52 protein-coding genes and 1 pseudogene (1 of these 53 running past the window's edge) are annotated in these 57,671 nt (G+C 51.8%); 22 read left to right on the forward strand and 31 right to left on the reverse strand.

From position 1 onward, the window contains the following. Window positions 1-395 (reverse strand): annotated as a pseudogene (locus tag NFR90_RS03495) (RNA-guided endonuclease InsQ/TnpB family protein); the annotation flags it as partial. On the opposite strand from NFR90_RS03495, the gene tnpA reads away from it, so the two are divergent. The 13 genes from tnpA to NFR90_RS03555 all read left to right on the forward strand — a co-directional run bounded on the left by tnpA (window position 396) and on the right by NFR90_RS03555 (window position 16,274). Next, window positions 396-800 carry an IS200/IS605 family transposase gene (tnpA, locus tag NFR90_RS11660; RefSeq protein WP_160334271.1) on the forward strand — a complete coding sequence of 135 codons (405 nt, stop codon included), beginning with the start codon at window positions 396-398 and terminating at the stop codon, window positions 798-800. It begins immediately after the preceding pseudogene. Between the two features lie 87 nt (window positions 801-887). Then, window positions 888-1,595, forward strand: coding sequence for a tRNA (adenosine(37)-N6)-threonylcarbamoyltransferase complex dimerization subunit type 1 TsaB (gene tsaB, locus NFR90_RS03500; RefSeq protein ID WP_160334272.1), 708 nt, complete (start codon window positions 888-890; stop codon window positions 1,593-1,595). A 9-nt stretch (window positions 1,596-1,604) separates the two neighbouring features. After that, window positions 1,605-2,057 (forward strand): ribosomal protein S18-alanine N-acetyltransferase, encoded by a 453-nt coding sequence (gene rimI / locus NFR90_RS03505; RefSeq protein ID WP_251450744.1) that lies wholly within the window; start codon window positions 1,605-1,607, stop codon window positions 2,055-2,057. Window positions 2,058-2,061: 4 nt separating this feature from the next. Beyond that, complete coding sequence (locus NFR90_RS03510; protein ID WP_160334274.1) at window positions 2,062-3,024, forward strand: uracil-DNA glycosylase; 963 nt, start codon at window positions 2,062-2,064, stop codon at window positions 3,022-3,024. Beyond that, window positions 3,002-6,478: a transcription-repair coupling factor gene (gene mfd / locus NFR90_RS03515; RefSeq protein ID WP_251450746.1), complete on the forward strand. Its 3,477-nt coding sequence runs from the start codon at window positions 3,002-3,004 to the stop codon at window positions 6,476-6,478. The genes NFR90_RS03510 and mfd overlap by 23 nt, the downstream gene beginning before the upstream one ends. After that, window positions 6,475-7,332, forward strand: a complete 858-nt coding sequence (gene serB, locus NFR90_RS03520) for a phosphoserine phosphatase SerB (protein ID WP_160334276.1) — start codon at window positions 6,475-6,477, stop codon at window positions 7,330-7,332. Before mfd ends, serB begins: the two co-directional genes overlap by 4 nt. A gap of 260 nt (window positions 7,333-7,592) precedes the next feature. After that, entirely contained in the window at window positions 7,593-9,083 is a 1,491-nt protein-coding gene (locus NFR90_RS03525) for a lyase family protein (protein ID WP_251450748.1), read from the forward strand. A gap of 10 nt (window positions 9,084-9,093) precedes the next feature. After that, window positions 9,094-10,425 carry a C4-dicarboxylate transporter DcuC gene (gene dcuC / locus NFR90_RS03530; protein WP_160334278.1) on the forward strand — a complete coding sequence of 444 codons (1,332 nt, stop codon included), beginning with the start codon at window positions 9,094-9,096 and terminating at the stop codon, window positions 10,423-10,425. A 173-nt stretch (window positions 10,426-10,598) separates the two neighbouring features. After that, the gene (locus NFR90_RS03535; protein WP_251450750.1) at window positions 10,599-12,398 is read left to right on the forward strand and encodes a sensor histidine kinase; all 1,800 of its coding nucleotides are present in this window, start codon (window positions 10,599-10,601) and stop codon (window positions 12,396-12,398) included. Further along, a complete protein-coding gene (locus tag NFR90_RS03540; protein ID WP_251450752.1) occupies window positions 12,379-12,993 on the forward strand; it encodes a response regulator transcription factor in 615 nt (204 codons plus the stop codon). Before NFR90_RS03535 ends, NFR90_RS03540 begins: the two co-directional genes overlap by 20 nt. After that, complete coding sequence (locus NFR90_RS03545) at window positions 12,986-14,398, forward strand: FAD-dependent oxidoreductase (RefSeq protein WP_251450760.1); 1,413 nt, start codon at window positions 12,986-12,988, stop codon at window positions 14,396-14,398. The genes NFR90_RS03540 and NFR90_RS03545 overlap by 8 nt, the downstream gene beginning before the upstream one ends. A 118-nt stretch (window positions 14,399-14,516) precedes the next feature. Next, on the forward strand, window positions 14,517-15,926 hold the full coding sequence (locus NFR90_RS03550) for an FAD-dependent oxidoreductase (RefSeq protein WP_251450762.1): 1,410 nt from the start codon (window positions 14,517-14,519) through the stop codon (window positions 15,924-15,926). 15 nt (window positions 15,927-15,941) lie between these two features. Then, on the forward strand, window positions 15,942-16,274 hold the full coding sequence (locus NFR90_RS03555; protein ID WP_251450764.1) for a cytochrome c3 family protein: 333 nt from the start codon (window positions 15,942-15,944) through the stop codon (window positions 16,272-16,274). Between the two features lie 79 nt (window positions 16,275-16,353). Here the strand turns inward: NFR90_RS03555 and NFR90_RS03560 are convergent, their stop codons facing one another. Next, on the reverse strand, window positions 16,354-17,313 hold the full coding sequence (locus tag NFR90_RS03560; protein WP_251450766.1) for a LysR family transcriptional regulator: 960 nt from the start codon (window positions 17,311-17,313) through the stop codon (window positions 16,354-16,356). Between the two features lie 215 nt (window positions 17,314-17,528). On the opposite strand from NFR90_RS03560, the gene NFR90_RS03565 reads away from it, so the two are divergent. The 4 genes from NFR90_RS03565 to NFR90_RS03580 are packed head-to-tail and all read left to right on the forward strand — an operon-like array spanning window position 17,529 to window position 22,460. Then, window positions 17,529-18,896: a TolC family protein gene (locus tag NFR90_RS03565; RefSeq protein ID WP_160334283.1), complete on the forward strand. Its 1,368-nt coding sequence runs from the start codon at window positions 17,529-17,531 to the stop codon at window positions 18,894-18,896. 5 nt (window positions 18,897-18,901) lie between these two features. Further along, a complete protein-coding gene (locus NFR90_RS03570; protein ID WP_251450768.1) occupies window positions 18,902-19,972 on the forward strand; it encodes an HlyD family secretion protein in 1,071 nt (356 codons plus the stop codon). Between the two features lie 6 nt (window positions 19,973-19,978). Continuing rightward, complete coding sequence (locus tag NFR90_RS03575) at window positions 19,979-21,193, forward strand: ABC transporter permease (RefSeq protein WP_251450770.1); 1,215 nt, start codon at window positions 19,979-19,981, stop codon at window positions 21,191-21,193. Beyond that, a complete protein-coding gene (locus tag NFR90_RS03580; protein ID WP_251450773.1) occupies window positions 21,183-22,460 on the forward strand; it encodes an ABC transporter permease in 1,278 nt (425 codons plus the stop codon). The genes NFR90_RS03575 and NFR90_RS03580 overlap by 11 nt, the downstream gene beginning before the upstream one ends. A 570-nt stretch (window positions 22,461-23,030) precedes the next feature. On the opposite strand, the gene NFR90_RS03585 is transcribed toward NFR90_RS03580, so the two are convergent. The 6 genes from NFR90_RS03585 to NFR90_RS03610 form a co-directional block, all read right to left on the reverse strand. After that, window positions 23,031-23,210, reverse strand: a complete 180-nt coding sequence (locus tag NFR90_RS03585) for a hypothetical protein (RefSeq protein ID WP_251450775.1) — start codon at window positions 23,208-23,210, stop codon at window positions 23,031-23,033. Between the two features lie 222 nt (window positions 23,211-23,432). Further along, window positions 23,433-24,785: a 30S ribosomal protein S12 methylthiotransferase RimO gene (gene rimO, locus NFR90_RS03590; protein ID WP_251450777.1), complete on the reverse strand. Its 1,353-nt coding sequence runs from the start codon at window positions 24,783-24,785 to the stop codon at window positions 23,433-23,435. A gap of 7 nt (window positions 24,786-24,792) precedes the next feature. Further along, a complete protein-coding gene (locus NFR90_RS03595; RefSeq protein WP_251450779.1) occupies window positions 24,793-25,083 on the reverse strand; it encodes a rhodanese-like domain-containing protein in 291 nt (96 codons plus the stop codon). A 37-nt stretch (window positions 25,084-25,120) separates the two neighbouring features. Continuing rightward, window positions 25,121-25,705, reverse strand: coding sequence for a hypothetical protein (locus NFR90_RS03600; protein ID WP_251450781.1), 585 nt, complete (start codon window positions 25,703-25,705; stop codon window positions 25,121-25,123). Beyond that, window positions 25,680-26,456 (reverse strand): peptidoglycan editing factor PgeF, encoded by a 777-nt coding sequence (gene pgeF, locus NFR90_RS03605; protein ID WP_251450783.1) that lies wholly within the window; start codon window positions 26,454-26,456, stop codon window positions 25,680-25,682. The genes NFR90_RS03600 and pgeF overlap by 26 nt, the downstream gene beginning before the upstream one ends. Before the next feature lie 4 nt (window positions 26,457-26,460). Then, window positions 26,461-27,639, reverse strand: a complete 1,179-nt coding sequence (locus NFR90_RS03610) for an RluA family pseudouridine synthase (protein WP_251450785.1) — start codon at window positions 27,637-27,639, stop codon at window positions 26,461-26,463. Window positions 27,640-27,656: 17 nt separating this feature from the next. Between NFR90_RS03610 and NFR90_RS03615 the strand changes: the two genes are divergently transcribed. Both NFR90_RS03615 and NFR90_RS03620 read left to right on the forward strand, forming a co-directional pair. After that, complete coding sequence (locus tag NFR90_RS03615; RefSeq protein WP_277612608.1) at window positions 27,657-28,487, forward strand: outer membrane protein assembly factor BamD; 831 nt, start codon at window positions 27,657-27,659, stop codon at window positions 28,485-28,487. A gap of 63 nt (window positions 28,488-28,550) precedes the next feature. After that, entirely contained in the window at window positions 28,551-29,102 is a 552-nt protein-coding gene (locus NFR90_RS03620) for a hypothetical protein (RefSeq protein WP_251450789.1), read from the forward strand. On the opposite strand, the gene yoaA is transcribed toward NFR90_RS03620, so the two are convergent. From yoaA to NFR90_RS03660, 8 genes are all read right to left on the reverse strand, one after another. Further along, window positions 29,099-31,099 (reverse strand): DNA repair helicase YoaA, encoded by a 2,001-nt coding sequence (yoaA, locus tag NFR90_RS03625; RefSeq protein WP_251450791.1) that lies wholly within the window; start codon window positions 31,097-31,099, stop codon window positions 29,099-29,101. The two genes, NFR90_RS03620 and yoaA, sit on opposite strands and share 4 nt — an antisense overlap. Window positions 31,100-31,125: 26 nt before the next feature. After that, complete coding sequence (locus NFR90_RS03630; RefSeq protein ID WP_251450793.1) at window positions 31,126-31,890, reverse strand: hypothetical protein; 765 nt, start codon at window positions 31,888-31,890, stop codon at window positions 31,126-31,128. Between the two features lie 121 nt (window positions 31,891-32,011). After that, window positions 32,012-33,445, reverse strand: coding sequence for a dihydrolipoyl dehydrogenase (gene lpdA, locus NFR90_RS03635; RefSeq protein ID WP_251450795.1), 1,434 nt, complete (start codon window positions 33,443-33,445; stop codon window positions 32,012-32,014). A gap of 9 nt (window positions 33,446-33,454) precedes the next feature. Continuing rightward, a complete protein-coding gene (gene odhB, locus NFR90_RS03640; protein ID WP_251450797.1) occupies window positions 33,455-34,696 on the reverse strand; it encodes a 2-oxoglutarate dehydrogenase complex dihydrolipoyllysine-residue succinyltransferase in 1,242 nt (413 codons plus the stop codon). A 36-nt stretch (window positions 34,697-34,732) separates the two neighbouring features. After that, entirely contained in the window at window positions 34,733-37,591 is a 2,859-nt protein-coding gene (locus NFR90_RS03645; RefSeq protein ID WP_251450799.1) for a 2-oxoglutarate dehydrogenase E1 component, read from the reverse strand. 247 nt (window positions 37,592-37,838) lie between these two features. Continuing rightward, window positions 37,839-39,245: a flavocytochrome c gene (locus NFR90_RS03650; protein ID WP_251450801.1), complete on the reverse strand. Its 1,407-nt coding sequence runs from the start codon at window positions 39,243-39,245 to the stop codon at window positions 37,839-37,841. A 100-nt stretch (window positions 39,246-39,345) separates the two neighbouring features. Beyond that, window positions 39,346-39,969 (reverse strand): response regulator transcription factor, encoded by a 624-nt coding sequence (locus tag NFR90_RS03655; protein ID WP_160334305.1) that lies wholly within the window; start codon window positions 39,967-39,969, stop codon window positions 39,346-39,348. After that, window positions 39,929-41,740 carry a sensor histidine kinase gene (locus tag NFR90_RS03660; RefSeq protein WP_251450803.1) on the reverse strand — a complete coding sequence of 604 codons (1,812 nt, stop codon included), beginning with the start codon at window positions 41,738-41,740 and terminating at the stop codon, window positions 39,929-39,931. Before NFR90_RS03660 ends, NFR90_RS03655 begins: the two co-directional genes overlap by 41 nt. Before the next feature lie 135 nt (window positions 41,741-41,875). Here NFR90_RS03660 and NFR90_RS03665 point away from each other — a divergent pair, with 135 nt between their 5' ends. Beyond that, window positions 41,876-42,865, forward strand: a complete 990-nt coding sequence (locus tag NFR90_RS03665; protein WP_160334307.1) for a malate dehydrogenase — start codon at window positions 41,876-41,878, stop codon at window positions 42,863-42,865. Window positions 42,866-42,906: 41 nt separating this feature from the next. Further along, window positions 42,907-43,371 carry a putative toxin-antitoxin system toxin component, PIN family gene (locus NFR90_RS03670; protein WP_251450805.1) on the forward strand — a complete coding sequence of 155 codons (465 nt, stop codon included), beginning with the start codon at window positions 42,907-42,909 and terminating at the stop codon, window positions 43,369-43,371. On the opposite strand, the gene nagZ is transcribed toward NFR90_RS03670, so the two are convergent. From nagZ to recO, 4 genes are read right to left on the reverse strand one after another with little or no spacing between them, the layout of a single operon-like run. Next, the gene (nagZ, locus tag NFR90_RS03675; protein ID WP_251450807.1) at window positions 43,325-44,398 is read right to left on the reverse strand and encodes a beta-N-acetylhexosaminidase; all 1,074 of its coding nucleotides are present in this window, start codon (window positions 44,396-44,398) and stop codon (window positions 43,325-43,327) included. The two genes, NFR90_RS03670 and nagZ, sit on opposite strands and share 47 nt — an antisense overlap. Then, a complete protein-coding gene (gene acpS, locus NFR90_RS03680; RefSeq protein WP_251450809.1) occupies window positions 44,398-44,790 on the reverse strand; it encodes a holo-ACP synthase in 393 nt (130 codons plus the stop codon). The genes nagZ and acpS overlap by 1 nt, the downstream gene beginning before the upstream one ends. Further along, a complete protein-coding gene (locus NFR90_RS03685; RefSeq protein WP_160334311.1) occupies window positions 44,787-45,293 on the reverse strand; it encodes a DUF805 domain-containing protein in 507 nt (168 codons plus the stop codon). Before NFR90_RS03685 ends, acpS begins: the two co-directional genes overlap by 4 nt. A gap of 5 nt (window positions 45,294-45,298) precedes the next feature. Beyond that, window positions 45,299-46,003, reverse strand: coding sequence for a DNA repair protein RecO (gene recO / locus NFR90_RS03690; protein WP_251450811.1), 705 nt, complete (start codon window positions 46,001-46,003; stop codon window positions 45,299-45,301). Window positions 46,004-46,255: 252 nt separating this feature from the next. Between recO and NFR90_RS03695 the strand changes: the two genes are divergently transcribed. Beyond that, the gene (locus tag NFR90_RS03695; RefSeq protein WP_251450813.1) at window positions 46,256-47,626 is read left to right on the forward strand and encodes a dicarboxylate/amino acid:cation symporter; all 1,371 of its coding nucleotides are present in this window, start codon (window positions 46,256-46,258) and stop codon (window positions 47,624-47,626) included. Here NFR90_RS03695 and NFR90_RS03700 read toward each other — a convergent pair. The 11 genes from NFR90_RS03700 to NFR90_RS03750 form a co-directional block, all read right to left on the reverse strand. After that, complete coding sequence (locus NFR90_RS03700) at window positions 47,623-48,798, reverse strand: C45 family autoproteolytic acyltransferase/hydrolase (RefSeq protein WP_251450814.1); 1,176 nt, start codon at window positions 48,796-48,798, stop codon at window positions 47,623-47,625. The two genes, NFR90_RS03695 and NFR90_RS03700, sit on opposite strands and share 4 nt — an antisense overlap. Window positions 48,799-48,933: 135 nt before the next feature. After that, window positions 48,934-49,350: a hypothetical protein gene (locus NFR90_RS03705; protein ID WP_251450816.1), complete on the reverse strand. Its 417-nt coding sequence runs from the start codon at window positions 49,348-49,350 to the stop codon at window positions 48,934-48,936. Window positions 49,351-49,522: 172 nt separating this feature from the next. Then, complete coding sequence (gene era, locus NFR90_RS03710; RefSeq protein WP_251450818.1) at window positions 49,523-50,440, reverse strand: GTPase Era; 918 nt, start codon at window positions 50,438-50,440, stop codon at window positions 49,523-49,525. 3 nt (window positions 50,441-50,443) lie between these two features. Then, complete coding sequence (gene rnc / locus NFR90_RS03715; protein ID WP_160334317.1) at window positions 50,444-51,130, reverse strand: ribonuclease III; 687 nt, start codon at window positions 51,128-51,130, stop codon at window positions 50,444-50,446. 8 nt (window positions 51,131-51,138) lie between these two features. Continuing rightward, window positions 51,139-52,029 (reverse strand): signal peptidase I, encoded by an 891-nt coding sequence (lepB, locus tag NFR90_RS03720; RefSeq protein ID WP_251450820.1) that lies wholly within the window; start codon window positions 52,027-52,029, stop codon window positions 51,139-51,141. Between the two features lie 21 nt (window positions 52,030-52,050). Then, window positions 52,051-53,844, reverse strand: a complete 1,794-nt coding sequence (gene lepA / locus NFR90_RS03725) for a translation elongation factor 4 (RefSeq protein ID WP_251450829.1) — start codon at window positions 53,842-53,844, stop codon at window positions 52,051-52,053. A 129-nt stretch (window positions 53,845-53,973) separates the two neighbouring features. After that, entirely contained in the window at window positions 53,974-55,200 is a 1,227-nt protein-coding gene (gene fabF, locus NFR90_RS03730; RefSeq protein ID WP_251450831.1) for a beta-ketoacyl-ACP synthase II, read from the reverse strand. A gap of 25 nt (window positions 55,201-55,225) precedes the next feature. Continuing rightward, complete coding sequence (gene acpP, locus NFR90_RS03735; RefSeq protein WP_160334321.1) at window positions 55,226-55,465, reverse strand: acyl carrier protein; 240 nt, start codon at window positions 55,463-55,465, stop codon at window positions 55,226-55,228. 94 nt (window positions 55,466-55,559) lie between these two features. Then, window positions 55,560-56,321, reverse strand: a complete 762-nt coding sequence (gene fabG / locus NFR90_RS03740) for a 3-oxoacyl-ACP reductase FabG (protein WP_251450833.1) — start codon at window positions 56,319-56,321, stop codon at window positions 55,560-55,562. A gap of 5 nt (window positions 56,322-56,326) precedes the next feature. Continuing rightward, entirely contained in the window at window positions 56,327-57,268 is a 942-nt protein-coding gene (gene fabD / locus NFR90_RS03745; protein ID WP_251450835.1) for an ACP S-malonyltransferase, read from the reverse strand. A gap of 20 nt (window positions 57,269-57,288) precedes the next feature. Beyond that, window positions 57,289-57,671 carry the final stretch of a beta-ketoacyl-ACP synthase III gene (locus NFR90_RS03750; RefSeq protein ID WP_251450837.1) on the reverse strand. 604 nt of this gene lie beyond the right edge of the window, so the window shows 383 of its 987 coding nt (coding positions 605-987); its start codon lies beyond the right edge, outside the window; its stop codon occupies window positions 57,289-57,291.

Genomic DNA, 57,671 nt, shown 5'->3' on the forward strand with positions numbered 1-57,671 from the left:
TGATAATCACGGATTTGATAGCCGTTGCGGCCGACATAGAACGTTCGATATCTCCTCCTATAGCCCGGTAGCCGAGGCTTCCCCTGAAACTTCTCAGGGTGCTTCGAGTATTCAACGGCCGCCTTGGAGAAACTTTTGAACTGTTTGGCTATGACTTGTCCTTGCCTCTGCGCGGAAGCCGCCGACGGCATGGCTCGATAGTCACTGCCGTATTGATGCCTAAGTTCAGTATCCAGTTCTTTACGTGTCAGTACAGGCGCCTTTTCAAAGACACGATGTCTAAGCAGATAGACTGCGCAGTTGCCGAGCTTGCGCGACAATGAACAAAGCTTGTGGCAGGCTTGCCAGTTAGCATTGTTTTTACGAATAACGTGTCGCTCGACTCTTTGAATCATATGCAGTTATCTACCGGTTCTCATTGTGTTTTCAATCTCAAAGCTCACTTGATCTTCGTAGTAGCTTACAGACGAAAAGTTATTTCATCAACGATCTTGGAAAGACTCAAAGAAATTTTTGCTGACTTGTGTCAACGGGATCAAGTCAGGTTTTTGGAGTGCTCTGGAGAAGAGGATCATGTTCATCTATTGATCTCTTACCCTCCGACAATTTGCCTTTCAAATCCGGTACGTAAACTAAAAACCATATCATCTCTGAAAATTCGTCAAGAATTCTTCAATCAGATTCGAAGGATGCTTTGGGGCAAACGCTTTTGGACAAAAAGTTACTGTGTAATATCAGTTGGAGACGGAGCAACAACTGCCATTATTGAGAGATATATCAAAAATCATCGGCTGAATTGACATTCGGCCGGCCGCTATCCATCCCGCGCTTACGCTCGGGGAATTCCGCGGAATTCGTTAAAATAGACGCCAATAAGGAGTCGTTTTATGTGTGCTGCGATATTATGTTTGGAATCTTCGGGAACGCTTTGCTCAGCGGCGGTTTCCGGTTTCAATTCGGAAATCTTTATTCAGTCGGAAGTCGATCAGAAACATACCGAAGTATTTATCGGAATGATTCGCAGAGCGCTCGAATCCGCAGGCGGATCCGCCGATAAACTTGACGCGGTCGCCTTCGGCAACGGTCCGGGCGCCTTTACGGGCGTCCGCGTGGCGTGCGGCCTTGCACAAGGCATCGGCTGGGCGCTTAACCTGCCGCTTATTCCTATCGGAACCCTTACGGCGCTCGCCTACTGCCACCGCAATGTCATTGCCGACGGATGTCGACTGCTTTCGGCGATCGACGCGCGCATGCATGAAACTTACTGCGCGGCCTACCGCTATGAAAACGGCGAGTTTGTCGAAATCCTGGCTCCCTGCACCCGCAAGCCCGAAGAAATTACAGCGCTGTGCGACGACTACAGTATTGAATATGTCTGCGGTAACGCGTTTCGCGTATACGAAAAAGAAATCGGTTCGCTCGGCTCCGTAAAACTCCTTTCTGCAGAAGACGTGAACGCCTCCATGCTGATGCCGCTTGCGCAGCAGGCATTTGCCGAGGGCCGGCTCACAAGCGCGGAAAACGCCTCTCCCCTTTATGTCCGCGACCATGTCGCGATGACAATCAAAGAAAGAGAAGCCGGATTATTTCTCTAGGCAGACACAATGACGGACTTGTTTAAAGTTCTCCCGATGACGGCGGTGCACCTTGACGAGGTCGTCCGCATTGAAGCGCTCTCCTTTTACGAACCTTGGAGCAGCGCTTCCGTCGAATCCTCTTTAAATAAAGACGGATGCTTCGTCGCGGTAGATTCATCCGACACGGTTGTCGGATATTTGATCTTCAGCTATATCTTTGACGAAGGCGAACTTTTACGCATCGCGGTGCATCCTCTGCATAAACGCAAAGGCATCGCATCCCTTCTGATTCGTCAAATGCTTAATGAAGCGAAAGCGCGCAATATTAAACATTGGTTTCTTGAAGTGCGCGCAAGCAACTCTCCCGCCATCCGCATCTATGAGAAGTTCGGCTTTACCGTGATGGGACGAAGAAAAAGCTATTACAAAGGCCCGCACGGCAAAGAAGACGCCATAACCATGCACCTGAACGGAAGCTGACATCGTGCTCGATAAAAGAAAAACCGAACTCTGGAACGCCCTTAATCTCGGACCTCAATGGGTAGAAAGAGGTGAACTGCTCAGTCTCGCAGAGCAAGCGGAGGAGCCTGAAGCCGCTCCCGCGCTGACCGAAGCGCCAAAACCCGCGCCCGAGAATCGTGCGCCTGTACGCTCTGAAGCAGTGCAGAAAGATGCGCCGCAGGCAACTCTGCGTACCGCTTCCGCTCATAGCGTTCCGCGCGAAATGCCGCACCGCACGCCCCCTCAGCCTGTTCGTAAAGCGGCAGCTGAACCGCAGAACACTGCGCACGGCATGAACGACAGAAGCGTCTCCGCGGAAGGCTTTTCTTCTGAAAGACAGGAAAAAATTCTCCATGCGGATTGGACTGAGCTGAAACAATTGGTGCATGACTGCAAAGTCTGCGCGATCAGTCGTCAAAGAATTCAGCCGGTTTTCGGCGAGGGTGAACCGAAGCGGCGCCTGATGCTGATCGGCGAGGCGCCCGGTCGGGAAGAAGACAGTCAGGGTAAACCTTTTGTCGGCCCCTCGGGAAAGCTGCTTGATCATATTCTGGAAGCCTGCGGACTCGATCGTCAAAAGGATCTCGGCATTTTCAATATGCTCAAATGTCGTCCGCCGATGAACGCGACGCCCGAAAAATCTGAAAAAATCGCCTGTCAGCCGTTCCTTGATCGGCAGATCGAGCTGATCGATCCTGATCTGATTGTCGCGATGGGCAAACCCGCCGCATCCCGCTTCTTTGGTGAAGCTAAGGCGCTTAACCCGCTGCGCGGCAAAGTACACGAATTTAATGTCGGGGGAAGAAACCGTAAAGTCATTGTGACTTTCCATCCGTCCTACCTGCTTCGCTCGCCCGGAGAAAAGCGCAAAGCATGGCTCGACTGGTGTCTTATCCTCGACACGCTGGAAGGTTTAACTTCAAATGTCGAAAGAAACAGCCTTTAACGCACTTCCCGTCGTCGGCAAGTCCGCCGCGGATCTGAACCCTAAAGAAAGATACAAAGAAAAAGCACCTGCAGGAAGCGCGCTAGCGCTTTCCGTCGCTCAGAACGGCGCCCGCCTGAAAGCTTCCGGTCGGCTTCTCACCGTCATTTGCTCCGATCCGGGAGATGTGATTCGTCTTGCCGAAGAAGTCCGCTGGTTCGATCCCTCACTTCGCCTGAGCGTTTTTCCGGATTGGGAGACTCTTCCCTACGACGTTCTCAGTCCGCATGCCGACTTGGTGGGCGAGCGGCTTCAGACCCTCTTTAAACTTCTCAACCGCCATTCCGTCAAGGATGGCGTCGATGTGCTGCTGATTTCCGCGAGCACCGCTTCTCAAAGGCTCTCGCCTCGGGAATTTATCGGCGCAACGACGTTCTTCTTCCAAAAGGGCCAGCGCGTTGATCCGACCGAACTTCGCAGAGATCTGGTCGCCCGCGGCTACGAGCATGTCTCTCAGGTGGTCGCGCAAGGTGAGTTCGCCGTTCGCGGAGGACTTCTTGACTTATTCCCGATGGGCGCCAAAAAGCCGTACCGACTGGATTTCTTTGACGACGAGATCGACGAAATCCGCATCTTTGATCCAGATAATCAGCGCTCAGTTGAAAAGGTCGATGAAATTCGTCTGCTTCCCGCGCACGAATTTCCGATGGACAAAGATGCGAGAAGCCGATTCTGCGGACGCTGGAGAGAAAAATTTGACGGCGATCCTTCTAAAGTTTCGCTCTACAAAGACATCGAAAACGGGATTGCGCCCGCCGGAATTGAGAACTATCTTCCGCTCTTTTTTGATAAGACGGAAACCCTCTTTGACTACATCGGCGAAGACTGCACTTTGATGCTGCTCGGAGATGTCAACGAAGCGATTATTCAGTTCGATAAAGAAACCGAGGAGCGCGCCCGTTTTCTTCGCGCTGACGGAGAACGCCCGCTTCTTGATTTGAAAGAGCTTTATCTGACGGCAACAGAATTCTTCGAACACGCGGGAGAATATCCGCGCTTAGTGCTTCTTGACGGACTGCACGAGGCGCCCGATCTTCCGAATGTTTCCATCGAAAGACGCAAGGAAGATCCGCTTGAAGGCCTTAGAGCCTACCGGGATCTTTCCAAGGTTCGAGGCTGCAGGCTCCTGATCATGGCCAATTCCGCAGGACGCCTCGAAACCATTTCCGAAGTCCTGAAAGAAAATCGACTTGCGATTCCTACCACGAAGAATTTCGAGTCTTTCCTTAAAAGCGGCAAGGACTTCGCGCTCTGCTACGGACCTCTCTATGACGGAATGCATCTTGAGGATCCGGCGATCTCCATTCTGACGGAAACCGAACTTTATGCGGGCAGCGAGCGTTCGGTCAGAAGAAAGCGCAGACGCACCGAACGCGAAAGCAACATCGACATGATGATCCGTGATCTGTCGGAGCTGAAAGTCGGTGATCCGGTGGTGCACTTGGAGCACGGCATCGGCCGCTATCGCGGTCTTTCCACAATGGATACGCCGGACGGCCCGGCTGAGTTCCTTCAGATCGATTATGCCAACGAAGCCAAGCTTTACGTTCCTGTCGCGCAGCTGCACTTAATTTCCAGATATTCGGGCTCGGATCCGGAAACCGCTCCGCTTCATTCGCTCGGACGCGGCGAGTGGGAAAAGGCTCGTAAGAAAGCCGCAAAACAGGTCCGTGATACTGCGGCCGAACTGCTCAATATCTATGCGCTGAGAGAGTCCCGCAAGGGTTTCGCCTTTAAGTTCAGTCTGGCCGATTACGAAGCATTTTCCGAGGCTTTCCCGTTTGAAGAAACCGCCGATCAGAGTGCTGCGATCCGAGCGGTTTATGAAGACATGATTTCCGATAAGCCGATGGACAGACTCGTCTGCGGCGACGTCGGCTTCGGCAAGACTGAAGTCGCGCTGCGAGCGGCGTTCATGGCAGTTATGGGCGGCAAACAAGTCGCGGTTCTTTGTCCGACCACTCTGCTTGCTGAGCAGCACGCTCAGACATTTAAGGACCGCTTCGCGGATTTTCCGGTCCGCATCGCCGAACTCTCCCGCTTCCGCTCGACTAAGGAGACCCAGGCTGCGATCAACGGCCTGAAGGACGGCTCTATTGACATTGTGGTCGGCACGCACAAGATTCTTTCCGACAAGGTCGAATTCAAAGATCTCGGTTTAGTCGTCATTGATGAAGAACACAGATTTGGCGTGCGGCAGAAAGAGCAGCTGAAATCGCTTCGTTCGGAGGTGGACATTCTGACGCTGACCGCGACCCCGATACCGAGAACGCTTTCCATGTCGCTTGAAGGCATTCGCGACTTCTCTGTGATTGCGACGGCGCCGCAGAAACGTCTTGCGATCAAGACATTCGTTCAGCGCGAAAGCGACTCTCTGATTCGTGAGGCTGTGCTGCGTGAACTTAAACGCGGCGGTCAGGTCTATTTCCTGCATAACGAAGTGGAAACAATTGAGAACGCTCGGGCTCGACTCGAAAAACTGCTTCCCGAAGCTCGTATCGGCGTCGCCCACGGACAGATGAATGAGCGTGAACTTGAACGCGTCATGAGGGACTTCTATGCACAGCGTACCAATGTGCTTCTGTGCACGACCATTATTGAAACCGGCATCGACATCCCGAACGCCAACACGATCATCATGCACCGTGCGGATAAATTCGGTTTGGCGCAGCTGCATCAGCTGAGAGGCCGTGTCGGCCGCTCGCACCATCAGGCTTACGCGTATTTAATGACGCCGGGCGAAGGCGCAATTACCAAAAACGCCGGCAAGCGGCTTGAAGCGATTAAGGAAATGGAAGAGCTCGGAAGCGGTTTCTATCTGGCGATGCATGACTTGGAAATCCGAGGAGCCGGCGAGGTCTTGGGAGAGCATCAAAGCGGGAGCATGACGGGTGTGGGCTTTGACCTCTACACCCAAATGCTTGACTCGGCGGTGACCGCGCTTAAAGAAGGACGTGAACCTGATCTGCTTTCGCCGCTGGAAGCGACCACGGAAATCAACCTGCACTCGCCTGCCCTGCTGCGTTCAGACTACGTGCCGGACGTCCATAACCGTCTGATGTTCTACAAGCGTCTTGCGCAGGTCAAGACACGTGAAGATCTGTACGAAATTCAGGAAGAAATCGTTGACCGCTACGGCAAACTGACCGAAGAGGCAAAGAATCTCATTCTTACCCATCGCATTCGTATTGAAGCTAAGCCGCTCGGCGTTAAAAAAATCGATGCGGCCGATGAAGCCATCATCATGACATTTGTGGATAACCCTAGTTTTGATCCTCAAAAATTCTTTTTCATGCTTCAAAAGAATAGAAATATGCGCATGATGGGACCGAATCGGTTACGATTAGAGGCTTATAACGAGACCCCTGATAAACGAGGGGATGCCATTCTCAGAATTCTCAAGGAGCTGACGTGAACCAGGATCTAGTTCTCCAAACCAAGATCGGACATGAAGAGACTCTGCAAAAATTTCTGCATACCATCGGCCGGAAGGGAGTCATAAAAGAGCCCTGCGCGGTTCGTCTTCAGCGAATGAATCGAGAGGAATTTGAGACGCGATGGGCAGGCAAATGCCGCGCGCTTCAAATCGACGCCAATTGGATTGAACCGAGTTTGAAGCTGAGTCAGTTCAAGCTTTTTGCGACCGATATGGATTCCACGTTTCTGAATCTGGAAACACTCGATGAGATGGCATCCTTTGTCGGCAAAGGCGAAGATGTCGCCAAAATTACCGAACTGGCGATGCAGGGCAAAATTCATAACTACGCTGAGAGTCTCACAGCCCGCGTCAAACTGCTCGCCGGCGCCGACGCCTCTATCGTGGATCGTCTGATTGATCGTCACATCAGGCCAAATCCCGGAGCGGAAAAACTGGTCTCTGCGCTTAAAGAAGCCGGAATTCCGATGCTTCTTGTCTCGGGCGGATTCAGCTGCGTCACGGAAGTGGTCAAAGCCCGCTACGGCTTTACACACGTCATCAGCAACGAACTTGAAATCATCGACGGTAAATTGACGGGCCGCGTGACCGGACCTTTCGGCACGCCGATTATTGACGGCCGCGGCAAGATTTCCTATGTGTCAGCCTACGCTCTGCAGCACGGCATTGAACTCTCCCAGCTCATCACGATGGGCGACGGCTCCAACGATATTCCGATGCTGGAGGCGGCCGGCCTTTCCATCGCCTGGCATGCCAAACCCAAGGTTCGTCCGCATGCGAAACAGGCGTTCGATTTCGCGCCGCTCTCCGGACTGCTCGCCCTTTTTAGTTAGTTCGCTTATTAAGGAATTTTTTCGATTCCTATCTTAGAATTTTCCCTTATATGATCAATTTTTGCACGAATATTCGTGTCAAATTTTAAATAAATAGAATCCTTTCATTCAATCTTTTGATTTATTTTCGAAGAACATCGACTGTTACAGTTAGAAATAGATCAATGATAATACAAGTATCCGTGCAAAATTAGAACGTCGCTTCTCCCGGCAAAGAATAGACTGTAAGCGTATTCAATACTCAATCACCGGGAGAAATAATGACTATTCGTGTGACGCCATGGGGACATGACGCATTTGACGCGACAAGCCCCGAAGCCAAGAAAAAAGACTGGGCTTATTGGCAGAACCGCATGAACCGAGCCTCGCTGGTTATGCTCGAGAGCGAGCGCATCATTGATCATGAGACCGCGGTCAAAATTGCACGCGCGCAGAAAAGAGCCGAAGGGATTCAGGATGAACCGGGCAGGGAACGCCTTACGGACATCATGCCTCTGGAAAAGCTTCTGATTGAGGCCTGCGGCGAATCCGCCACTCTGATCCACTCCGGACGCAGCCGTCAGGACATGTTCACTACGCTCAATCAGGCAAGACTGCGTCTGGCGGTTCTCGATTTCTATGACGCTTTCAATGCGCTTCGCACCCGACTGCTGAAAATTGCCAAAGACAACGTCGAGACTTACATCCCTGCCTACACCAACGGCGTTCAGGCGATGCCGATCACGCTTGCCTTCTATCTGTGCGGATTTTTGGAATCGTTCGAGCGCGACGCGGATCGTATCAATGAAGCTTATCAGCGTATCAACCGAAGCGCCCTTGGCGCTGCGGTTCTCGCCTGCTCGAGCTGGCCGCTCAACCGCGAGAAGCTTGCTTCGCTTTTAGGGTTTGACAGCCCCATAAAAAACGGTCTGGACGCCGCTCAGATCAGTCTCTTTGACGTACCGCTTGAAGCCGCCTCGATTTCCGCAAACGTGGCGATCCGCATCGGAGTGCTGATGCAGGACTTGGCTCAGCAGTATTCACAGACTCGGCCCTGGCTGCTGCTTGATCAGTCTGCTGCCTACGGCTCGTCCGCGATGCCGCAGAAGCGCAACCCGGGCGTCCTAAATAAAACCCGTGCGGTTGCCTCTGACGTGGTCGGCGCGATGCAGACATCTTTCCTTCGGGCGCACAACCTGCAGCTTGGCATGTACGACAATAAGGAAACGGTGCTTGAAGACTGTTCCGGCGTCTTTGTTAAGGGCGTTGAAATGCTTCAGCTGACCGATCTTGCCTTCTCTCAGCTTCGTGTGAACGCCAAACGCAGCCTGGAAGAATTAAATTCCGACTGGACCACAACGATGGCGCTTGCTGAAGCGCTGCAGAGAAAGTTCGGCCTTCCCTTTAGAATCGGCCACACCTTCGCCAGCGAAATCGTGACAGTCGCCCGTCAAAAAGAGCTTTATCCCGATAACTTCCCGTATGAGCTAGCCGCCGAGATCTTCGGTAAAGTCACAGAGCGTCTCGACGGAAAAGCGCAGGAATTCAAGCTCACGGAATCCCAGCTGCGCGAGGCGCTTTCTCCGGTACACGCGGTTAAAAATACGGTCGGAGCCGGTTCCCCTTCCCCCGAAAACGTTCGCAAATCTATTGAAGAGCTTGAAGAGCGCATCGCTTTAGACACCGACACCGTCAAGACCCTTCGTGACAAACTTCAGCAAAGTGACGAAATGCTGGATAAAGCCTTCGAAAACCTTCTCTCTCAACCCTAAGGAACTCATTATGATTTGGATTGGCTTAGCAATTGTTGTTCTAACTTTCTACCTCATTTATAAAAACTATGAAGCCCGTCTGGTGCTCGCCTGCTCCGGTTTAATCATGGCTTTCATCGGCCAGGTATTCGCGGGATCATCCACAACGGTGTCCGTCGCAGTAGACGCATTTGTCAAACAGCTCGTTAACGGCGGCTTGGTTCCGACTATTGTGACCGTCATGGGCTTTGGTTATGTCATGACGTATACCAAATGTTCAGATCATTTAGTCAACATGCTGGTTAAACCGCTGACACATGTACCGTTCATAGTCATCCCCGGCGCCGCGCTGATTACCTGGGTTCTCAACATCATTCTGCCGTCAGCGGCCGGTATTGCGGCCGCGGTCGGTGTTCTGCTGATTCCTGCACTGATCGCGCTCAAAGTTCGTCCTGTCATGGCGGCTGCCGCCGTGTTTGTCGGAACTTGGGGTTCAGTGGTCAGCCCGGGCCTGATGTTCAATCCGCAGATTGCTTCTATCGCTTTCAAAGCTAAAGAAATCCCGTCCGCTGACGCCATGATCGTGATTATGCAGGAAGCGCTTCCGTGCGCCGTGGGTGCCGTCGTCGCCGCGATCGTTCTTGCCGTGATCTGCGCGTTCTTAAAGGAAGGCGTGGGCTCGACAGAGATCACCAAAGAGTTGCCCGAAGGCGAAGAAATTCAGAAAGATTTCAAAGTTAATCCGATCAAAGCGATTGTTCCGATTATTCCGCTCGCGCTTCTGGTCCTTGCGTCCAAGCAGGTCGGTCTTCTTCCGACTAAAGCGTTCTCCGTTCCGGTCTGCATGCTGATCGGTACCGCAATCGGCATCGTTGTCGCGATCTTTAATAAGCAGAAAGTCGGCGACGTCTCCAAGCGTTTCTGCCGCGGTGCCGGCGACGGCTTCTGTGATGTCGTGATCCTGATCGCCGCTGCCGCGCTCTTTGCCGCCGGCATGAAGTCGATCGGTTTAACCGGCACGCTCGTTGACGCCATGAAAGGTTCTCAGTCGGTCGCCATGTTCGCCGCCGCTGTCGGTCCCTTTGTTATGGCCGCGATCTGCGGTTCCGGCAATGCCGCTGCACTTGCCTTTAACGAAGCCATTACTCCGAACGCGGCTGATTTCGGTCTGACCGTCGTTCAGCTCGGCGCAGTCGCTCAGATTGCCGCGGGCCTTGGCCGCACAATGTCTCCGGTCGCAGGCGGCGTCATCATTCTCGCAGGTATCGCCGGCGTGAATCCGATGGAAATCGTCAAACGCACAGCGATCCCGGTCATTCTCGCACTGGTTGTTGTAACCGTCTTAATGTTCATCCTGAACTAATAGGCCCTTCCCCCGGGCGGCTTCGGCCGCCCATTTTTTTATCTGCGCGTTCCTGACACTCAGTATTCTTTCGACTTTTGGAATTACCGTTTATTTGCTAATCCTCTCGGGTAAAAACCTCTCTATGCACCCACCCGAGAATATGTAACAATGGCCCAAAAAATTTAAAAATGATGAAGTGGTCAACGGTGAACAGAGTTAGAAAGATATTTAACGCTGCAGCCTCTGTGTTCGCAGCGCTGACCTTTTGTACCTACGCTCATGCCGATGAGATCAAAATCGGCATCATTGACTCTTTCAATCCGGGCCTGTTTTCAGAAACACTCAGCCCGACATTGGATTATCTAAACCAAAAACTTCCGCAGCATCAGTTCAAATTTGTTCCAGTGAATTCGATCAATCCGGCCGAAGATCTCAAAAGGCAGGATGTCAGTTTCTTTATCTGCTCTGCAGGGACATTTCACGAGCTCAGTCTCCTGCAGGGTGCGATGCACATCGCGACTAGAAAGACCGTCCTCTCTGAGGATCCGTCTGCATCCGAAGCAAGTACGTTTGTGACGCTCGCCGATCGAAAAGATCTGGACTCCCTGGCGTCGCTGAAAGGAAAGACCGTTGTCGCCTCTCAGCCGAACTCCTTTGACGGCTGGCTCATCGCACTCCATGAAATACATAAGCTCGGCTTTAACCCAGACAACTTTTTCTCAAAGGCCCTCTTCTCGCATTTTCAATTTCCGGACGCGCTGATGGCGCTCGTCGAAAGGAAAGCGGATGTCGCGATCTTATCAGCCTGCCTGCTTGAGAAAATGGCGGATGAAGGCCTGCTGGACCAAAGCGAATTCAAGGTTGTCGCGCCAAAATCCAATACAACACTTCATTGCGCGCATTCAACGGATCTCTATCCCGGCATTGTCTTTGCCTCCGTGGAACAGACCTCTCCGAAATTGGCCTGGGAAGTAACTTCCGCACTCATTTCCATAGGAGCGACCAACGACTACGAATGGACGATTGCCAACCGCTTCTCCAAAGTCAGCGACTTGTATCGCGACCTTCAGATCGGTCCCTACGCTTATCTCAAAGACTGGAGCCTAAACGGAGTCATCAGCCGCTTCGGAACAGAGATCGGAGTCGCCGCTTTACTGCTTCTCATGCTCATCGGCAACTGGTTCTATCTCAGAAGGACCGTTGCCAAACGGACGGCTCAGGTCAAGCGAACGCTTGAAAGACAAATTCAGCTGGAAAAAGAGCAGCGCGAATCCAGACTCCGACTCGCTCAGCTGGAAAAATTCGGCGTGATCTCCCAGATGTCCGGGATGCTGGCTCACGAATGCCAGCAGCCGCTGATGGCGATCAACAACTACTTGGCAGGCCTCAAGTATCACCTCCAAAAAGAAGGCCGCTCGGACGCGCTGACCGCAAAAGCCATCTCAAATCTGGAATCCAACAGCGAGAGGATCGGCGACATCATCATCCGCGTGCGCAATTACGCCAAACGCAAACGCGGCACACTCAAAAGATGCGATTTAACTCAGATCGCAGAAAGCGCACTTACCGTTCTCGCTTCAGGACAGTACAAAAATATTCCGATTAAATACCAGGGACCCCAACACGCTTATGTCAGTGGCGAACCTCTGGAACTGGAACTGCTGATGATCAATCTGATGCGCAACGCCTGCAGCGCCGCAGAATCTCAAAGTCAGCCGGCCGTTTCTCTTACGATTACCGACGCCGACACCGATCACTTTTGTATTGAGGTGGAAGACAACGGCCCGGCGCTCGACGATGCCGGATTTGCCAGACTTAAATCTCTTGGCGACAGCATTAAGCCCAACGGAATGGGCATCGGTCTTTCTCTTGTGAGAGGAATCGCGGACAGTCACGGCGGCACGCTGGAATTCAGCCGCCTTCAGCCAAACGGCATAAGCGCGAAGTTCACCATTGAAAAGGATAAGGGAAATGAAGCACCCGCTGGTTAGAATTATTGACGACGACGCAGACGCTCGAAGCTCCACCTCGTTCTTCCTCAGCGTGATGGGCTGGGAAATCAAAGAATACGAAAGCGCCGTTCACTTCCTTGAAACCGACGATCTTTCAAGACCGGGCTGTCTGGTGCTTGATGTGCGTATGCCTGAGATGACAGGCATGGAGCTGCAGGTCAAATTAAATCAAAAGGACTGCCGCCTTCCTATTATCTTTCTATCAGGTCATGGAGATTTGGATATGGCGGTGCACGCGCTCAAGCGCGGCGCCTCTGACTTCCTTGAAAAAACTTCCAAACCCGAGCGGCTTCAGGCTGCCGTCTGCAAAGCGGTCAAAGAAAGTGTTGCACTGACAGAAAGCATCGAATCCCGCGAGAAGCTGAAATCGGTCTTTGAGTCTCTAACGCCAAGAGAAAAAGAGGTTGCACTGCGTGTAGCTAAAGGGGAACTCAATAAGGTCATTGCTTATGACTTAGGCATTAGCGAGCGTACGGTAAAGATGCATCGCTCAAACGTCTGCGCAAAACTTAATGTAGCCTCAGCCGTGGAGCTGGCAGCCTTCCTTAACGAACTGCAGGTATCGTATGAATAGACGCTTTTTTCTTTTGGGCTCGCTGCTGAGCTGCGTTCCTACGCTTTCAGCCGCATCTGAAAAAGAATACAGTCTGATCATCATCGGGTCCGGCGCCGCAGGGCTTTCCGCTGCGGCCGCTGCCGCGGAAACCGGTTTAAAAGATATCCTTGTCATTGAAAAAGCTCCCTTCATCGGCGGACACTCCGCGCTCTCGGGCGGAAGCGTCAACGCCGTGGATCCGGAAATGCAGCTGCGCCAAGGCATTAAAGACAGTCCCGAATTATGGGAGCAGCAGATTCTTGAAACCGGCGCATATCGTAACGATCCGGCACTGGTAAGAACGCTTGTCAGCAATGCCTACCCAACTTTCCAATGGCTCTCCGGACTTGGAATCCCTTTCCAGGAAGAGGTTTTTGAAGCCTGGTCCGGCAAGCATAAACGAGCGCATTCTGCCGGAGCCAAACGGAACGGCATGCTGTATCTGCGCACCCTCAATCGCCATGCCCGGGATTTGGGCGTGCAGATGCTGCTCAACACCAAAGCTGAACGCCTGATTTTTGAGGATGGAAGAGTCCAAGGCATCAGCGTCATTGATAAAAACAAGCGGCAGAGACTGATTCGAGCTAAAGCGGTCCTTATCGCAACCGGAGGCTTTACCGGGAACCTTTCCATGCGGATGCGCTACGACCAGAGGCTCGACGGCAACATCCGCAGTACCGCCGATCCCAACGGAACAGGATACGACAGCGCATCCGGTGACGGCATTCTTATGGCTGAGACAATCGGCGCGAAAACCGTGGATATGGATGCGATACAGCTCATTCCGCTTCAGGGCGGCCGCCTTCTTGACTACGTCGGAGGCGACATCTTCCTTGATTCATCCGGAAAAAGATTTGTGGATGAAAGCGCTGAAGTGCGCTTTGTCTCGGAAGCGTTTCTGAATCTTCCCGACCGCGTCATGTGGGTGGTGACTGACGCTCAGTCAACCAAGAATTCCGGCTTAGAAGCAAAACTTCTGACGGGCGTTGTCGACACAGCGGGCAGCATCCAAGAACTTGCGGACAAAATGGGTGTCGACCGCGCAGTCCTGAAATACACGATTGACCGCTACAACAAGTTTGCTGAACAAGGAAGGGACGAGGACTTCGGTAAAACCACATTTACTCAGAAAATCGAGAAACCGCCCTTTTATTTCGGAAAAGAACGCTTTGACGCGCACTTCAGCTGCGGCGGTCTCAAAATCAATCCTTCAGCCCAAGTCCTGGATCAGGCGGACCGTCCGATTAAAAACCTTTATGCGGCAGGCGAAGTCACGGGCGGTATCCATGGCGCGGATCGCTTAGGAGGCGACTCGCTAATCTCCTGCTTTGTGTTTGGCCGAATCGCCGGACTCAAAATCGCCGAAGAACTCAATCGGCGATAACGAGTATGCACCTTGGTGCATATGCACGAAGGTACATTATGGCCAAAAGCCGGACACGACAAAATATCCATCAACAAGGTTTCACTTTTAAAACTCAACTTCTTGATGGAGATTAAAAATGCAGAAAATTATCGTTGCTTCCGCTTTAGCACTCGCAGTTTCCGCCGCTTGGGCCGACCAGACTGTTCAGGCTGACGTTGTCATCGTCGGCGCGGGCGGTGCCGGTTTCTCAGCCGCCGTCTCCGCTGCCGAAGCCGGTGCAAAAAACATTGTTCTTCTTGAAAAGAATCCTGTTGTCGGCGGCCATACCGTCATCTCCGGCGGTTCCGTGAACGCGGTTGACCACGAACGTCAGAAAGCGCTCGGCATTGAAGACTCCGCAGAAAAGATGGCTGCTCAGACAATGAAAGCCGGCGACTTCCGCGCCAATCCCGAACTGGTTAAAACACTTGCCGACAATTCCGAAGCGGCCATTAAATGGATGGAAAAACTCGGCGTACAGTGGAACCCGCGTGTCTTCGAAGCTTGGGGCGGCCTCTTCGCTCGTTCTCACAACTCCGGAGACAAGAACGCCGGACACGATTACATCCGCGTTCTCAACAAAGCAGCTAAAGAACACGGTGTACAGGTTAAGACCAATACACGCGCAATTGAGCTGATCCGCAAAGACGACAAATCTCCGGTTGAAGGCGTCGTCGCTCAGACAAAGAACGGCGAAAAGATTACTTATCAGGCCAAAGCAGTTGTTCTGGCAACCGGCGGCTTCACCGCGAACGTTCCGATGCGTATGCGCTATGACAGACGCTTAGACGCCTCCTTCAAAACAACCGCCAACCCGACCGGCAAATCCTTTGACGGCTCTACCGGTGACGGTATCAACATGGCTACAAAGATCGGCGCTGATACTGACGGCATGAACTACATCCAGCTGATTCCGTTCGTCGGCGGCCGCTGCATCGACTACGTAGGCGGTGACATCTTCGTAGATCCTCAGGGCAAGCGCTTCGTCAATGAAGGCGGAAGACGCGACGCCATCGCTGACGCTGTTCTCGCTCTTCCCGGCAGAACAATGTGGGTCATCACGGACGACCAGTCTCTGAAGGGCGCCTCCGTTGAAGGCAAGCTGAAGAAAGGCATCGTCTTTAAGGCCGACACCGTCGAAGAAATGGCTCAGAAGATGGGCGTTGATCCGAAGGTTCTTCAGGCCACACTCGACCGCTACAACGAATTTGCAGCCAAGAAGGAAGACCCGGACTTCGGCAAGACCACATTCACTCAGCTCATCAACAAGCCGCCGTATTTCTTCGGTAAAGAAACTCAGGACGTTCACTTCTCCTGCGGCGGTCTCAGAATCACACCGAACGCTGAAGTTGTGGATGTGAACGGCAAAGTCATTCCGGGCCTCTACGCAGCCGGCGAAACCACCGGCGGTATCCACGGTACGAACCGTGCCGGCGGCAACGCTCTGATTGACAACTTCGTCTTCGGCCGCATCGCCGGTCAGCAGGCAGCAAATCTCGCTAAATAATCTGTGGAGGCCTATATGAAATTATCACCCCTATTTATAGGCCTCGCCGCAGCTGCTCTGTTCTCATTCAGCTGCGCTGAGGCGGCAGGAGTCGCTGAAAAGCACGCAGCGAAGAATATGCCCTGCACGGTCTGCCACCAGGCTCCGACAGGCGGTCAGGATGTGGAATACACAAAATGCGTTCAGTGCCACAACCCGGATCAGCTGAAAACGGCAGGCGAAAAGATTAAGCCTAAGTTTGACGGTCTGAATCCGCATGCACCGCACTTCGAAGATCTGAGCTGCATGGAGTGCCACAAAGGTCATGCGCCGCAGGAAAACTTCTGCGCCGGCTGCCACGGCAAGTAATTCGGATTTAGTTTTTTGATAGTTCTCCTTGGGTCGGCCCGAAACACAAAGTTTCGGGCCGTTTTTTTCGGAGAAAAAACTACACAATAAAAGAATATTTTTCCTGCAGACGACGCTTCTGCTCACCTTCGATTTCTCTTCGTCTGCGAACATAAAAATCGATAAACATCTGCACGCGGCGAAGTTTAAAGGCGGCAAGCGTTGCGCCGATATAGTTGTCCAAATTAGGAATGCGCCAGCCGTTAAGCACGGGAACCAGCTTGCCTTCCATAATCTCGTCAAAACAGTGATGCAGCGGCATATCAAGCACAATGCCGCAGCCTTCCACCGCCGCGGTTTTTGCAAGCAGGATGTTGTTGAACCGAATCATGGATTTCCAGCGGAATGTCTGAACACGGCCGTTCTTCTCCATCACATCCGAGTGCGGTCGAACGCGGCCCGTGTAGATGACGCCCGAATGATTGACAAGTTCTTCGGGAGAAGTCGGAGAGCCCGCTTCTTTAAGATATTTGGGAGAGGCGCACGGCACAAAAAGCGATCTGGTGACCCAGTTCTCCACAAGATTGGCACTGTTGACCGGACCGTAATAAAGCATGAGATCGGTCTGACCGCCCATGAACGCTTTAGGATCATCATCTCCGATCACGTCAAAGGAAACCTGCGGATGGCGCTTTTGGAATTCCGCAATCAAAGGCACAACCTGAGTCTGCAGAAATCCCGGCATCGCACCAAACCGAATGCCGCCTTTATCTGAGTCCGCGTTTTCTTTCTCGGCTTCCAGCGTCTTTCTGATGTCCGAAATCATCGGCTCAATCTTTGCGCGAAGCTCCAGAGCGGCCATTGTCGGTTCAAGCTTCCTGCCCTGCCGCTCTAAAAGCCGATGCCCGGTCTCTTCCTCGAGCGAAGAAATCAATCGCGAAAGACGGCTTCTCTGGATGGAATTCATATCTGCCACCCGTGTGATCGAACCTTCGTCCATAACCTTGAAAACCAGTTCCCAAAGACCGAGGTGCAGACTTTTCCATTGATTTGAAAGCATGAAGAGAATCCTTAATCCGCCGATGAGCCTTAATGTGTATTTGGACGGCAAACTAATTTAGCCTGCGAAGCGCCCGTATCGGACAATTTTAAAACAATTGAATTTAGAATACAGATAGCCTATGGGGCGGAGGAAGCCTTGCTTTTCTCCTCCTTTAAGGTGAAACATAAATAACCGGGATGACCTTCATATCCTGACGACAGATACTCATACAAATGTTTAAGACAAAGATCTGCACCTGTCTTCTGCTTGCACTCGCGGCGGCTGACTTCGCTTCGGCAGCAATGCCGCTCAGTTTCACAGTCGCAAGAGACTGGCTGTACGAACGCAGCGACAAAATCAAGTCGAGCGAAGCCAATGTTCAGAGTAAGCAGGAAACTCAGAAATCGCTCGAAATGCTCGGCGGTCCGACAGTAACTGTTCAGGCCTTCCAAATCGCTGGGCAGAAGAAAATCGACATTAACACGCAAGTCCCTTCACCGATTCCGCTGCCCGGTCTGACATCATTCAATGTCGGCCTTCATGAAAAAATGTCGCTGAACGGTCCAAGAGCGTCTGCGACAGCGACTTGGCCGATTTACACGGGCGGTAAGATCTCCGCGGCACAGGAAGCAAGCAAATACGCGGTCGATGAAGCGATGGCTCAGAAACGAGCCGATGTTGAAGATTTAGATGCTCAGCTTGCGGGCTACTACTTCGGCACACAGCTTGCAGTTTCCATCGAGAAACTCCAAAAAGACATGCTGGCTCATCAGGATCAGGAACTTGCGAAAGCCAAAAAGTTTGAAAAACAGGGCATGATCAGCAAGATTGAGCGTATGTCCGTACAGGTTCAGAGAGACAATCGTCATCGCGAATACCTGAAAGCCAAAGACAACGCTAAAGTCGCCAAACTGCAGCTTGCGAGACTGCTCAGAGATGACGACTTCGGGGATCTCTCAACACCTCTGTTTGTCTTGAACGTTCCGCTTCAGCCGCTTAAATACTGGGTGGATACAGCTCTTGCGGCCAACCCTCAGATTGCCGTCATTCAGGCCAAAGCCGATCAGGCAAGCGAAGGCGTCAAAGCTCAGAAAGGCGCATGGCACCCTCAGGTGTTCGCATTTGGCACTTATAACTTCATCAAACACTATCAGACGCTTGTCGAACCGAACTGGATCGCGGGTATCGGCGTCAATTTCACGCTTTGGGACGCTAAGGACAGACGAGCGAGCATCCGAAGCGCCGAGGCGACGGTTCGCCAGGCTGAAGCCGGCAAAGCCGAAGCCATCAATCAGGTAAGAACCGGTGTTGAAGTCGCATGGCTTAAAACTAAGAACGCGATTGAGCAGTACAAACTCAGCGCTTCAACCGTCAAACTTGCGAGCGAAAACCTTCGCCTGAAGTCCAAGAGTTTCGGCGAGGGACTTGCGACCGCGCTCGATGTCAACGAAGCGCGCAATCAGCTTCTGCAGGCAGAAGTCGGCCGACGTCTCGCCGCCTTTGAATTTGTCTCCAATTACGCCATGCTGCACGCGATCGCGGGACAAATGAGTGAATTTATGAACGCCGTTAACAACCGTCAAGTCATTATCGAACAGTAATCGTTATGTCAGAGTCCACGAACAAACCCTCTCCCGCTCAGAATCAAGCGGCGGCGCAGACAGATCAAAATGCTGATCTCAAAGTATCCAATAAGTCAAAGATCGGCATTCTCCTTCTGCTCATTTTGCTTTCCGCACTGATAATTTTCCTGGTGTACGGCGTCTATCGTGCGGCCTTTCCGCCTCTTCCGCCACTACAAGGACAAATGGAATCAAGAACGGTCACCGTCGCATCAAAAGTTCCCGGACGCGTTGCGAAAGTTCTCGTGAAGGAAGGAGACACTGTGGCCGCGGGGCAGCCGGTCGCAGAAATGCATCTGCCTGAACTTGAAGCCAAACTTCAGCAGCTCGAAGCTCAGAAACGCGCCGCTCAGGCCAAACAGAGCCTTGTTGACGAAGGCGCCCGTCCTCAGGAAAAAGAAGCCGCTAAGGCTCAGTGGGAAAGAGCTCAGGCCGCGGCCGACTTAGCGTTTAAAACATACAACCGAATTTCCGCCCTTTACAAGGACGGTCTGGTGTCCAAACAGAAGTACGACGAAGTTCAAACCAACTGGAAAGCGGCAAGCCAGCAGGCCAATGCCGCCAAACAACAGTACGAAATCGCTCTGATCGGTGCAAGAGAACAGGAAAAGTCCGCTGTATCGGATCTGACCGCGGAAGCACAGGCCGGCGTCAAACAAGTTGAATCCCTCACCGCTGACAAAACACTTTACGCGCCAATCGGTGCAGAAGTCGATAAGGTCATACTGATCGAAGGCGAAATCGCCGCAGCGGGTTTCCCGGTCGTGACCCTAGTTGATCTGAACGATCAATGGGCAAGCTTCAACATTCGCGAAGAAAACATGCCCGACATCAAGATCGGCAAGGTCTTTAAAGCGTATGTCCCTGCGCTTGGCGACGAAAAAATCGACTACGAAATTTATTACATCAGTCCGCGGGCCAATTACGCCACATGGAGAAGCACACGCATGGACTCGGGCTACGACATGAAGACTTTTGAAGTCAGAGCCCGCCCTCTTAAAAAAGTCGAGGGACTGCGTCCCGGCATGAGTGTTCTTGTAGACGATTACAAGTAGATCATCATGATTTCTCCGATTAAATGGTTCGAACTTGTCGCCGCGGTAGCAGCCCGAGAGGTCAGACAGCTCATCAGCAGACCGCAGGAAATTATTTTTTGCGGTTTTATGCCGGTCATTTGGGTTCTGATTGTCTGGGGCCTCTTGTACAACGGCGTCATTACCGATGTACCCGTCGCTTATGTCGACCACGACAATACATCGATGAGCCGTGAAATCGGAAGAGCGCTGGATGCGGACAGAACCATGGGACTCGTCACGTACAACAGCCACGATGAAGCGCTTGCCGCACTGAAGCACGGCTCCGTTTACGGCATCATTGAAGTCCCTGAGGGCTACATGAAGGAGCAGTACAAAGGGACCGGCTCCTCGCTGTCAGTTTATCTGGATGAAAACCGCTATGCGGTCGCAGGCACAATCCAAACCTCCATAGCCACGATTATGAGTGCGATGACGCTGCAGAATATGGCCAAGGTGACGCTTCTTACGGGAAGCGGCGTAAGCGGCGCAGAGCGAATTGTTTCGGGTGTTCATTCGGACTTTTACGCGCTCGGCAATATGCAGTTCAGCTTCCTCGCCTTTTTAGGCAGCAACCTGATGCCCGGCGTGATTATGCTTGCTGCGGTTCTCTCCTTTGTAACGGCTATCGTTCGGGAAGTCTACCTTTACCGAATCAATGAGTGGATGGATACCGCGCAGCACTATGTGACCGCAGCGCTTTGCGGCAAACTCCTGCCCCACTATTTCTTCTATTGTCTGGTCATTCTCGCCTACATCGGATTATTTGCCGGAGTAAGCGGATTTACCGCGCTGAAAGCCTCAAGTTTATTTATTTGGTTTATCTGCGGTGCGGCCTGTCTGCTGGTTATGCTGACATGCGCCATTCTGATCTGCGGGATTGCTCCGACCTGGCGTTTTTCGCTGGTGGTGGCTTCCGGCTTTGCCGCACCCGCACTGCCTTTTACCGGCTTTTCGATGCCGCTTGACTCCATGAGCGACATTGCAAGGACGTTCTCTAAGTGTCTTCCGCTGACTTGGTTCATCGAAGGTCAGACGCAGCAATGGACTCTCGGTGCAGACATTTGGGATATGGGAACCACGTTCGGTGTTTTTCTTCTGATGATATTTATTCCTCTGATTCTGGGTATTCCGGTCTTCAGATGGAAATACCGGATATTTGCAAAACAAGAATTAGAGGCGGAGGCCGATCATGTCAGCTAAACATCCAAGCCTCTTTGACAGTTTTCTCTTTACGCTCAGACAGTGCGTCAGTAATTTAGCCTGCGCGCCTTTCTTTTGTTTTGCGATCTTCTTCTATTCCTTCTATTACTGCTGGCCTTACATGGAGCAGCTCCCCGATCACCTGAACATTGTGGCGGTCGATGAGGACATGACGCCTCTTTCCCGCAGGCTCATCCAAGAGCTAAAAGCCTCTCCCTCCGTTCATGTGGAGTTTCAGGCTGCCGATCAGAAGGAGGCAGAACGCATTATGCGCCAGGGCGGCGTCAGTGCGATTCTGATCATTCCTCCGAATTTTGAGCGTGACACAGTCCGCGACATTCCGACGGCACTTGTGCTCGTTTCCAACGGCGCGTTTATCGTCAAAGCCAGGGTGTCTATGAACGGTGCGGCAGGTCCCCTTCAGAAAGTTGTGACCGGCGCAATAGCCGGGCATCTGCTCGAGCACGGAATACCGCTTGATAAGCTTGCCCAAGTTAAAAATCGTGCACCGGCGTTTGTTTTCCAACCGATGTTCAATACGGTTAACGGCTATTTGAACTTCACGGTACCGATTGTCTTTGTCATCATCATTCAGACCGTCTTTACCGCGGGCATCGGCATGCTGCTCAACGATTGGTTCTGGCGCCGAAAGTACCCTTACGCACTGGCGCTTGCGATGCGAAGCTTCCCGCATTTTATTGCGATGTATCTGCCTTTCTTTATTCTGGCCTTTCTCTGGACCATGTATATCGAGGGTGCATCATTTGCCTTCCACGGCGTCAACGCGTTCAGAAAAGTGCCGGCAACACTTGCCGTCTCGGCGGTTTTTAGTTTTGCGATTACATCCATGGCGGTCATGATTGCGGCGCTGTGTAAACGCCTGCGCTATATCGTTCAGATTATTGTTCCGACTTCCATTCCCTGCGTATTTTTATCCGGCAATCTTTTCCCCTGGCAGAATTTCCCGGAACCGATTTTGTTATTCAGCAAGCTGTTGCCTTCAACGCCGGCCGCTGGCGCCATGCTTCGCGCTTCACAGGCAGGCGCGACGATCTCAGAAGTTGTATTCCCCTACCTCGCCCATCTGCTTTTGCTCGGTTTGATATTTTTCACAGCCGCAGTATTGATTCTCAGGCGTTATGCGAACGATGAGCAGGCACTGGCTCAGATTAAAGATCTGAGAGACGGAATACAGAATGAGAAACTTGAGAAAGAGCTCACACCCAAACAGCTTGGAAAAATTCTCGGCAATGTTCCTGACGCTTAAAACGTCAGCTAACCTCACAGGAACGCAGAATTCTTCCGGAGATTTCTGCTTCAGATGAGGATCATTGCGCTAAACGATTTCGTTATACTTTATTTGACGAATGAAATAAGGGAGGATTGATCATGTTCATTGGTGATCCAAGAAGAGTTGATTATTGGACTTCTGCTCCACCGCTCCCGCCGTCCATTGAAGAGCTCAAAGAGTCCGGTGAGTGGGATTGATCAAAAAAGACTGATGCTCATGGGAAGACGGATTGCAATTAGAGACGCTGAAAAAAGAAAAGTAATCCTCATAAAGATTAGGAGCAGCGCAAACAGCAAATAATAAATTCCTTGCCTAAACTCTAAATCTCTGCTCCCGTGACATGGTTACGCGCATAGAAGGTCATCAGATTTAAATAATCAGGCATGCCTTGAGCTTTTTTCGATAACGACAGCTTTCCTGACGCCTAAAGAGTCAGCGAACGCAAAAAGACCGGCCTTGGCAATCATTAAAAACGCCAAAGTCGGCCTTCTGTTTTTCTGAAGACCTCTCGGTCAAATCAGATATAAAACCCGGTGGCGTCAGGCATTAGCCCATTTCAAGTCCTAATCCGAGGAGGCCGCAAACACCTACAGCCATCACGACGAAAAGAATGAACAGCAGCACGAATGTGATAACCCGCATACGCTTTGTGACGACCTGGAAAATCAGCCATGCAAAGCAGCAAAGACATACAACTGCCCACAGGATTGTAAATACGATGTTCATAACACCTGCCTCCTAATTACCTATGGGGTCAGTTTAGTCATGCCGTTAAGAGCCGCATCAAAAAGATAATCAAATTAAGCACAGACAGAAACCCCGACAACTTGAGGCAGGCAGGGAAATCCGCTAAAAACACAACGGTTCCCGATAATGCTCTTCCATATAAAAAAGCCCCGCATCACAAGAGGTATGCGGAGCCTTTCATTCTCGTATTTAAGACTATTTCTACTGCTGCTTATCGCCCTCAGCAATCTCCGCAAACAGGTCATAGTCGGAAGAGTCAGTGACACGCACATCGACGAAGTCGCCCGGCTTAACGTTCGGATTTCCTTCGATAAAGACCAAACCGTCAATATCCGGTGCATCTGCCGTCGAACGGGCTGTGGCAATGCCGTCTTCGTCTGCCGCTTCGTCTACCAGTACCCGAATCGTGCGGCCTACCTTCTCAGCTAAAAGTTCACGCGATATCTGCTCCTGAACTTCCATGAAGCGCGCCCTTCTCTCCTCTCTGACTTCCTTGGGCAGAGCCCCAGGCAAATCATTTGCCGCGGCGCCTTCAACCGGAGAATAAGCAAAGCAGCCGACTCGGTTTAATCGAGCTTCTTTCAAGAAGTCCAAAAGATATTGGAATTCCTCTTCCGTCTCACCGGGGAAACCAGTAATAAAGGTCGAACGTATGGTGATATCCGGACAGATCGCCCTCCAGGCATTAATACGCTCCATGTTGTACTCACTTCCGGGACGCTTCATTGCCTTCAAAATCCTCGGATGCGCATGCTGGAACGGAACATCCAGATAGGGAAGAATCTTTCCTTCGGCCATCAGCGGAACAATCTCGTCAACCGAGGCGTAGGGATACATATAGTGCGGTCGAACCCATACGCCAAGTTTGCCTAATTCTTCAAACAGTACCTTGATGTTGGTTTTAACCGCACGGCCGCCAATGAAATCAAGCTTGTATTTCACATCCTGGCCGTAAGCAGCAGTATCCTGCGCGATCACCAAAAGCTCTTTAACGCCGCTTTTAACAAGATTCTGAGCCTCGCGAACAACAGAACCGATCTGACGAGACACTAAGGGGCCGCGAAGCGACGGAATAATACAGAAGGTACAGTGATGATTACATCCTTCGGCGATTTTTAGATAGGCATAATGCTTCGGCGTAAGAAGAACTCCGCCCGCGGGAACTAAATCGCCAAACGGTTCATGAGGACGCTCGAGGTTTTCATGCACCAGTCTAAGCACCTCATCGGTCTGCTCAGGACCTGTAACACCCAGAAGCTTCGGAAATTTATTCGCAATAAAATTTCCCTCTTCCGTCTGCTTGCCGCCTAAACAGCCGGTCACGATCACCTTTCCGTTTTCACTGAGCGCTTCCGAAATCGCTTCAAGCGACTCCTGAACCGCCGCATCAATAAAACCGCAGGTGTTCACAACCACAAGATCGGAATCTTTGTACGTGGAACTAATCAGATAACCTTCTACTCGAAGTTCGGTGACAATTCTCTCGCTGTCAACCAAGGCTTTCGGACAACCCAAAGAAACAAACCCCACACGGGGCGGACGTTTAATGTTCATTAATTTATTACTTCACTAAAGGTCGGTTCAGAGTTTTTGAAGCGGCTTCATAACCGCCAAGATTTTTGACGTTCTTATAACCCATCTCTTCGAGCATCAGTTTTGCTCTACCTGCTCGAGCGCCGGATCGGCAGTACAGCTGAACTTCATCGTCTTTGGCGATATTCATCGCTTTGAACTTTTCAATAAAGTCGGGCGATCTGAAATCGTCCGTAAGTGAGCCTTCGACACGCCCGGTTTCCTGAATTTCAGCAGGCGCGCGAATGTCAATCGTAAATGTTTTAGCTTCAGCTGCCATCATGGCTCCCGATAATAATGCAAACAAAACAAGCTTCCTAATCATAGTGTTTCCTCGCTTCATCGATATAAGTTTTCACTAGAGTGAGTACATGATTGAAGTTCTCGGCATTCGTCCAGAGCGTTAGCTGACCGTGAAGTCCTGCCTGAAGCACAATCCTTCTCATATTCGGAGAACTTTGAACAGAAACAATTCCCCCCCAATCGAGAACTCGGCTTCGGGAAGAATGGTTATTCAAATAAAGCGACTTCTTCAGCCCAATCATCGTGCAGAAAGTTCCAAGCAGAAAACTGACGAGCCCCGCCAGCGGAGAAGCTGTGGATCGAAACTCACTTGAAACACCTTCTGAATCCAGCCGGTAATAGATCTGACGATGCGGCTGAAGCGTAAGAAGCATCCAGCCCACAAAAAGCGCATCCAGCGGAACAATCAGAAGCGTCCAATAAGAATCCAATACCAGCTGCGGGTTTAAGAGAGCCAAAAGCACCAGAATCAAGACAAAAGCCAAAACTGCCAGGAAAAATTTGATCGGCGTTATGAGCTTAAACCCGGGCTGAACGTAATACCACGTCAGTTCCTCGGAAGCGTTTCGAGTATTAAAGTTTGTAGATGAATGCCCCATGTCTGCCTGTCCTGCCGCTTCTGCGGTAGCTGTAAAAACGTTTCGGATCGCTGAAAGTGTCGAGACCGCAGTCGTATACCTCGCTGACTCCGCTTAGCCTGAGCGCCTCCCGAACAAAGATAGAAAGATCCAAACGCATCGAGCCGTCCGCTTTTTTCTCAATCGCTTCGCCGCAAACGCCGCTTAATTTTGAATTCCTATAATAATCCGCGACATCCTCGCGAATCTCAAAACTTTCCTTACGAATATGCGGTCCGATCCAAGCCATAATCTCCGCACTGCTGTCCTCCAGCTTGCCGCTCATCGCTTCGACACAAGCCTGAAGCACGCCGTCGGCCAAACCTCTCCAGCCGGCGTGCGCCGCTGCGACCGCTTTTCCATTCTTTTCGCAGAAAAGCACGGGAACGCAGTCCGCGGTCATGACAACGCAGGGAACCTTGGAATGTATCGTGAACGCGGCATCAGCCTGCGGGGCGTCTTTAACCTGATCCGCCTCAAGAACGATTGTCGAATGAATCTGACGAAGCCAGGCGGCTTCCGATCCGATCATTTCAGTCACCATCGCACGGTTGGCCTTAACCGCGTAAGGACTGTCCTCGACATGATCACCGAGATTGAGACCGTTAAAACCGTCCTCTGCGCCGTACGCGCCGGCTGATAAACCGCCGCTTCTCAGCGTGAAAAAAGCTTTCACATTTGCGGGTGCGGGCCACTGCGGCACCAGCACCTCTAATTCGGGTTTGCTTCTCATACTTCTACTCGTTTGTTCTTTCAATCTTCCAGAGATCAGAATCCTCTTCGTCTTCATCCCCGAAATCAAAATCATCCCAGGAAGAGATTCTTCCGATTTCCTCAGAGGCGGCTATTTCTTCTTCTGCCTGCCACACCGGATCGCCAAACACCTGCGAAGGTTCATCCCAAGGCCCGAACTGAAGCTCCTCCATCAGCGCGATAAAGTCCTGCGGCGGCTCTGCAAACCACTCCTGCGGCTCGCCGGTACGCGGATGAATTAAGCCAAGCCGACTCGCATGCAGGGCCTGACGATTAAATGAATTAAGCACTGAACCGTCTTCCTTCGGCTTCGGAAGCTTATTGCGGTAAAGCGGATCTCCGATTAAAGGGAAACCTATAGATTCCATATGAACTCGGATCTGATGGGTCCTTCCGGTCTTAAGACGGCAGGCGACCCAAGAAAACGGCTTACCTTTAATTTCTGTACTCTGAATGCACTTGATGTGTGTGCTTGCGGGTTTAGCGCGGCCGCCCGCGCTTACGCTGAAACGCAGCGGATTACGCGGATCGCGTTCAATCGCGCTGTCGATCACTTTATCTTTTGGCGCAATACCTCGGGTCAGCGCCCAATATTCGCGCTTAACGGTCCGCTCTTGCAGCTGGCGCACCAAATCAAGCTGAGCGTTCTCATTCTTAGCCACGACCATCAGACCGGTGGTATCTCGGTCCAATCTGTGCACGATACCCGCACGCGGCAGCGATCTGAAAATCGGATCGTAGGCAAGCAGGCCGTTGAGAAGTGTATCGTCCCAGTGCCCAGCCGCCGGATGAACCACGAGACCGGCCGGCTTGTTGATGACGAGAATGTCCTCGTCTTCGTAAACGATATCAAGGTCCATCGGAACCGCTTTGAACGCAAGATCCTCCGCTCTCGGTGTCAGCTCCACCCGGACAGAGTCCGAGAAAACCATCTTATGACGGGGCTTGATAACCGCTTCGCCGTTCACTTGGACCGAACCCTCTTCAATCAGAGTTTTTAGACGCGACCTTGAAACCTCCGGAAGATTGGCGGCGAGCACTTTGTCTAAGCGCTCTCCGTCCTGATCAATTCCAACCTCAAGTGTTTTTATTTTTGAGATTTTTCCCGCTTCTTGTTCGTCAGAGGCCTCACTCTGTCTATAATCTGTTAATTCAGTATCCATAATTAATATCTAAACCTATGTCTCGTACTCGTCAGTCTTTGCTTAGACGCACCCTCGCATGTGTCTGTCTTGGTTCCGTTATTTTAACGACTGCTTCATGCGGTATGTTTAAAGGAATTGAAGATCCTACGGAAGGCTGGACAGCCGACAAGCTTTATGTAGAAGCGCGCGATAACCTCAATGAAGGAAACTACGAAACCGCCCGCGACTACTACCAGAAACTTGAGGCCCGCTATCCTTACGGACGTTATTCACAGCAGGCCATGGTTGAGGTCGCTTATTCCTACTATCGCGAAAACGAACCGACAGAAGCGATCGCCAACTGCGACCGCTTCCTCAGACAGTATCCGGAGCACCCGCTCTCACCCTACGCGTTATACATCAAGGGTCTTGCCACGCTTGACGAAGACACAGGCTGGATGAGCTTCCTCAACCGTCAGGACCTTTCCAAGCGCGACGCTCAGGCTGCCAGAGACGCCTTTGATATCTTCAAAGACCTTGTCCTGCGCTTCCCGAACAGCCGTTACGCCCGTGACGCGCGCGAAAGAATGCATGAACTCGTAGAAGCTCAGGCTAAATACGAAGTCAATACCGCTAAGTTCTACTACGATCGTCAGGCCTATATCGCAGCAATTAACCGTGCCCAAATCGTGCTGAGAGATTTCCAGACTTCTCCCCAGGCCAACGAAGCTCTGCTTATCATGAAGAACTCTTATGAGAAGCTCGGCATGGAAGATAAGGTCAAGGACGTGGAACGCGTGATTGACGCGAACCAAAACCGCGCTTCGTTTGAAACCTACCAGCGAGCCGAAGAATATAAGGCCGCAGGTGTTCCTGTTCAGGACTAAAACTTTTCTGAACTTATTATCGATATCAGAGAGCGTGTCCTGACGCGCTCTCTGTTTAATATTTTGCTGAATAGAAGTTTGATTTTTGCGGCGATCGCCGCGGTGCTTGTTTCCGGATGCAGAACCATCCCCGAAATCCCCTCGCAAATGACCTGCGATGATTTGGATTATCTTGCCGAGCAGGCAATGGAGTCCAATCGTCTTCCGTTTTTCACGACGCAGGTTAAGTATCCCGGAGATTGGCGGCCCTATGCTCCTAATCGATGGATTCAGGAAGGCAGCCGAAAACAGGTTCGCGAACTTAGGAAAGACTATCTTCAGATGGAAATTCTTGAAGTCGGCGACAACATCAACGATCAGACGCCATATCGTGTGCGGGTTCTTGTAAATACCTGCCGTAACGCGTCTAAGAAGCCTCAGGGAGAACTTCTTCTGATCAACTATCTTAAAGACGCGCCGGGCAAATTCTCCCAAAAGGTTCCCTTCAGCTTCACAGGTCAGGAGCCGCAGGATTATCTCGGCCGCCTTGTTTGCGGCTACCAAAAGCTTCCGGATGTCGACCGGGAACAGGAAATGGCTCAGCGCTGGCTTCAGTGCCGACAGCCGAAGAATTAAGATTTTTCCTTGCGCATTGCCGCCATCTCTTTAACGAAATCAAAGGCGACATCCATCCTCGTGGTGCGCGCAAAATCCGGAAGACTCTGCCAAATCACTTTCCCGTAATTTCGTCTGGTCAGCCGCGAATCACAAATCATCAGCATGCCTAAATCTTTGTGATCTCGGATCAGGCGCCCCGCTCCCTGCATCAGGTGCATGGTCGCCTGGGGAATAGAAATCTTTTTGAACGGATCTTCTCCCTTAGCGGTCACGAAATCGCATTTACCGTCAAATACCGGGTCGCCCGGGGGCGGGAAGGGAATTTTGTCGATGATCACAAGAGACAGCGCGTCTCCTTTAATATCCACACCTTCCCAGAAGCTCATGGAACCGACTAACACGGCGCTGCCCGACTCTTTGAACTGACGCAGAAGCTCCTGCTTAGGCGCCTCTTTCTGAACCAGAATCTTTAAAGGGAGATCGTCACGCTCGGCGTAGTAGCGCAAATGTTTACCGATCGTCTCCATGGCGCGAAGCGTCGTGCACAGAACAAACGCTCTGCCTTGATTCTCTTTGATAAACGGCCAGATTTTTGCGGCGACTTTATCCGGAAAATCCTGCACACCCGGCTGAGGAATGTCATCCGGGATATATAAGAGCGCCTGACTCTTGTAATCAAAGGGACTGTCCCAATGCTTTGTTTTCGCATCTTCCAGACCCATTTCTTCGACGAAATGATCAAAGTTGCCGTTCATCGAAAGAGTCGCGGATGTCAGCACCCAAGGCTTGCCCTGACTGTCGCGCGCCGAGTTCAGTTTCTCAGAAAAAGAAATCGGAGTCGCGTTGAAGTTCATGGTGCTTTTTCGAAGCGTGAACCAATGAATAATGGGAACTTTACTGTCGGTCTTTTTACCGGAAAAAACGTCCGTCCAGTACTGCAGACTTTCGACAAATTTAGCGGAACGCTCATAACAGGACTCCGCTTCCGCAGATGCGTCTTTGCTCTGCAGAAGAGCGTCTGACAAGTCCGCCATCGATGACAGAAGCCTCTGCATCGGTTCAACGAGTAAACGGGCGTCCGAGAACTTGCTTATCGCGATCGGCTTATCCGTATCTTGCAGGATATTGGTTGAGGTCAGAAGCAAGTCTTTCATGCTTTGATCGACACTCTTGGTCAGCTCTTTCCACTGAACAACGATTTCTCCGGAAAGAGTACCCGCTGCAACTAACACATCTTTCAAAAAAGAGTTGATCTCAGATAACGAAAGCTTCTCCGCGAAAAAATCACTGCAGATGTTCAGAAGCTGGTGCGCTTCGTCAATCACAACCAAATCAAAGTCCGGCAGAAAATCTGTGATCTGATTGTCCTTAAGGGCGATGTCCGAGAGGAACAGATGGTGATTGATCACAAGAATATCGGCTTCCTTGGCTTTTTCTCGGGCCTTCATCACAAAACAGTCTTCGTAATGTTCGCACTTGTTGCCAAGACAATTATCCGCGGTACTTGTCACTTCCGGCCAAATACCGGAGTCTTCCGGTACGTCGACAATATCGCCTCTTTCTCCGGTTTCGGACTGCTGCGCAAAGCGCTGAATCTTCTGCAGATGCACCACCTCTTCGCGCGATTTGGCGGCATTCTCTTCACAGGCGTGTTCTAAACGAAGTTTGCAGATATAGTTCGCGCGGCCCTTCAAAAGCGCGATACGCGCACCCATGCCGAGCGCTTTTAAAATCGCAGGAATATCCTTGAAATAAAGCTGATCCTGAAGCGTCTTTCCCGCAGTGGAAACCAACACTCGGCCGCTGTGCAGCAGCGCGGGAACAAGATAAGCAAAGGTTTTCCCGGTTCCGGTACCCGCTTCCGCAACCAAACTCTCTCCGGTTTCAAGCGCTTCGGCCACGGAACACGCGTACTCTATTTGAGATTCTCTCGGAACATAATTCTCCGTCGCTTTTGACAGAGGACCGTCCTTAGCGAAAACCGCCTCAACTTGCTTACTAAACTGCCCTTCCATTGAGGCAATACTCCTTTAGATGTTTCTTAGGGATTGAGCTGATTAACCAGTCCCTGAGCTTTCTGCTCTTCACGCAGTTTGAGCTGACGTTCATATTCAGCGGCCTTGGCTTCACGCTTGCGAATATTTTCAATCTTGCGTTTCTCGGCTTCGGCTCGGCGTTTTGCGCGCTCGTCAATACGTTCCTGTTCGGTCTCGGAGGGCGGTGTCGGAGCCTTCTCTTCCTGCTCTGCAACACGTTCCTGATGCTTGATTTGTTTCTGTTCAAAAGCCTCTTCGTTGGCCTTTTCTTCTTCCGCGCTCAGCGTTCTGTCCGGTCGGGCTTCAGCCGGTTTTCTCGAGGACGGTGTTGTTTTTACCGGCTGCTTTTTCTTCGCTTTTGCCCGCTCGGCCGCTTCAGCTTCAATGCGCTCGTTCTTCGCGGCCTGTTTCGCCTCATTTTCTTTGCGTGTCTTTACCGCTTCGTCGGATCGTTCCTTGCGTAAGAAATCGCGCGCAACGAGCCAAACCTGCCTCGCTTCCTGAATATGCGTGTAACGCTCCTCACGAACGCTGTCGAGGCAGTAGGTCACAAAAAAATTCCGGTAGCAGGCCTTTTTTTCGGCTTCGTACCAGTCGTCCCAAAGGTCTTTTTCATGCTCGTAAGCCTGAATGACCTCACGAGCTCTCTGTGCGTTTGTAATCGTATCGGGAGGATAGCGGTCCGCAAATGGCGTGTTGGTCGGATAGTCTGCCGCATGAGCGTTCAGACATAAGCTTCCGAGCAAAAACAGTAAGTGGGCTATCTTCATCTTCTCTCCGATGGATCCGAATACATTATTTATAAAAATCAACCGATATTGTGCACGAATACAGCAGCTCGGTTGCGTAAAAAAGAGTAAAGACGGCGCAAGCGCCGCCCTTATCTGATTATCAGAAGTTTATCGCTTCTTTATTCACTGCGAGAGCCGCTTCCTTCAGTGCTTCGCTGAAAGAAGGATGCGGTTCACAAATCAGTGAGAGATCTTCGGCAGTCGCTCCGAATGCAAGCGCTTCACAGGCCTGGCCGATCAGCTCTCCGGCCTGAGGTCCGATGATATGAACGCCGAGAATTTCATCGGTCTGAGCGTCCGCAAGCATCTTCACAAAACCCTGAGTTTCTCCGACTGCGCGTGCGCGGCCGTTGGCCATAAAGGGGAACTGCCCGACTTTATACTCTCGTCCCGCTTTCTTCAGTTCGTCTTCCGTTTTACCGACCCAGGCGATTTCCGGTTCGGTGTAAATCACGGAGGGGACGCGCTCCAAATGAACAAACGCTTTACGGCCTGCAATTCTTTCGGCTACCGCAACGCCCTCTTCTTCAGCTTTGTGCGCAAGCATCGGACCTCTCACGAGATCCCCGATTGCCCAGACATTCGGAAGATTGGTACGGCACTCTTCGTCCACTTCGACAAAGCCGCGTTCATCGAGTTTTAAGCCGACGACCGGCGCGTCAAGGGAAGCTGTGAACGGCACGCGTCCGATCGAAATAAGAAGGCGTTCCACCCAAATCTCGCACTTCTTGCCGTCCTTGTCGGTGTAAGAAACAGAGACGCGTTCGCCATTGTCTTCAATGTGATCGATACGAACACCAAATTCCATGGAAAGCCCCTGCTTCTCAAAGATTTTCTTTGCTTCCTTGGTGACGGAAGAGTCTGCAAACGTCAGCAGATCCGGCATCGCCTCTAGAACTTTGACATCGGCTCCGAACTTCTTCCAAATACTGCCGATTTCCAGTCCGATGACGCCCGCTCCGATAATGCCGAGGGTGGTCGGAACTTTTTTCAGCGCGAGCGCTCCGCTGTTGGAAAGAATGCGGTCTTCATCAAAGGGAACGTTCGGCAGGGCACGAGGCTTGCTTCCGGTTGCAAGAATCACGCTCTTAGCCATGACTTTCGTCTCTGCCGGCGCGTCGACGTTAATCAGATACCCGTCCGCGTCTGCAGTCGCGAAAGATCCTCTGCCGTTAAGGAAGGTGATCTTATTCTTCTTGAAAAGATACAGAATACCGTCATTGGTCTGACGAATAATCTTATCCTTACGGGCCATCATCTTGGCAACATCGATCGCGGGACAATCCACTTCGATTCCGTGCTCACCCGCTTTAAGTTCAATCTCTTCAAAAAGCGCGGCCGTCGCCAACAGCGCTTTAGAAGGAATGCAGCCGACATTGGTGCATGTGCCCCCGGGCGCGGCTTTACCTTCCTTCATCCAGTCATCAATGCAGCAAACGGAGAGTCCGAGCTGCGCGGCTCGGATCGCCGCAACATAGCCGCCGGGACCGGCGCCGATGACAACGACATCAAAAACCTGAACATCTTCTCTCATTGAATTCTCCTACAGATCCAGCAGCAGACGAGCGGGATCTTCAAGCGCGTCACGCATGGCAACAAGCGCTAATACGGCTTCTTTGCCGTCAATCAGACGATGGTCATAACTCATCGCCAGATAATTCATCGGCCGAATCACGACTTCGCCGTTCTCAGCGACGGGCCTCGGCTTCGTGCCGTGCACACCCAGAATCGCAGACTGCGGCGGATTGATGATCGGCGTTGAGAACAGGGATCCGTACACACCGCCGTTGGAAATCGTGAATGTGCCGCCTGTTAACTCTTCAAGCGTTAGCTTGCCGGACTTGGCGCGTGCGGCAAAGTCGGCGATTTCTCTCTCAATCTGCGCAAAACTCTTTTGATCGGCGTCACGAAGAACCGGCACGACAAGACCTCGCGGGGAACCCACTGCAATGCCGATATCAATGTAGCCGTGATAGATAATATCGCGGCCTTCGATCGAAGCGTTGATAATCGGGAACTGCTTTAACGCGTGTACCGCGGCCTTAACAAAGAAGCTCATAAAGCCGAGCTTGATGCCGTATTTCTTTTCAAAACTTTCTTTGTACTTCGCTCTCAGCGCCATCACCGGCGCCATGTTCACTTCATTGAATGTCGTCAGAATGGCACAGTCGGACTGAGACTGAACAAGGCGTTCTGCGACGCGAACACGCAGACGGGACATCGGCACGCGCTGTTCAGGACGATCGCCAAACGCGGGAGAAAGTTCTGCGCGGGGTGCGGCTGCGGGTTTTGCTGCCGGCTTAACTTCCGGTTTTGCAGCCGGAGCGGGCGTCTTCAGCATTGAAAGCACATCCTGCTTTGTGATTCTTCCGCCCAAACCGGTTCCCGCGACTGCCGCCGCATCAATACCGCTGTTGGCCATCAGTTTCTCAGCCGCGGGCATCACGGTCGGCGCCTTCGGGGCTGCCGCAGTCTGCGCTGCGGGCCGAACGGGAGCGGCCTCCTCGGCCTTCGGTGCCTCTTCCTTGGGAGCAGATGCGACAGCCTCGGTATCAACCGTCGCAATCAGCTGATCACTCAATACGGAAGCACCGTTGGGCCGCTCGATACTTGAGAGCACTCCGTCAGCCGGAGAGGGAATTTCTAAAACGATTTTGTCGGTTTCGATCTCGATAAGAATTTCATCGGCCTTCACCGGCTCGCCAACCTTCTTTTTCCATTCAATCAGGCTCGCCTCGGAAACGGACTCCGACAGTTCGGGAACTTTAACTTCAACAATTGACATTTTTTACTCCGAATTCTTTACTGTTCTCTGTACAAACTACTTCGTCTGGATAAAGCCTTTCAGGCGGCCAAAGGCATTCTCAAGAAGCTCTTTAAGCTGCTCGGCATGTTTGCCGGCATAGCCGACCGCCGGAGACGACGAAGCGGGACGTCCTGCGTATCCGAGTCTGGCTCCCGGAACCATTTCTTCCAGCAGATGATGCTGGACATAGAACCATGCGCCCTGATTCTGAGGCTCGTCCTGACACCAGACCACTTCAGAAGCAAACGGATAGCGCTTAAGCTCATCTCCGAGTGTCTTGTGCGGGAACGGATAAAGCTGTTCGATACGAACCACCGCGACATTGTCGATCTGATGATCGGCGCGATATTTAATCAGGTCGTAATAAACCTTGCCGGTACAGATTAAAACGCGGCGAACGTTATCAGGTTCAATCGGTTCGGATTCACCGATCACCATCTTGAAGCTTCCTTCGGCAAGCTCGGAGAGCTCGCTTGTCGCAAGTTTGTTTCTCAATAAGCTCTTCGGAGAGAAAACGATCAGAGGTTTGCGAACAGAACCCACCATTTGGCGGCGAAGCAGATGGAAAATCTGCGCGGCCGTTGTCGGCTGACAGATCAGCATATTGGTATCGGCGGCAAGCTGCAGATAGCGCTCCACGCGGGCTGAAGAATGTTCCGGGCCCTGACCTTCGTAACCGTGAGGAAGCAGCATGGTCAGTCCGCTCTTGCGGCCCCATTTCGCTTCGCCGGAACTGATGAACTGGTCGATCACGACCTGAGCGCCGTTTGCGAAATCGCCGAACTGCGCTTCCCAAATCGTCAGGCACTTCGGAGAAGAGCTCGCGTAGCCGTATTCAAACGCCAGAACAGATTCTTCCGACAGCACTGAGTCGATAACGGTAAATTTCGCCTGATGCTCAGAGAGGTGCTCAAGCGGGACCCAGATACCGGAATCCCAGCGATCGCGGTTCTGATCGTGCCAAACCGCATGACGATGACTGAATGTGCCGCGGCCGGAATCTTCGCCCGAAATACGAACGGAATAGCCGCTCACGAGAAGCGTCGCAAAGGCGAGGTGTTCGGCAAGCCCCCAGTCCACACGCAGTGCACCGTCCTTCATCTGACGACGATCTCCGATGACTTTCTGCAGCAGCGGATGCAGTTTGAATCCTTCCGGAATTGTTGTGATGATGTCTGCAAGACGCTTCAGTTCATCAACCGGCACTCCGGTACGGACTTCTTCGCTCCAAAGCCCGTTAAAGCTTGACCAATCCACCGCATAAGGATTCTTAGAGGTAATGAGCGGCATTTCTCTCGGCGTTCTGCCCTCTTCCAAATTCTTACGGTACTGAGCAACAAGCTCTTTGGCTTCTTCCTGAGAAACCACGCCCTGAAGCGCTAGTTTGTCGGCATAAACCTGACGCGTGCCCGGATGAACATTGATCTTCTTGTACATCAGAGGCTGTGTTAGGCTCGGAGTATCCTGTTCGTTGTGTCCGAGGCGGCGGAAGCAGACGATATCCACGACCACGTCGCGGTTAAAGCTCTTGCGGAATTCCATAGCAAGACGCGTCGCGTAGGCCACTGCTTCCGGGTCGTCACCATTCACATGAAGGACCGGCGCCTCAATCAGTTTTGCCGGATCCGTACAGTAAGTCATCGAACCCTTATCGCGCGGGTCCGACGTTGTGAAGCCGATCTGATTGTTAATGACGATATGCATCGTGCCGCCCGTGCCGTAACCGCGGGTATCGGCTAAATTGAGCGTTTCCATAACCACGCCCTGACCGGCGAACGCGGCGTCACCATGAACCATAACACCCATCACTCGGCGTCCCTTCGGATCATCTCGTCTGTCCTGACGGGCGCGCACACTGCCGACGACCACCGGATCAACAATTTCCAAGTGTGAGGGATTGAACGCAAGTGCTAAATGAATCGGGCCGGCCGCAGTGACAACATCGCTCGAGAAGCCGTTGTGATACTTAACGTCACCGGCTGGTAAATCCTTGCTCTTATATTTGCCCTCAAACTCTGCAAAGAGTTCGCTCGGAGATTTACCAAGCGTATTGACCAGAACATTCAGACGTCCGCGATGGGCCATACCGATGACCATTTCTTCGATGCCCTGTTCGGCACCCGCTTCTACAACTTCGTCGATAGAAACGATAAAGCTTTCGCCGCCCTCGAGAGAGAAGCGCTTCTGACCGACATATTTAGTATGCAGATAGCGCTCCAAACCTTCGGCCGCCGTGAGGCGCTGAAGGATGCGTTTTTTGGCTGCGTTGTCGTAGGAAGGAACCGAACGGTTCGGTTCTAGTTTCTGCTGCCACCAGCGCTTAATCACCGGATCGCTGATGTACATAAATTCAATGCCGAGGTCTCCGCAGTATGTCTGGCGCAATGCCGCGATCAGATCACGAAGCGTCATCTTATCGGCGCCGAAGTACGTATTTGCGGCGGAGAAGACGGTGTCCATATCCGCGTCGGAGAGTCCGTAGAAAGACGGCTCAAGTTCCGGAATCTTAGGACGTTCTCTGCGGTGCAAAGGGTCAAGATTTGCCCATCGGGCGCCGAGGAATCGGTATGCACCGATGATGGACTGAACGGCAACCTGTTTTCTTGCGATTTCGAGATCACCTTCGCTGACCGGGCAGCTGACGCCTCTTGGCTGCATAGCGCGCTGAGCGAATGCCTCAATGATCGGAGCGTGCGGCACATCAGGTGTTTCCACGCGTCCGTCGGAAGCCGGAGTCTGCTGAAGGCGGTCAAAGAATTGGCGCCATTTCTCATCGATGGAAGCAGGATCTTCGAGATACTGCTCGTAGAGGTCTTCGACATAAGGAGCGTTGCTGCCGAAGAGGTAAGAAGTCTGAATTAATTCTTTTATCACAATTTCACCTTGGACAAATTTCTTGCCGCGTTAGGGTTCGTCGGTCGTGAGCGGACCTACGGACGCCTCGGGTTTCCCGAGTGTCTTCGTGTTTAAGAGGCAACACAAACTTAAATTATAGGTTTCTTTATGTTTACAGAGAAGAAAAAATGCGTGCCGATTCAGCAAAAAATGCGGGGTAAGCAGAAAAATCAGCCCGAGGTTCCGGAGAGCCTCGGGCTGCTGCGATTTGACCTATTCGGTCAGATTAGTTTGCTGCTTTAGCGGCGTTAGCACCTGCAATTCTTCCGAATGTCACGATATCCGCAACGGCGTTGCCGCCAACACGGTTACCGCCATGTACGCCGCCTGTGACTTCACCCGCTGCGAACAGTCCGGGAATCGGTTTTGCGGTTACGCCAATGACTTCCGCATTCTTATTGATTCTTACACCGCCCATCGTATGATGGATCGCCGGAGTAATCTGGAACGCGTACATCGGCCAGACATTGTTTGCCGCGATCATTTCAGGACGATCAAAGGCGGTATCTTTTTTCGTCTTGTAAGCTTCATCGTACTGCGCCATTGCGGCTTTCAGATTGGCTTCGGGAACACCCATCGCTTTAGCGAGTTCGGATACGTTATTTCCGGAAACTGCAAGTTTCTGGGCCACATAGCCGGCGGCCAGTTTGTTGGACTTGACGAGTTTGTCGTCAATCAGAAGCCATGCTTTTCCGGTAGGCTGCGCGAGCACGGCGGCGGCAACGACGTCACGGGGGAGAAGTTCGTTGACAAATCGTTTGCCTTCCTGATTGATCAGGTAACCGCCTCTGGCACGCATAGATTCTGAAATCAGGATACCTTTAACCGGAATAACGGTCGGATGAGCCTGAATTTCACGGAGATCGACAAAAGTAGAACCAACGCCCTTTGCCAACTCCAAACCCTCACCAAGAGCGCCCGGCTGATTTGTGGTCGCAAAGCCTTTGTATTCCGGTCTCAGAGAAGAAATCAGTTTGGCGTTTGCGCCGAATCCGCCGGTCGCAAGAACGACAGCTTTTGCGTCAATCGTGTATTCCTTTTTGTCTTTGCCTTCAACTTTGACGCCGACCACCTTACCGTCTTTTTCAATCAGCTGCGTGACTTTGCTGGAGGGACGAATCTGTACCGACGGAAGTTTTGATGCGGTGCTATACAGAGCTTTTACCACTGCCGCGCCAACCGGAGCTCCGTCACAGGGGCCGTGTCCGCGCGCTCTGGTCTGACCGCCGCCGCGGCCCATACGATGGCAGAACGGAGCGCCTAAAGACAGAAGCCACTGTTCGGCGTCCTTGGCGTTCTCAGCTAAAGTCAGGGTCAGTTCGGGATTGTTCAGATAATGGCCGCTCTTCTGAGCGTCTAAGCTCATAATCTGAGCTGAATCGTTTGTAATTCCGTGCTCAAGCTGCTGGAGCGTGCCTGCGGCATTCATACCGCCTTCGGCTCTGAGCGTGTTGCCGCCGATAATCGGCATTTTTTCGAGCACGATGACATTCTTACCGGCTTGAGCTGCTGTAACAGCCGCAGAGAGGCCGGCGCCGCCGGAACCCACCACGACGACATCCGCCTCTTCGGCGCTGACAGCAGTCATACCGAGACCGAGTGCACAAATAACCGCTAAAGATAATTTATTCATTGCCTTTCTCCTGAGATCAGATTAGTTGCAAAACGATGTTCGATGAAAGGAGTATCCGGTAAATCGGTACTTAAGTAGGAAGACAAAAATCAAATGCTCTTCAATTTTTTTCGTCAATGTGCGACAAAAGACGCGTAATGTCGGAGACCGACTGAAGTTTCAGCTTTCTCGAGGCGTTCTGCCGATGTACTTCCACGGTTCTCTCAGACAGCGACAGCCTCTCGGCAATTTCCTTATTGATCAGACCGGACGCCACAAGACGAATCACCTGTTTCTCCCGGTTGGTCAGCGTTTCAAACCGTTTAATCTCATCGGTTGATTCAATCGTCCAGCCTCGGTGACTTTCATCCCACTTCACCGCCTTGGCAACCGCTTCCAAAAGTCTTGACTCATTAAGAGGCTTCTGAATAAAGTCCACCGCGCCGTCCTTCATGGCCTGCACCGCCATGTCCAAGTCCCCGTGCCCGGTCAGAAAAATAACAGGAGTCGCGTATCCGCGAGAACGCATTTCTTCCAGCACTTCAAGACCGCTCATCCCGGGCATCGCTACGTCTAAAATCACGCAGCCGAGCACGGACGGGCTGTCGCCGACGAGGAAGTCTCTCCCGCCTGAATAACACTCTACGCACCAACCATCCGTTTCCAGAAGAAACTTCAGAGCGCCGGAGAACGATGTGTCATCATCAACGATTCGTATGAGCGTTTTCTGCAGCCTTTTTTCCATGATTCGCCTCATGAAGCGGCAAAGTGATTAAAACACTAAGACCGCCGACGTTATTTCGACTAAAAGAGATCTTTCCGCCGTAGTTTTCAACTATTCCGCGAACAATCTGCAGTCCGAGCCCTAACCCGGTGGATTTGTCAGACTGTGTCGGTTCATTGAAAAGACTCAGCTTTTCTTCCGATAAATTTCCATTGTCACAGATCCTTAGCTCTGCGCGCTTTGCATCTTCAAAGATACTGACGGTAATCTTCGGGTGCTTGATATTCTGTTTGGTGAGCGCCTCGGACGCGTTTCTCAGCAGGTTGACAATACAAAGTTCTATTTCCAAGGCATTGACGTATACTATCGCCCTGCTGTTAAAGCGTGTCACAATCCCGGACTCTGAGCCTGTCTGTCGATTAAATTCACGAATAGACTTTGCCGCGAGCTCACTCAGCGCCAATGTCTGTCTTCCGCTGTCCCGACCTTTAGCGTATTGTCTTACCCGATCGACAATTGCGGATGCCATATCCGCGTCTGCACGCATCTCTTCAAGTACCTCCTTCATCTTCGCTTCCGTGAGCATGCCGGCTTCAGAGGCGCGCTGAAGCGCTCTGGCGTATAACTTAATACTCGCTAAAGGCTGATTCAGTTCATGCGCGATCAGTCCGGAGACCTGACCGACAACCCCGGCTCTCTGCATTCTTAAAAGTCTTTCGTTAGCAGCTTTTGCCTCTTGAAACGTCTTATTCTCCCGCTCAAGAGAGACTCTGAGCTGTCGAGTCCGCCGCTCTACAAGTTTGGAGACTAAGTACGTGTAAGTGAGCAAAAGAAGAAGCATTGCGCCGGCGCCTAACAAGACGTACTTGTATTCGTGAAGCATCCGCCCAAACCAAAGCCTGCTGAATCGCTGGTAAGCACCGAGATTCAGCGCGCGAAGGAGCGTATCAAGTTCAGTGTAGTCGCTCGCGACCGACCAATGAATCCCAAGCGCGGTCGGTTTCTGATGAATAAGCGCGGCTGTTACCGCCGAAACATAAGCCGCCGGAAGATTCGGGCTTGAACCAATACTCCAATTAGGATACAGCGCAGTCGAATGCAGGCAGATATGTTCGTCTTCCGGCTGAAGGTTAATAAATTTCAATCGAGTCGGATCCACAACTTTTCGATTGACGGCATCTTCCAAATAACAAATTCTAAGAATGCCGACATCTGCTTTTCCTGTCAGCACATCTTCGATGATCTTGTCTCGGTCAAGCCCGTAAAAAGAGGTCCCGGAAAAGAACTGCTGAGGGTTGTAGCCGGCTTTAGCCACTTCGCCCATCGCCGCAAGATACATTCCGAACGCAGTCACTCTGCCAGCCGCCGCCTTTTTTCCTTTTAAATCGTCAATCGTGTTCAAGTCCTTTCGATCGGCATTCACGATGATGAGCGAACCTTCGCTTTTATTCGGATCTTTGGAAAACGGCGATGAGGCGGTCACCATGTCGCGCAGCCCGATATCCTGAAACCGGCGAACCGTGCTGCTCGTTGCGAGATAAAAATCCGCCGTCTTCTTCTCCATCATCTCTTCGATTTCCGGAAGCTCGGCGTATTTCACTTCCAGCCTGCGCGGGTATACATTCCGACGAATGGTTTCAATCGTTTCGTTAACGAATGCCTGATTCAGCAGCGGATTAACTGCAGAATTAATAACGAACACAAGCGGCGGATGCGCTTTTACTTCAGCAAAAGCAACCGGCGCACACAAAAGCTCGACAGCGATCAGAGAAATCAGGATAAAAGGCTTCATGAGGAAATTCTACCGAACATACGAATGAAACTAAATCCGCGGTATCCGCCTAAAAAGCGTTCTCCTCAAACCCAGCTGATAAAATAATCAGGTTGTGTTCAATTAAATCTTTATAGAACTAAGGAGATACTCCAAATGAAAAAACCAATTAAGGTCGCCGTCACAGGAGCTGCGGGCCAGATCGGATATTCGCTGCTCTTCCGTATTTGCTCAGGCGACATGCTCGGAAAGGATCAGCCTATCGATCTTATGCTGCTCGAACGCAACAACGAAGCTTCCATGGCCGCCTCCCGCGGAGTCATCATGGAATTGGACGACTGTGCTTTCCCGCTCCTTAACAGCGTCAGCTCCTCCTGCTGCGCTAAAGAGTGCTTCGCCGGTGCTCAGATCGCATTGCTCGTCGGCGCCCGTCCTCGTTCCGCCGACATGCAGCGCTCCGATCTGCTTGCCGCCAACGCTCAGATTTTCGTTGAACAGGGCCGCGCCATGAACGAAGTCGCTGACCCCAACATTAAGGTTCTCGTCGTCGGCAACCCCTGCAACACCAACGCTTATATTGCCCGCCGCTGCGCTCCGAATCTGAATCCGCGCAACTTCACAGCAATGATGCGCTTGGACCAGAACCGCACTTTCTCTCAAATTGCACACAAGCTGGACTGCAAAGTCACCGATATTGAAAAGCTTCCTGTATGGGGCAATCACGGCGGCACAATGTTCCCTGACCTTACCAACGCCACGGTTCGCGGCGAAGCGGTCATGAACCTCATCGACCAGACTTGGTACACAGAAGATTTAATCCCGACTGTCGCTTCCCGCGGAAGCGCAATTATTAAAGCACGCGGCCACTCTTCCGCCGCTTCTGCCGCGAACGCAGCGATCGACCATGTCCGTGACTGGGTCAACGGCTCCAACGGCCGCTGGGTCACAATGGCTGTTCCTTCTGACGGCTCTTACGGCGTTCCTGAAGGTCTCACCTTCGGCTTCCCGGTCGTCTGCAAAGACGGTGACTATGAAATCGTTAAAGGTCTTGAACTTTCCGACTTCCAGAAAGAAAGAATCGCTAAGAATGTCAAAGCACTGACCGAAGAAAGAGAAATCGTCGATCAGATCATTGCACAGGCCTAACCGACTCTGATATCGGGCCGCGAAAGCGGCCCTTTCCTTTTATGCAGACCGTAATCTTTGATACCAATCTCCTGCTTGATTTCTTTGTTTTCCGCGATAAAACAACCGCTCCGCTTTGGGAGGCTGCTTGCGCGGGACAATTCCGAACCGTCACAACACAGGAGGCGATTGATGAATTCAAAGATATACTGACCAGACCGGCTTTTAATCTGACGCAAAAGGCTCAGGAAGAAGCGCTTAAAGACTTTTTATCCGTCGCAGAAAACGTGGCAGTCACAACTGAAGCACAAGCACGGTGCAGAGACCCTTTGGATCAGAAATTCATCGATCTCGCAGTGAGTGAGGCGCCTGCCGTTCTCATCACCAAAGATAAATTGGTGCTTCGCTGCGCGAAAAGAATAAAAAAGACCGGCTCAGTGATTTGCTCACCAAGCACGGCCTTACTGAATCCCGATCTCGTTAAAACGCCGCAGCCGTCTCCGCTTTCTGATTCAGTTCAGCGTTAAACGCCTCAATCATCTCCACACACGTCTTGTAGTTGGCATTCAGTTCAAGCCCGTCACGGCTCGGGAATTTGCCGCGCGGAAGAATTCTGGCCAAACGCTCATCAAAGAGTTTTGTGCGAATCCAGCGCTGGTTGGCGAGAACCTGCTGAACTCCGTCCGGATCGTTGCAGATCAGGATCATGTCACATCCGGCAGCAAACGCCGCGTCACTGCGGGCGGTAATCTCACCGATCTCCGCCGCGCCCTTCATGCTCAGGTCGTCACTGAAAATCAAACCTGTGAATCCAAGTCTTGTCCGAAGCTCTTCCTGAAGCCATTTCTTAGAAAAGCCTGCAGGAGCGGAATCGACCTGAGAATAGGCCACGTGCGCGGGCATCACTGATGTCAGGAGTACGCCCAGAGATTTATACGGAACTTCATCATTGCTGCGAATATCCGATAAGGATCTGTCATCCACCGGAAGCTCAACATGAGAATCCGCAGACGCATAGCCGTGTCCCGGGAAATGCTTGCCGCAGCAGGCCATTCCGGCCTGGGACATTCCGCCGATCAGCGCGGTCGCAAGAATGCTCACAACTCTCGGATTGCGATGGAATGAACGCGTGCCGATAACCACGCTCTGACCGTAGTCCAAGTCCAGACAGGGCGCAAAGGTGAAATCCACACCGCAGGCACGAAGTTCAGCAGCCATAACCAAACCGCAGGCTGCCGCCAGACTATGTGCGCGCTGCGGCTCTTTATCATAAAGCTGACCAAGTGAATTCATCGAAGGAATGCGGGTAAAACCCTCACGGAATCTCTGAATTCTGCCGCCTTCATGGTCCACGCCGATAATCAGCGGGGGATTGCGCAGCGCGTGAATGTCATGCGTCAGATTGTGCAGCTGATCGATATTCTCGAAATTGCGTGTGAACAAAATCACCATGCCGACCATCGGATGCTGAAGAAGCTTGATTTCTTCATCCGTCAGTTCCGTTCCGGCAATATCAACCACCAAGGGTCCAAGCGGACGATCTACTTTTTCCATTAATCTTTCCTTTCGCAAATCACTACGGCGATCGCCGTAGTTTCACAATCGCTCAGCGAGATGTGAAACCGCATCGCGCGGCTTTCTATTTCCTCGGCAAGCGCGCCTCCAAACTTCAGGTACGGCGCCCCGAGCTCATTGTTCAGCACACTGATATCGCCAAAATTGACGCTTCCTCTGAAACCGGTGCCCATCGCCTTTGAAAACGCTTCCTTCGCCGCCCAGCGGGAGGCTAGGTAGCGCAGACCTCGGACACGCGATAGCGAATTTCTATGATCATATACAACCCGCTCGTCTTCAGACAACACCGTACGGGCAAAATTAGGCTGTCTTGTGCAGGCTTTCTCTATTCGGGCGATTTCTACGATATCGCAGCCCAAGCCGCCGATCATTTGTCCTCTCCGCTGCCGCTGTACTTACCCCAGCGATTATCCTCCGGAAAACTCGGAAGACTCATCACGCCGAATGAAACCGCGGTGAGCGCGCCTAACGGCGCCCAAATAAACCAGTTGTAGCTCTGCATCATCGCGAATTCCGCCAGGCAGTAAAAGATCAGAATCTGCGGCATCCATGCCCACAGCGCGGATTTGTTGGCGTCGTGAAGACGACGCACCGAAATCGCTGCGGACGGTACCGCAATGTAAAGCCAGCCGCAGATCAGAAGTCCGAGAAATACTAAAACCGTATCTGTGGCGGTATCGCTGATCCACATCAGGACGGCTAAATAAAGTACGGTAAAAATCCAAAAGCGATAAAAACGAGCTCTGCCCGTGCGCCCTCCGAAATCGGTATAGCCGATCGTCATATCAAGATAAAGATCTCGAATCACAGGCGGCATTTTGTCGACGTAGGAAGCCAGTTCAAAAGGATTTTTTCCGGGTGTCGGATTTTTCATAACTGCTAAATCTTTTTAAGTTCATTAAGGATCCGCCGGGTGTTCAGCGGAATTTCCTCGAGATAATAACCGATAAGGTCACGGGTTAACATTCGGGCTTCCCTCTCCTGCTCTCCGGGCTGCAGAGTTCTGGAAATCAGCGCGCGCAGCGTATCGGAAGAGACTCCGGCGTTTTCCAAAGCGGTGTTGTCCGAAGCGATCAGGTCCCCCACCACAAAGCGGTATCTCGATGCCGGAAAGGGACCCTCAGGCAGGCCGTAACCAAGTGCGTTCAGAAAATCAAGCTCAAAGTAGCGCAGCGTCACAAGCGGCTCTTCGCCCGAAGCGAGTTTCTTCAGTGTCTCGTAGTAGGATTTAAACAGCGCCTGCTCCGGAACTCCTCTGGGCAAAAGCCGCACCAGAAGCTCATTGATATAAAACGCCGACATCAGAAACTTTTCTCCGAGGGGAATCGTGCCGTACCATTCCGCACGAATCAGATTCTTAATCTCGCCTTTGCCGGAGTAAGAAATCGCAAGCGGACAAAAGGGATTTAACAAACCCCTGTATTGGGACATCGGGCGCTTTGCGCCTCTTGCAACAAGCGACATGCGGCCGAAATCGCGCGTAAAAAACTCCACGATCAGACTGGTCTCCTTCCAGGGATACGTGTGCAGCACAAAAGCGGGCTGCCCGTTGACGCGGAAGTCCGAACGAGCTTTTTCTGCCATTTAAAAATAATGTCCTTTCATCAGTGGTCCGACTATTTTAGCGGCTGCAGTCGGCACGGCTCAAATCGAAAACACTCTGTTACGCACATCCCCGACTCGCCTCTGTCAACGACTCTCACGGGAAAAGAAACATTTACTCACGGACTTTTTAAGGGAAACCACTAATTCATCAGATATATTACATATAAATACCTGTGATTAAGTATTTTTACTAATCGTAAATACGTTATTCAGCTTTTTAGGAGCGGAACAATGAAAAAACCTTTTTACAAGGTCCTTTATGTGCAGGTGCTTGCTGCTATCGCTCTCGGCGTCCTGCTGGGATTCTTTTGGCCGGACCTCGGCGCGAAGATGAAGCCGCTTGGAGACGGCTTCATCAAGCTAATTAAAATGCTCATCGCTCCGGTCATTTTCTGCACTGTCGTCACCGGCATCGCCGGTATGGAAAACATGAAGAAAGTCGGCAAGGTCGGAGGCTTAGCTCTTCTCTACTTCGAGGCGGTGACGACGCTCGCACTGATCATCGGTCTTCTCATGGTGAATCTCTTTCAGCCGGGAAGCGGCATGCATGTGGACCCGTCCACACTCGACATGAGTTCGGTATCAATGTACGCGGCCTCAGAAAAGCCGCAGTCAACACTTGATTTCATATTTCACATTATTCCGTCTACCATTGTCGGCGCCTTTGCCGAAGGAGAAATCCTCCAGGTTTTATTCTTCTCGGTCATCTTCGGGTTCGCTCTGCAGCATCTGGGCGGCGTTAACCATCCGGTCTACAGTCTGATTAAGAAAGGATCCGACATCCTTTTCACCATGATCGGATGGATCATGAAAGTCGCTCCGATCGGTGCATTCGGCGCTATGGCGTTTACCATCGGCAAATATGGTATTCATACACTGATCCCGCTCAGTAAACTGATGTTGGTTTTTTACGCCACCTGTCTGTTTTTTATTATCTTTATTCTCGGCGCGATCTGTCGAAGCTGTGGGTTTTCTCTTTTTAAATATCTTGCCTACATTAAAGAGGAACTTTTAATTGTGCTCGGCACGTCTTCATCCGAGGCGGTTCTTCCGCAAATGATGAAGAAAATGGAACAAGCTGGCGTCAGTAAATCCGTAAGCGGCCTTGTCATTCCGACCGGTTACTCGTTCAACCTTGACGGTACAGCGATCTATCTGACAATTGCCGCAGTCTTTATCGCACAGGCCTGCGATATTCAAATGACGCTCAGCCAGCAGATCACGCTGCTTCTGGTGCTCCTTCTGACAAGTAAAGGAGCAGCCGGTGTCTCGGGTTCCGGCTTCATCGTACTTGCAGCAACATTGAGCGCAGTCGGTGATGTCCCAGTCGCCGGACTTGCGCTTATCCTCGGCGTAGATCGTTTCATGAGCGAAGCACGTTCCATCACCAACATGATCGGAAACGGCATCGCCTGTGTCGTCGTCGGCCGCTGCGTAGGTGAGCTGGATAAAGCGCGGCTCACCAAGATGCTTACCGCCAAACGCGACATCATCGCGGATCTGGAAGCCGACCTCGGGAAAGTCGAAGAGAAATTAGGGGGCGAGCTCACTTCCGCTGTTAACGAAACAGCCCTGCTGCCCGCAAAAGGCCTGAACGATTAGAGTCGGTATTCGGAAATTTTCCCTTCACACGGGTATCCTGCGCTAATCCACAGAATACCCGAAGTCACGCCCATCACCATGGCGTAAACCGTGCAGTAGCGCTCTCCGCTCTGGCGAGGATCTTCGTGATAACAAACGGATTCCGGATAAAGTTCATGATCGCTCAGCAGTCGGAAAAGTCCTTTCATGCCGATCGGTCCCTTCATCTTGGAGAGCTGTCTCTGCACCCCGTTCAGCCGCGTATAGGTTGAGGAAATAAAACTCTTGGCAACGTCTTTAGGCGCAATCAGAGCGGACAGATAATGATTGGTGTGAACGAGCGCCTCGCCTTTACTCATGATCACATCAAATGCGTCCGGAGAAAATTCAACCTGCATCTCATAATTGCTGCGCGAAGCGATATTAAAGACTCCGGAACCAGCCCTAGGAACAGCCGAAACCGCCTTTAGAGCTTCTGTCGGCAGGCTTGAATTCAGAATATTGCGCATCATCAGATGCAGCGGCATGCCGATTTTGCCTTTGCCGACGGAAGCGGCATTGAGACAGACGCCAAGACCCTCGGAATTCAGCCCCTTGCCTCCGACCAAACCGGCCTCGCAGACCATCAGAATCTCAGGGCGGCCTTCCTGCTCCACTTTCAGAATCACGGAGTTGGATCTTGCCTTTGCAAGCCAGTCCCAGGTTTGCCCCATGAACACATTGCCGCCTTCACCTAATTCAGCCGGAACCATAATGCAGGTACATGCGTCCGAGTTTGCAAACAAAACTTCGCTTCGGCAATTCAGCGTGAGAATGTCTTCAAAAGATTTTCCGCTTCCCTGCGCGATTCCCTTCATTTCCTCAATGGACTCAGGACTGTACTTTTGAATGACCGGTAAAAATTTTGCCGCCAGCGACTTCGCTTTCTCCCAGTCAATTCCTGCGGATGACTGAAAGACCGATGCATAAAACTTAATGTTTCTGTCTATCTGCTCAGCGGCACTTTGACCGTACGTGACGCCCCTCTGCAGCGCGGAACCTTTCAATTCGATAAAAGGATAGAAGGGCTGCTTTTCAATTTCAGGCGAATGAATGTTAGGGACCGACAGCTCCGAGGCGACTTTCGCCTGCGCAGCAAAACCACAGAAAGCGCTGCTGACAAGCGCGGCGATAAATTTTCTTCGGATGATCATTTGTTCAAGTATTTGTAAGTTCGATCTTGGAATTATGACCGTTTATTGCCCGAAATACCCGCCCGTCCGTAAATATTTTTAGCATACAAAAAAAATCGGGACTCGACGTCCCGATTTATTTTGTTTGCAAGACTTTTACTTAGTCAGAAGTCTTGTCAGTTTGGTGATGCAGTCACGGCGCCAGAAGAGATGATTCTTGCGCACAGGCTCTCCGCCGAGGCTTTCGCAGTAAAGGTCCAAAGCTTTTTCAAGCGATTTCTTTGCTTCCGGGCCTTCAACTCCGAGAAGCTTGTTGATACGGTTGACCGCAATGACAGTCTTGTCATTGCTCTTGGTACCCGAGCCGTATGCAATCCATCTTGCAGGGATGAAATGCATCGCATCGTCCCAAATATACACAGCGAAATACTCGCCTCTCTTGACAATGTCCAGACGATCCTTCTTGCTGAGTTTTTCAAATGCGCGAATGTTCTTAACCAGAGCTTTGCGGCTGTCTGCGAGGTTCTTCTGATAACGGACGTTCTCACGTTCGAGAGTGTATTGCTTATTCAATTTACGCCTCCGTATCTGACGATATATCTGTAATCCGTGCATCCTAACGAACTTACACGATAATAAGTAATTACCCTGACCTTTTTGAGCACCTTTCCCGTTTTTCAGGCATAAGAAAAACCTCCGAACCCAATCTTGAGTCGGAGGCTTAATGTCCTAAAAAGCTTACAGATTACTGACCATAGCCGAGGGACTTGAGAACACCGGCATCGTCGCCCCAGCCCTTGCGAACTCGAACCCAGACTTCCAGATAAACTTTCTTGCCAAGCATTTCTTCAATATCTTCGCGCGCCAGTCTGGAAATTTCACGAAGTTTCGCGCCTTTTTCGCCGATCACGATGCCTTTATGGCTTTCGCGGTTAACGATCAGTGTCGCAAAGATTCGCGCAAGCTTGTCGGTTTCTTCCCACTTATCGATCATGACGGCGACACCGTACGGCAGCTCATCGCCCAAGAGGCGGAAAGCCTTCTCACGAATAATTTCCGCAGCCAGGAAGCGCGGAGATTTATCCGTATAAATGTCGTCTTCAAACAGTTTGTCGCCTTCCGGAAGGAACTTTCTGATCACTTCAAGAAGTACCTTGAGCTGACGACCCTTCTCTGCGCTCACAGGGACGACTTCGGCAAACGGGAACTTCTGCATCGACTCGGTAATGAGAGGAAGCATCGCCTCGCTTTCCTTAACTTCATCGGTCTTGTTGATCGCAAGAATGACATTCTTTGCTTCTTTTGAAAGAAGCGAGAGAACCGTCAGGTCTTCGGGACGCCAGCCGGTCGCTTCAATGACGAGAACCACCGCATCAACGTCCGCAAGGCTCGATTTAACTGACTGATTCATTCTGGACAAAAGTTCAGAAGAATGTTTCGTTTGGAAACCCGGTGTGTCCACAAAGATATACTGGGTGTCGTCGGTGGTTAATACACCCATGATGCGGTCTCGTGTGGTCTGTGGCTTCTTGCTCGTGATGCTGACCTTCTCGCCGACAAGTGCGTTGATCAGTGTGCTCTTGCCGACGTTCGGACGGCCGATCACGGCAACATATCCGCTGCGGAATTCTTTAGTTTCTTCTGTAACTGTGTTTTCTGTCATAACTTAGCCTTTCAATTTCTTAACGGCTTCGCTGTCCAGAGCTTTCTGCGCGGCTTCCTGTTCCGCCTGTCTGCGGGAACGGCCGACGCCTTGAAGGTTAATGTCCAGTTTCGGAACGCTCACGCTCACCAGGAACTCCTGATCGTGCGGCAGTCCGCGAACCTCCAGTACTTCATACACCGGCAGACCGTAATGATGGCCCTGCAGTACTTCCTGCAGGCGGGTCTTCGGGTCTTTGCCCAGCGTATCCGGCGTCAGCTTGCTCAGCATCGGCTCATATAAGCGAATGATGACAGTTTGCGCCGATTCGAAGCCGGAGTCGGTGAAAACCGCCCCAAATATGGCTTCTACTGCATCCGCAATAGTTGACGGACGACGATTTCCTCCAGTATGCAGCTCACCCTCGCCAACGCGAAGGAATTCGGAAATACCGATGCGTTCTGCGATTTCCGCAAGGGCGGACTGTTTGACAAGGTTGCTGCGAACGCGTGAAAGAGAACCCTCGTCAAAATGCTTGTCCTTCAAAAATAAGGCGTTGCCGATGACGCAGTTCAGCACGGAGTCTCCGAGAAACTCCAAACGCTCGTTGTTTTCCGAAGAAAAAGAGCGGTGTGTCATCGCGCGCTTCAAAAGCGATTCGTTTTTGAACTTATAACCGATTCTATTTTCAAGTTCACTGAGAGGCAGCATATTTGCTCCTAGTCAAAGAAACCGATGCGGCTCGGCTTCGAAAGATTCATCCAAATCATATTGGCCCGTCCGACTAAATTTTTCTCCGGCACAAAACCCCAGTAGCGGCTGTCTTCGGAGTTGTCGCGGTTATCACCAAGGACGAAATATGTGTCCTTGGGCACGGTGCAGATCAATCCGCCTCTCACGTAATCACAAGCGTCGGGGTTGTTGTGAATCGGAAGCGGATAAGCGCCGGCAGGGGCCGCGCGATTGTTGAGAATACGGTGATCCTTCTTACCGAGCTGCTCGACAAACTGATCAAGCTCCTGCATCTTGGCTTCATCGTAATACTTACCGTCAGCGGTGACGGGCACAGGCTTCCCATTAATGGTCAGCCGCTTGTTGATGTATTCAATCTTGTCGCCAGGCAAACCGACAACACGCTTGATGTAGTCAATTTTTTCATCCGCGGGATAACGGAAGACAATCACATCGCCTCTTTCAGGCTCACCGATCGAAACAATCTTGGTGTTCAGCACCGGCAGACGCAGACCGTAGTTATATTTGTTCACTAAAATCATGTCGCCGCTTTCAAGCGTCGGCATCATAGATCCGCTCGGGATTCTGAAAGGCTCAAAAATGAATGAGCGCAGAATGAAAATAAAGAAAATTACCGGAAAGAAACCGGCAGTATATTCAAGCCACTTGGGACGCTCATTCATGCGCGTGACCATCGCAGAGCGAGCTGCCACCACGGACTGTACGCCTCTGCGCAGCGCATCTTCGTTGCTTCTGTCGAACTGCTGCAGTTCATCAGACATGACTTTGACGCGTTTAGGTTTCCAGACAAATACATCAAGAACCCACAGCACGCCTGTAAAAACGGTCAGGAGGAAAAGAATGAGAGAAAAAGTCATAGTGATGCTCCTCGATGAGGGTTATTTGTCGTCTTGCTGAAGAATTGCAAGGAAGGCTTCCTGCGGAATCTCGACGGTACCGACCTGCTTCATGCGTTTCTTACCAGCTTTCTGTTTTTCCAGCAGTTTGCGTTTACGCGTAATGTCACCGCCGTAACACTTGGCAAGCACGTTCTTACGAAGCGCTTTCACGTTTTCACGCGCGATAATGTTTGCGCCGATGGCCGCTTGAATGGCGACGTCATACATCTGTCTCGGAATAATGCCGCGCATCTTGGAAACAATTTCACGGCCGCGGGAAACCGAGTTGGCTCGGTGCACAATGCTTGAGAGCGCGTCCACCTTATCACCGTTAATCATGATATCGATCTTGACGACATCAGAGGCTCTGTACTCTTTGAACTCGTAATCCATAGAAGCATAGCCGCGGGTCAGTGACTTAAGCTTGTCGAAGAAGTCCAAAACGATTTCCGCGAGCGGAAGGTCATAATGCAGATGCACTTGTCTGCCGTGATAGGCGAGGTTCGTCTGAATACCGCGCTTCTGGTTGCAGAGCGTCATGACCGCGCCGACATACTCGTCCGGCACAAAAATAGTCACTGAATCGATAGGTTCGCGGATTTCCGCGATCTTATCCACCGGCGGCAACTTTGAAGGATTCTCAACATGGATAACATCGCCGTTGCGCAGCAGTACTTCGTAGACCACGCTCGGCGCGGTCGTAATCAAATCCATGTTGTATTCGCGCTCGAGACGCTCCTGCACAATATCCATGTGCAGCAGCCCGAGAAAGCCCGCTCTGAAACCGAAACCGAGCGCCTGAGAAACTTCCGGTTCAAAGTGCAGAGCCGCGTCGTTAAGCTGCAGCTTCGTGAGCGCATCGCGAAGCGCTTCGTACTGGTTTGATTCCACCGGGTAAAGGCCCGCAAACACCTGACTCTTAACTTCCTTAAAGCCGGGAAGCGGCTCCGAAGCCGGATTCTGAGCGCTTGTGACCGTATCACCGACTCGGGCGTCTTTCAATTCTTTGATTCCGGAAATCACAAAGCCCACCTGCCCTGCGCTGAGCTCGGTCTTCGTCTGAGATTTCGGTGTAAAGATGCCGACCTGTTCAACCAAATGGTTTGCACCGGTCGCCATCAGACGGATCTTATCTTTCGGATGAAGTGTTCCGTTCACAACACGCACCAGCATCACAACGCCGACATAGTTATCGAACCAGGAGTCGATAATTAGCGCCTGCAGCGGCGCTTTCGGGTCGCCCTTAGGCGCAGGGACACGCTCCACAATGCGTTCAAGAATTTCATCGATGCCAAGACCGGTCTTGGCAGAGGCTTCAACCGCGTCCGTCGCGTCAATTCCGATGACTTCTTCGATTTCTTCACGGGCTTCATCAGGATTTGCGCTCTGAAGATCCATCTTATTGAGAATCGGAAGCACTTCGACGCCGAGCTCAATGGCGGTATAGCAGTTGGCAACTGTCTGAGCTTCCACACCCTGCGTGGCGTCCACAACAAGCAACGCACCTTCGCAGGCTGAAAGCGAACGGCTGACTTCGTAGCTGAAGTCAACGTGTCCCGGGGTATCAATAAGATTTAATAAGTACGTTTGGCCGTCTTTAGCCTTGTAATTGAGAGAGGCGGTCTGAGCCTTAATAGTAATGCCGCGCTCTTTTTCCAGATCCATGGAGTCCAGGACCTGAGATTCCATCTCTCGCTCGGAAAGACCGCCGCAGCGCTGAATCAAGCGATCAGCGAGCGTGGATTTGCCGTGGTCGATATGAGCGATAATAGAAAAGTTTCTGATCTGCTTCATACATTCCTAAATGGATGTTTGCTTGTCCGCATCCATCAGAATTGTTTCGAATGGATGCGGACAAGGCGGTTCAAAAAAACATAAAGGGGGCGCTTGCGCGACCCCTGCTGCTGTTCAGTCGGATTGAGATCAAACCTGACCGAAAACAAGAGAACCGTTGGTTCCGCCGAAACCGAACGAGTTCTTCATCGCGTAGCGTATTCGCATTTTGCGCGCTTCGTTCGCACAATAATCCAAATCACACTCCGGATCTTGTTGAAAAATGTTAATGGTCGGCGGTGAAACTTGGTTTTTCAGAGCCAGAACGGTAAACACGGACTCGATACCGCCGGCGCCTCCGAGAAGGTGACCCGTCATAGACTTCGTGGAATTAACCACCAAATCCTTGGCCGCGTCGCCAAAAGCGAGCTTAATCGCCTTGGTCTCATTGATATCGCCAACGTGCGTACTGGTTCCGTGCGCGTTCAGGTACTGAACATCGGAAGCGTTGATTCCCGCCTGTCTGAGGGCAGCCTGCATACAGCGCATCGGACCTTCCGCACTCGGCGTCGTGATGTGATGCGCGTCTGCAGAAAGACCGTAGCCAACCACTTCGGCGTAGATCTTCGCTCCGCGTTTTTTCGCGTGCTCGTACTCTTCAAGCACCAGCACACCGGCGCCCTCGCCCAAGACAAATCCGTCTCGGTCCTTGTCAAAGGGACGGGACGCGGTCTGCGGATCGTCATTGCGGCGGGAAAGCGCGTGCATGGAGTCAAAGCCTCCGAGACCGAGCGGGCAGACACCGGCTTCAGCGCCGCCGGCGACCATCACATCCGCGTCACCGCGGCGGATGAGCCAGACGGACTCGCCGATACTGTGCAGACCGGTCGTGCAGGCCGTCGAATAGGCAAGACTCGGTCCCTTGAGATTGCGCATAATGGAAACCTGACCGGCAACCATATTGGCGATACTGCCCGGAATCAGGAACGGCGAAATTCGACGAGGTCCTTTTTCCAGATAGGAACCGTTGTTGACGCAGATTGTTTCCAATCCGCCGATTCCGCTGCCGACAGCGCAGCCCGCTCTCACCGCGGTTTCTTCATCAATCTGAAGTCCGCTGTCATCCAGAGCCTGAAGAGAAGCCGCCACTCCGTACTGAATAAAGCGGTCAAAACGACGCGCTTCTTTCGCCGGAAGATACTTCTCCACTTCAAAATTCTTGACTTCACCGGCGATGCGGGAGCCGAAAGCGGACGCATCAAAGTGCGTCACCGCAACGATGCCGGATTTACCCGCCAGCGCATTCTCCCAACTCTCCTCTACCGTGTTGCCAATCGGGCTGATCATGCCCAAGCCGGTAATGACTACTCGACGCATTAATTGCTCCGTTAATGCTTAAAAATTAGGCCTTCTGATTGGCTTTGATGAAGTCGATAGCCTGCTGAACAGTCTGAATCTTTTCCTGCTGATCGTCAGGGATTTCAATGCCAAAAGCGTCTTCAAGAGCCATAACGAGCTCAACTGTGTCCAGAGAGTCGGCACCCAGATCGCCAATGAAGGAGCTTTCATTCTTGATGTCTGCTTCGTTGATGCTGAGCTGTTCGGCAACTACTTTCTTAACTTGCTGTTCGATATTGTCCATTTGTAACCTCTTAAAAAAATATGTACTGCATAATTAGGCTAATCTCGAATTATATCCGAGCCGCCGATGTTTAAACTAGCCAAAAAAGGCGGATTTACATTCTCATACCGCCGTTGACCTCGATCACCTGTCCGGTGATGTAGTCTGCGGCAACGGACGCAAGGAAGACGACAGCGTCTGCGATATCCTCCGGCTTGCCTAAGCGAGCCATCGGGATCTGCGCTAAAAGCGCGGCTTTCTGAGCTTCGCTGAGCGCGTCGGTCATATCGGTCGCAATAAATCCGGGCGCGACACAGTTGACCGTAACACCTCTCGCACCGATCTCGCGCGCGATCGATTTGCTCATCGCGATTGTGCCCGCTTTGGCCGCTGCGTAGTTAGCCTGGCCCGCGTTGCCCATCATGCCGACGATGGAGGCGATGCTGATAATTCTGCCGTGACGCGCCTTCATCATGCCGCGAAGGCATGCGCGGGCAAGACGGAATCCGCCTGTCAGATTGGTTTCAATCACTTCATCCCACTGTTCGTCCTTCATGCGCATCGAAAGCGTATCGCGTGTGATGCCGGCGTTGTTCACCAAAACCGTGACCGCGCCGAATTCGGCTTCAATCGCTTTCATAAAGGCGTCGCTCGCTTCGCGGTCGGCCACGTTAAGCACACGGCCGAATCCCTTTGCGCCCTGAGCTCTTTCTGTGATTTTGGCTGCGCCGGCTTCGCTTGTCGCCGTGCCGATTACGGTGGCGCCCGCTTTGAGGCACGCGTCAAAAATCGCGGCACCGATACCGCGGGAAGCGCCTGTCACCAAAACAATTTCGCCTTTAAGCGCTTCAGCGCTGAATACATTATTTGTGGTCAATCTTCTTACTCCTGATTATTAGAAGCCGCTTCTTCAAGCGCTTCTTTGCTGTTCAATGCTTTTGCCGCGATACCCTTGGTAATTCTCTTGGTCATACCGGTAAGCGCAGCGCCGGGGCCGACTTCATAGAGTTCGGTACAGCCCATCTTTTCCATTTCGCGGACGGTATCGGCCCAAAGAACAGCCGAAGAAACCTGAGCGGAGAGCGCGCCGCGAATATCGTCGGCTTCGCTTCTGAGACGGACGTCCACATTGTGCAGAACCGGAATTTCAGGCGAGCGCAGTTCAACTGTGCGCAGGCGCTCTTCCATCGCAATCTCGGCGGGCTTCATCAGTGAAGAATGGAAGGGGCCGGAAACATTAAGACGGATCGCGCGTTTTGCACCCGCTTCAAGACTTTTGCTCATTGCGGCTTCCACTGCGGCAACGGTGCCGGCAATCACGACCTGTCCCGGTGTATTAAAGTTCACCGCATCGACGACGCCGTTGGCGGCGCACTCAAGGCAGACGGATTTAACTTTGTCGTCATCGAGACCAAGAATCGCGGCCATCGTGCCTTCACCGACGGGGACCGCCTCCTGCATTTTCTCGGCGCGGAAGCGCACGAGCTTAACGGCATCCTTAAATTCAAGCGCACCGGCAGCGACCAGCGCGGAGTATTCTCCGAGACTGTGGCCGGCCGCTACGTCGGGGCGTCGGCCGCCTTTGGAAAGATAGTAGCGATACATCGCGGTGCTTGCGGTGACCAATGCGGGCTGCGTATTGACAGTGAGGCTCAGCTCCTCAGACGGACCTTCGGCAATGAGTTTCGCTAAATCAAATCCAAGTACTTCATTCGCTTCTTCAAGCGTCTGCTGCACAATCGGTTCGTCCTTAAGGGTTGAAAGCATTCCGACGGACTGACTGCCCTGTCCCGGAAATACAAAAGCAATTTTCTTTTCTGACATTTGCGTTATAAGTTGTTTTATTAGAATTTAAGCAGTGCGGAAGCCCAGGTGAAGCCGCCCCCGACGCCCTGAAGCAGAACAATGTCGCCGCGTTTGAGCTGTCCGCTCTGACGGGCCTTATCGAGCGCAAGCGGAACACTTGCCGCCGACGTGTTTCCGTGCTTAGTGACGGAAACCACAAGATTGCTCTCAGGAATATTTAACTTGCCGCGAACCATATTCATGATGCGAAGATTTGCCTGATGCGGAATGTAGACATCGACATCACCGGGCGCGAGATTTGCCGCCGCAAGCACATTCAGCGCGCTTTCCATCATTTTTTCCACCGCGGCCTTAAATACGAGGCGCCCTTCCATACGAATATAGGGGTCTCCGACAATCTTGCCGTTGTCAATATGGCTGT

Origin of the sequence: Parasutterella muris (assembly GCF_943193095.1) — a bacterium.
Taxonomy (GTDB): Bacteria; Pseudomonadota; Gammaproteobacteria; order Burkholderiales; family Burkholderiaceae_F; genus Parasutterella; species Parasutterella muris.

Excerpts from the sequence above, each read along its gene's own strand:
- tnpA (WP_160334271.1), top strand. The coding sequence starts at position 396 with ATGCAGTTATCTACCGGTTCTCATTGTGTTTTCAATCTCAAAGCTCAC.
- tsaB (WP_160334272.1), top strand. The coding sequence starts at position 888 with ATGTGTGCTGCGATATTATGTTTGGAATCTTCGGGAACGCTTTGCTCA.
- rimI (WP_251450744.1), top strand. The coding sequence starts at position 1,605 with ATGACGGACTTGTTTAAAGTTCTCCCGATGACGGCGGTGCACCTTGAC.
- mfd (WP_251450746.1), top strand. The coding sequence starts at position 3,002 with ATGTCGAAAGAAACAGCCTTTAACGCACTTCCCGTCGTCGGCAAGTCC.
- NFR90_RS03525 (WP_251450748.1), top strand. The coding sequence starts at position 7,593 with ATGACTATTCGTGTGACGCCATGGGGACATGACGCATTTGACGCGACA.
- dcuC (WP_160334278.1), top strand. The coding sequence starts at position 9,094 with ATGATTTGGATTGGCTTAGCAATTGTTGTTCTAACTTTCTACCTCATT.
- NFR90_RS03535 (WP_251450750.1), top strand. The coding sequence starts at position 10,599 with ATGAAGTGGTCAACGGTGAACAGAGTTAGAAAGATATTTAACGCTGCA.
- NFR90_RS03540 (WP_251450752.1), top strand. The coding sequence starts at position 12,379 with ATGAAGCACCCGCTGGTTAGAATTATTGACGACGACGCAGACGCTCGA.
- NFR90_RS03545 (WP_251450760.1), top strand. The coding sequence starts at position 12,986 with ATGAATAGACGCTTTTTTCTTTTGGGCTCGCTGCTGAGCTGCGTTCCT.
- NFR90_RS03550 (WP_251450762.1), top strand. The coding sequence starts at position 14,517 with ATGCAGAAAATTATCGTTGCTTCCGCTTTAGCACTCGCAGTTTCCGCC.
- NFR90_RS03555 (WP_251450764.1), top strand. The coding sequence starts at position 15,942 with ATGAAATTATCACCCCTATTTATAGGCCTCGCCGCAGCTGCTCTGTTC.
- NFR90_RS03560 (WP_251450766.1), bottom strand. The coding sequence starts at position 17,313 with ATGCTTTCAAATCAATGGAAAAGTCTGCACCTCGGTCTTTGGGAACTG.
- NFR90_RS03565 (WP_160334283.1), top strand. The coding sequence starts at position 17,529 with ATGTTTAAGACAAAGATCTGCACCTGTCTTCTGCTTGCACTCGCGGCG.
- NFR90_RS03570 (WP_251450768.1), top strand. The coding sequence starts at position 18,902 with ATGTCAGAGTCCACGAACAAACCCTCTCCCGCTCAGAATCAAGCGGCG.
- NFR90_RS03575 (WP_251450770.1), top strand. The coding sequence starts at position 19,979 with ATGATTTCTCCGATTAAATGGTTCGAACTTGTCGCCGCGGTAGCAGCC.
- NFR90_RS03580 (WP_251450773.1), top strand. The coding sequence starts at position 21,183 with ATGTCAGCTAAACATCCAAGCCTCTTTGACAGTTTTCTCTTTACGCTC.
- NFR90_RS03585 (WP_251450775.1), bottom strand. The coding sequence starts at position 23,210 with ATGAACATCGTATTTACAATCCTGTGGGCAGTTGTATGTCTTTGCTGC.
- rimO (WP_251450777.1), bottom strand. The coding sequence starts at position 24,785 with ATGAACATTAAACGTCCGCCCCGTGTGGGGTTTGTTTCTTTGGGTTGT.
- NFR90_RS03595 (WP_251450779.1), bottom strand. The coding sequence starts at position 25,083 with ATGGCAGCTGAAGCTAAAACATTTACGATTGACATTCGCGCGCCTGCT.
- NFR90_RS03600 (WP_251450781.1), bottom strand. The coding sequence starts at position 25,705 with ATGGGGCATTCATCTACAAACTTTAATACTCGAAACGCTTCCGAGGAA.
- pgeF (WP_251450783.1), bottom strand. The coding sequence starts at position 26,456 with ATGAGAAGCAAACCCGAATTAGAGGTGCTGGTGCCGCAGTGGCCCGCA.
- NFR90_RS03610 (WP_251450785.1), bottom strand. The coding sequence starts at position 27,639 with ATGGATACTGAATTAACAGATTATAGACAGAGTGAGGCCTCTGACGAA.
- NFR90_RS03615 (WP_277612608.1), top strand. The coding sequence starts at position 27,657 with ATGTCTCGTACTCGTCAGTCTTTGCTTAGACGCACCCTCGCATGTGTC.
- yoaA (WP_251450791.1), bottom strand. The coding sequence starts at position 31,099 with ATGGAAGGGCAGTTTAGTAAGCAAGTTGAGGCGGTTTTCGCTAAGGAC.
- NFR90_RS03630 (WP_251450793.1), bottom strand. The coding sequence starts at position 31,890 with ATGAAGATAGCCCACTTACTGTTTTTGCTCGGAAGCTTATGTCTGAAC.
- lpdA (WP_251450795.1), bottom strand. The coding sequence starts at position 33,445 with ATGAGAGAAGATGTTCAGGTTTTTGATGTCGTTGTCATCGGCGCCGGT.
- odhB (WP_251450797.1), bottom strand. The coding sequence starts at position 34,696 with ATGTCAATTGTTGAAGTTAAAGTTCCCGAACTGTCGGAGTCCGTTTCC.
- NFR90_RS03650 (WP_251450801.1), bottom strand. The coding sequence starts at position 39,245 with ATGAATAAATTATCTTTAGCGGTTATTTGTGCACTCGGTCTCGGTATG.
- NFR90_RS03655 (WP_160334305.1), bottom strand. The coding sequence starts at position 39,969 with ATGGAAAAAAGGCTGCAGAAAACGCTCATACGAATCGTTGATGATGAC.
- NFR90_RS03660 (WP_251450803.1), bottom strand. The coding sequence starts at position 41,740 with ATGAAGCCTTTTATCCTGATTTCTCTGATCGCTGTCGAGCTTTTGTGT.
- NFR90_RS03665 (WP_160334307.1), top strand. The coding sequence starts at position 41,876 with ATGAAAAAACCAATTAAGGTCGCCGTCACAGGAGCTGCGGGCCAGATC.
- NFR90_RS03670 (WP_251450805.1), top strand. The coding sequence starts at position 42,907 with ATGCAGACCGTAATCTTTGATACCAATCTCCTGCTTGATTTCTTTGTT.
- nagZ (WP_251450807.1), bottom strand. The coding sequence starts at position 44,398 with ATGGAAAAAGTAGATCGTCCGCTTGGACCCTTGGTGGTTGATATTGCC.
- acpS (WP_251450809.1), bottom strand. The coding sequence starts at position 44,790 with ATGATCGGCGGCTTGGGCTGCGATATCGTAGAAATCGCCCGAATAGAG.
- NFR90_RS03685 (WP_160334311.1), bottom strand. The coding sequence starts at position 45,293 with ATGAAAAATCCGACACCCGGAAAAAATCCTTTTGAACTGGCTTCCTAC.
- recO (WP_251450811.1), bottom strand. The coding sequence starts at position 46,003 with ATGGCAGAAAAAGCTCGTTCGGACTTCCGCGTCAACGGGCAGCCCGCT.
- NFR90_RS03695 (WP_251450813.1), top strand. The coding sequence starts at position 46,256 with ATGAAAAAACCTTTTTACAAGGTCCTTTATGTGCAGGTGCTTGCTGCT.
- NFR90_RS03700 (WP_251450814.1), bottom strand. The coding sequence starts at position 48,798 with ATGATCATCCGAAGAAAATTTATCGCCGCGCTTGTCAGCAGCGCTTTC.
- era (WP_251450818.1), bottom strand. The coding sequence starts at position 50,440 with ATGACAGAAAACACAGTTACAGAAGAAACTAAAGAATTCCGCAGCGGA.
- rnc (WP_160334317.1), bottom strand. The coding sequence starts at position 51,130 with ATGCTGCCTCTCAGTGAACTTGAAAATAGAATCGGTTATAAGTTCAAA.
- lepB (WP_251450820.1), bottom strand. The coding sequence starts at position 52,029 with ATGACTTTTTCTCTCATTCTTTTCCTCCTGACCGTTTTTACAGGCGTG.
- lepA (WP_251450829.1), bottom strand. The coding sequence starts at position 53,844 with ATGAAGCAGATCAGAAACTTTTCTATTATCGCTCATATCGACCACGGC.
- fabF (WP_251450831.1), bottom strand. The coding sequence starts at position 55,200 with ATGCGTCGAGTAGTCATTACCGGCTTGGGCATGATCAGCCCGATTGGC.
- acpP (WP_160334321.1), bottom strand. The coding sequence starts at position 55,465 with ATGGACAATATCGAACAGCAAGTTAAGAAAGTAGTTGCCGAACAGCTC.
- fabD (WP_251450835.1), bottom strand. The coding sequence starts at position 57,268 with ATGTCAGAAAAGAAAATTGCTTTTGTATTTCCGGGACAGGGCAGTCAG.